At 64.5% G+C, this 57,671-nt stretch carries 12 protein-coding genes (1 of these 12 running past the window's edge); 8 read left to right on the forward strand and 4 right to left on the reverse strand.

Going from position 1 to position 57,671, the window contains the following annotated elements; genetic code table 11:
- Positions 1–3,966: amino acid adenylation domain-containing protein (locus M5B42_RS16295; protein ID WP_248746412.1), on the reverse strand; the 3,966-nt coding region annotated here is incomplete at its 3' end.
- Between the two features lie 246 nt (positions 3,967–4,212).
- Here M5B42_RS16295 and M5B42_RS16300 point away from each other — a divergent pair.
- The 3 genes from M5B42_RS16300 to M5B42_RS16310 all read left to right on the forward strand — a co-directional run bounded on the left by M5B42_RS16300 (position 4,213) and on the right by M5B42_RS16310 (position 7,374).
- The gene (locus M5B42_RS16300) at positions 4,213–5,217 is read left to right on the forward strand and encodes a cupin-like domain-containing protein (RefSeq protein WP_248746413.1); all 1,005 of its coding nucleotides are present in this window, start codon (positions 4,213–4,215) and stop codon (positions 5,215–5,217) included.
- Complete coding sequence (locus tag M5B42_RS16305; protein WP_248746414.1) at positions 5,214–6,584, forward strand: MFS transporter; 1,371 nt, start codon at positions 5,214–5,216, stop codon at positions 6,582–6,584. The genes M5B42_RS16300 and M5B42_RS16305 overlap by 4 nt, the downstream gene beginning before the upstream one ends.
- Positions 6,585–6,762: 178 nt before the next feature.
- Positions 6,763–7,374: an aspartyl/asparaginyl beta-hydroxylase domain-containing protein gene (locus M5B42_RS16310; RefSeq protein ID WP_103498871.1), complete on the forward strand. Its 612-nt coding sequence runs from the start codon at positions 6,763–6,765 to the stop codon at positions 7,372–7,374.
- Between the two features lie 226 nt (positions 7,375–7,600).
- Here the strand turns inward: M5B42_RS16310 and syrC are convergent, their stop codons facing one another.
- The 3 genes from syrC to M5B42_RS16325 are packed head-to-tail and all read right to left on the reverse strand — an operon-like array spanning position 7,601 to position 11,885.
- Positions 7,601–8,812: a syringomycin E biosynthesis aminoacyltransferase SyrC gene (syrC, locus tag M5B42_RS16315; RefSeq protein ID WP_248746415.1), complete on the reverse strand. Its 1,212-nt coding sequence runs from the start codon at positions 8,810–8,812 to the stop codon at positions 7,601–7,603.
- A 56-nt stretch (positions 8,813–8,868) separates the two neighbouring features.
- Entirely contained in the window at positions 8,869–9,804 is a 936-nt protein-coding gene (gene syrB2, locus M5B42_RS16320; protein ID WP_103498869.1) for a syringomycin E biosynthesis L-threonyl-[L-threonyl-carrier protein] 4-chlorinase SyrB2, read from the reverse strand.
- A 17-nt stretch (positions 9,805–9,821) separates the two neighbouring features.
- Positions 9,822–11,885, reverse strand: a complete 2,064-nt coding sequence (locus M5B42_RS16325) for an amino acid adenylation domain-containing protein (protein ID WP_248746416.1) — start codon at positions 11,883–11,885, stop codon at positions 9,822–9,824.
- 345 nt (positions 11,886–12,230) lie between these two features.
- Here M5B42_RS16325 and M5B42_RS16330 point away from each other — a divergent pair, with 345 nt between their 5' ends.
- From M5B42_RS16330 to M5B42_RS16350, 5 genes are all read left to right on the forward strand, one after another.
- Positions 12,231–13,292 (forward strand): TauD/TfdA family dioxygenase, encoded by a 1,062-nt coding sequence (locus tag M5B42_RS16330; protein WP_103499708.1) that lies wholly within the window; start codon positions 12,231–12,233, stop codon positions 13,290–13,292.
- A 76-nt stretch (positions 13,293–13,368) separates the two neighbouring features.
- On the forward strand, positions 13,369–15,075 hold the full coding sequence (locus M5B42_RS16335; protein WP_248746417.1) for a cyclic peptide export ABC transporter: 1,707 nt from the start codon (positions 13,369–13,371) through the stop codon (positions 15,073–15,075).
- A 139-nt stretch (positions 15,076–15,214) separates the two neighbouring features.
- Entirely contained in the window at positions 15,215–31,330 is a 16,116-nt protein-coding gene (gene sypA, locus M5B42_RS16340) for a syringopeptin non-ribosomal peptide synthetase SypA (protein WP_248746418.1), read from the forward strand.
- Positions 31,327–47,694, forward strand: a complete 16,368-nt coding sequence (locus M5B42_RS16345; protein ID WP_248746419.1) for a non-ribosomal peptide synthetase — start codon at positions 31,327–31,329, stop codon at positions 47,692–47,694. Before sypA ends, M5B42_RS16345 begins: the two co-directional genes overlap by 4 nt.
- Before the next feature lie 364 nt (positions 47,695–48,058).
- Positions 48,059–57,671, forward strand: the 5' end (the start) of a protein-coding gene (locus tag M5B42_RS16350) for a non-ribosomal peptide synthase/polyketide synthase (protein ID WP_248746420.1). The gene runs 21,389 nt beyond the window's last position; the window shows 9,613 of its 31,002 coding nt (coding positions 1–9,613); its start codon is at positions 48,059–48,061; its stop codon lies off the right edge, out of view.

Below are 57,671 nucleotides of genomic sequence, written 5' to 3' on the forward strand. Positions count from 1 at the left end.
TTGCTGGCTGAACAGGCGCAGCCTGGCACTCAGCCCCGCCGGCAGTTCCAGTGCCAGGGTGGCGCCGAGGTAACTTTGCACCTGTGGCCGTGGGTGATCGGTGGGCAGCTCCAGCAGGCCTGGTGCGCCGCCGAGGTGCTCGCTCCAGAAACGGGTCTGGGTTTGCAGGCGTTCGCCTTGCAGATGCTGTTGTTGCCAGACCGCGTAGTCGGCGTATTGCAGGGCCAGCGGCGGCAATGGGTCATCGAGGCCCTGGCTGAAAGCGGCATACAGGCGATTGAACTCGCCGATCAGCACCGCCACGGACCAGCCATCGGAGACGATATGGTGCTGGGTGACCAGCAGGATATGCTCGTCTTCGGCCAGTTGCAGCAGGTGCCCGCGAATCAGTGGGCCCTGGCTCAGGTCGAAAGGCTTGAGGGCCTCGGTCCGGGTCAGTTGCTCGACCTCCTGTTCGCGGCTTGCGTCGGGCAGCAGACGCAGGTCGTGCTCACCCAGGGCAAAGCCGATATCAGGGGCGGCGAAGCGCTGGCGGACTTCACCTTCGTGGCGTTCGAAGGTGGTACGCAGGCTTTCGTGACGGGCGACAATGCGGTCCAGGGCACGCTGCAAGGCATTGCGGTCGAGCTGGCCACGCAGGCGCAGGGCCGCCGGCATGTGATAGGCGACACTGGCGGCATGGTCCAGCTGGTCGAGGAACCACAGGCGTTGCTGGGGCAGGGACAATGGCAGATCCTGGTCGCGGGAGACCGCTTCAATGGTCTGGACCGACGACCGGGCCGCCTGGTCCACGCACTCGGCCAGGCTGCGCAGGGACGTCAGGCCGAACAGGGTGCGCAAGTCGATCTCGACGCCAAGGTCCTGGTGCAGGCGGGCTTGCAGTTGCACGGTGAGCAGCGAGTGGCCGCCCAGTTCGAGGAAGCCGTCGTGACGACCGACCTGATCCAGGCCGAGCAGGCTTTTCCAGAGTTCGGCGATGGCGACTTCGGTATTGCCTTGCGGTGCTTCATAGGCCTTGCTGGCCAGGGATTCCACGCCAGGGGCGGGCAGGGCGCGGCGGTCGAGCTTGCCGTTGGAGGTGAGTGGCAGGTTGTCCAGGTGCACAAAGGCGCTGGGCACCATGTACTCGGGCAGGTGCTTGAGCAATTCGACCCGCAGTTGTTCGGCCGGTGCCGGTTCGCCGCACAGATAGGCGACCAGGCGTTTGCTGTCCGGTTGGCTCGGATCGTCCTCGCGGGCAATCACCACCACTTCACGAACACCGGCACACAGGGCCAGGGCGGCTTCGACTTCGCCGATCTCGATACGCAGGCCGCGAATTTTCACCTGGAAGTCATTGCGGCCCAGGTACTCCAGGGCACCGTTGGCCAGCCAGCGACCGAGGTCGCCGGTCTTGTACAGGCGTGCCTGGGGATCGTTGGAAAACGGGTTGGCGACAAAACGTTCGGCGCTCAGTTCCGGCTGGTTCAGGTAACCGCGGGCGACACCGATGCCGCCGATATGCAGTTCCCCGGCCACGCCCAGGGGCTGCACCTGGCCCAGGGCATCCAGCACATGCATCTGGATATTGGCAATCGGCCGGCCGATCGGCACGCTTTCGCCCGGATCGGTGGGACGGCACTGCCAGGCGGTAACGTCGATGGCCGCTTCGGTCGGGCCATACAGGTTATGCAGCTCGACCCCCGGCAGTTGTTGTTCGAAGCGCCGTTGCAGGCCACGGGGCAGGGCTTCGCCGCTGCACAGCACCCGACGCAGGGTAGGGAAATCACGGGCAGCGCGGTGTTCGAGGAACAGGTCGAGCATCGACGGCACGAAGTGCAGCAAGGTGATGCGGTTGTCGCGCATCACCTGGGCCAGGTAGTCCGGCTCCTGGTGGCCGCCCGGGCGGGCCATGACCAGTTCGGCACCGGCGAGCAGCGGCAGGAAGAACTCCCAGACCGACACGTCGAAACCGAACGGGGTTTTTTGCAGTACCCGGTCATTGGCGTCGACGGCATATTCGTCGCGGGCCCAGAGCAGGCGGTTGACCACGCCCAGGTGTTCGTTCATCACCCCTTTCGGCGTGCCGGTGGAACCCGAGGTGTAGAGCACGTAGGCCAGGTGCGTCGGCAGCAGGCCGAGGGCCTGGGTGCCCGGGTTGTAGGCGGGTTGCGCGGCCAGTTGCGCGCTGTCGTTGGTATCGTCGAGCACCAGCACCGGCACGTTCAAGGATGCCAGGCCGTCGAGCCATTCATGGGTGGTGAGCACCGCGCGCGGGGTGCTGTCGCCCAGCATGTAGGCCTGGCGGGCGCTCGGCAGGTCCGGATCGATCGGCACATAGGCGCCGCCGGCCTTGAGAATCCCCAGCAGCGCGACGACCATTTCCGGGCCACGGCGCAGGCTGACGGCCACCCGGCTGTCCGGCTCCACGCCCAGCTCGATCAGGCGATGGGCGAGCTGGTTGGCCCGGCGGTTGAGTTGCGCGTAGCTGAGCAACGGCCCGCCATCGCCGCGTACGGCGCAGGCGTCCGGACGCTGGGCGGCCTGCTGTTCGATCAACTGGTGGATCAGCACATCGCGGGGATATTCATGGGCGGTGGCATTGAATTCGAGCAACAGGCGCTGACGTTCGTCCTCGCCCATCAGGGGGAAGTGCGCCACCGGCGTGTCATGCTGTTCCAGCACCGCTTCGAGCATCGCGAACATGCGCTGTTGCAGGCGCTGGGCTTCTTCGAGGCTGTAATAGGCGGTGTTGAAGTTGAAGTCCAGGTGGACGTCTTCGAACGGGTGGTAGTCGCGGACAAAGATCGCCATCGGCGTCTGCTCGTAGCCGTTGTCCATGGTGATCACCCGCGATGAGGTGCCACCGAACTGATCGTCGCCGTCCAGGCTTTCGAACGACAGCGAAACGTCGAACAGTTGCCGGCGTCCGCTCTGCGCCAGGCGCAGGGTGCGGTTGAGCTCGGCGATGGGGAAGCGCTGGTGGCGGTAGCAGCGGCGCAGTTGCCCGCCGGCGGCGTTCATCAGGTCCAGCAGCGAGCCCTGGGGATCCACCGCCAGGCGAATCGGGCTGACCGAGGAGAACATCCCGGCGGTGGCTTTCTGGCGAGCGGTGGTGCGGTTGTGCACAGGCATGCCGATGACGATTTCATCGACGCCCACGGTGCGGCAGAAATAGGTGCTGACGACGCTGATCAGCACATGGGCCACCGACAGGCTGCGTTCGCTGGCGAACTGCGTCAGGGCGTTGTACAGGGCACGCGGCAGCATGGCCTGGACCTGCTCGCTGGGGGCCAGTTCGTTGGCTTTGCCGGCCTTGAAGTCGGCCCGGCGTTGCAGCAGCGACGGTGGCAATTGCGCGTAGGTGTCCTGCCAGAACTGGCGGTCGCGCTCGTAGCGCGAGGACTGCAGGTAAGCCCGGTCCTCTTCAAGGAACGACAGGTAGGAATGGCCTTCGGCAACCTCTTCGTTGCCGGCCAGCAGACCGTTGTAGGCGGCGCCCACGGCATGGCCGATCAAGGCCACGCCGATACCGTCGGTCACCAGGTGGTGGTAGCGGTTGAGCCAGTAATGGCGCTGCGGCCCGCAACGCACCAGGCGCGCTTCCCAGAGTTGTCCGGTCAGCGATTCGAAGGGTTGACGGAAGGCATCGCGCAGGTAGGCCATGGCCAGTCCGGCATCGTCGTCGGCCTCGGAGAACTCCACCACTTCCAGCTTGACCTTGACCTCGGGCAGGACCCGCTGGCGGCCGGTGCCACCCTCGTGGCTGAAGCTCAGGCGCAGGGTGTCATTGCGGTTGGCGACCATTTCAATGGCCTTCTCGAACAACGGGATGTTGACTTCGCCCTTGATCTCCAGGGACATGCCGATGTTGTAGTAGGGCAGATCCGGGTGTGCGATCTGATCGAGCCAGATGCCCTGCTGGACCGAGGCCAGTTCGTGGGACGCGCAGGCTTGCGCGGACAGCTTGTCGGTCGACGAATCCATTTCGGAGCACCTGTTTGCAGAATCAGTGGGTTCGTCTCCGCTCGAAGCGCAGTGGTGCGTAGGAGTAAGGACAACTGCCTGTCGGCGGGACGAAGGAAAAGCGTGGGAAAAAACTAGAGCATCCACTGGGCGATGTCTGTCATGGGAAGCAGGGACAACCCCGTGCGGGGGCCATCGGCGCGTTTGGGACCGCGCGCGCGAGTCTGTTATATCAACGGCCCTGAGTGTTCTTGCGAGGGTCGCACAATGTCATTGATCGCCGAAGTGGATCGCCCTGAGTCGAAGTTCTGGAGTCTGTCGCGGTTTCCCAATCACCCCCAGGCGGGACCTGTCGAGGTGATCGATGCGTTGACGATTTCCCGGGAGGAATTCACCCGTCGCTACGTCAACCACAACCGTCCCTGCCTGGTGAAAAATGCCGTGCGCCACTGGCCGGCGTTCGAGAAATGGCAACGCCTGGATTACTTCAAGACGCATTCGCGCAACAATCCGGTGGTGGTGCGCTCAAAGATCGTCTCGGAGGTCATCGGCTGGTCGAACCCCGAGGTCAAGGCGGCGTTGACCGAGTATGCGGGCACGGTTTACCGGGAAATGCCGTTTCACGAGTTTCTCGACGAGCTGGGCCGGGGGCATGACCCCCTGGTGGCCGACAGTTGTCGTTTTTCCGAGGGCTCGGCCATCGAGCAGATGAAGGATGATGTCGGCGGCCTGCCGTTCATGCCGCAGCTGTCCAAGTCCCGACACTACCCCTCCCATCGCAGTTTCCTGTACCGCAATTCCTACACCGACTGGCATTTCCATGTCGTCGACGAGACCTTCATGGCTCAAGTCGTCGGGGCCAAGGAGGTCCTTCTGCTGCCGCCGGACGAGACCAGTTGGCGGGCGTTGCAGCCGGTCGTCGAAGAAGCCGGCTACCTGTACGACATCGATACCCGGCGTTTCCCCGGCACCCGTGGCCTGCAGGCGTTGCGCACGGTGGTGGAGCCGGGCGATGCGCTGTATATCCCGGTGTACTGGTGGCATGCGGTGCAATCGATGGATGACGCATTTGGCGCGACGGTGGCCGCGACCTTTCCGACGCCCTTGCATGTCAGTGGCGATATCCGCTCGCCGATCGCCAGGCGGGTACTGCGTACCTATCTGTTTTCCCGCCTGGCGCCGCTGGTGCTGGGAGCGGTGGCCTACTCCCTGGCCTGGCGACTGGGGCAGCGGGTGAAGTCGGTGTTCACGCTGCGCGATGTGCGCCCATGAGCCGCAAGCGCCGTCTGCCGGCCTTCGACCTGGGGCGAAGTTTCTATTTTCTGTGGTGCGGTGAGTCCCTGGCGATCGTCGGCACGGCGCTGATGGAGTTCGCCCTCGGCGTCTGGGTCTACTCCCATACCGGCTCGGCGGTGGCGTTTGCCAATGTGGTGCTGGCGGCGACCTTGCCGGCGGTGGTGTTCCTGCCCTTGGCCGGCGGGCTGGCCGACCGGGTCAGCCACCGGCTGATCATTGTCTGTTGCGACGTCAGCCTGGCGCTGCTGCTGTTCGGCGTCATGGGCCTGCTCTGGTTCGACCGGCTGGAGCCGCTGCACCTGTATATCTTCAACTGCATGGCCTCGATCGTCTCGGCGTTCCGCAAGCCGGCCTATCAGGCGGCGGTCAATTCGATCGTCTCCCCGGACAAGTTCACCCGGGCCTCGGGCCTGATGGGCATCAGCAAGAACGCTTCGGCGCTGGTGGCGCCGTTGCTGGCCGGGGCGATCATGGCCAGGGCCGGGTTTGTGCCGATTCTGGCGGTGGACCTGATCACCTTCTGTTCGGGGACCTTGCTGGTGATCAAGGCGTTTTCCCATGTGCGGCCGGCACCGGAGCGCGCCGATGCTGTCGGCAAGAGCTCGGTCTTGCGCGGCTCGCTGAACAATATCACCGCGGCGCTGAAGTTTTTTGCCGCCAGCCACGTGATGGCCGGCTTGCTGTTCTACACCATGCTGCGCAACGCGCTGTTGTCATTGGCAACGCTGATGATGACGCCGTTGCTGTTGTCCACCCTGGGCAGCCAGACCCTGGGCCTGGCCTACACCTGGGCGGCGCTGGGCGGATTGTCGGGCGCCGGGTTGCTGATTTCCATGGGCAACCCGCGGCGCTTGATGGTGCTGGTGGCGGTGGCCGACCTGCTGTTGTCGATCTGCGTCATTGCCATGGGCGCGGTCTCCCATGCCGTTGCCTATTGTGCCCTGGCCTTTGTCGCGATCACCGCGGCGAGTGTCGCCGATGCCAGCGTGAACTCGTTGTGGATGCGCAAGATCCCCACCGGCAATCGCGCCAGCGTGTTTGCCCTGATCAGCATGTTGACCATTGCCACCACGAGCCTGGTGATCTTCGTCGGCGGTCTGCTGGTGGATCACTGGTTCCAGCCGGCGTTGCTGCCTGGCGGTGCCTATGCCGAGTCGATCGGCCACTGGATCGGGGTGGGTGCGGGACGTGGCGTGGGCATGTTGTTTGTGGTGGCCGGGGCATTCTTTGCGTTGCTGTCCCTGACGGTCCTGATCTACGGGCCGATGCGTCGCCTGGAGGGTGCGCCGGCTGAAGCGGCGCCCCTGCGCAGCGGCGATACGGCCCCGGCCGACGCTCTGTGACAAGCGGGTGGGGGCACCCCTGTGCGATGGGGTGCCCTTGTGGGTTGTACCGGATTCCCGTGACAGACAGGCCAGGTCCCCTGGGTCAACCTTTGCAAGCTCCCGCGCAACGTCCCGGATTCGACAGGACTGCGCCGCACCGCCATCCGAGCCGACAACAATCGATAAAGGAGGACCTATGCGTCCGTCGTTTTATGAACCCAAGCGCTTTCCCAAGCTCAAGCACCTTGCCGACAACTGGGAAGTGATCCGTGAAGAGTTTCTCGCCCTCGATGCCCCGACCCTGACCATCAACCGCGTCGGCAAGTCGATCACCGAGATCGTCGATGAAGTGGCCGCCCATATGGAGGCTGGCGGCGAGTATGGCTGGCTCTGGGGTTGGGGTGACGACATGGACGTCATGCCCGAGTGGACCCAGTACGGCCTGGTGGCCTACGACACACCGATCCCCTATGCCCAGGCCGCCATGCCGGGGACCATCGAGCTGTTGAAACAGATTCCCGGGATCAAGCTGTGCGCCTTGCTGCGCATGGAGCCCAATGTGTTCCTCGGTACGCACTCACACACCGGCACCTGGGAAGAAGGCCTGCTGCACATGCAGTTGACCATCGACGCGCCGGCCACCCAGAACTATGCCTACCTCAACGTCAACGGCAGCTTCAACCAGAGCACCAATGGCAACCTGGTGATCTTCGACGGCTCCCTCGACCACTTCGCGGTCAATGCTTCGCGGGCACACCGTACCGTGCTCTATCTTGAGTTCCATCGTGAAAAACACATGGATACCTGAGATCGACAGGAGCGGGCCGAGTGATCGGGCCGCTCCGCAGGTAGAGTACGGTTGTTGTAAAACCACAAACTGTAGAGGCCCGGCTTGCGGGCCGTACTCATTGCGCCTCGGTAGAAACCTCAATCGACAAATTCCACATGGCGGGCCATTTGACCCAGGCATCGCTTCTGCGCGATGCGGGTCAAGGCGATCTCTACCGGCTGTCCTGGGACACTCTTCTGGACGGTCAGGCGACCACAGGCTGGAGGGTTTCCTCGAGGAAGCGGAAAGCGGTCTGTTTCGAGTACTGGGTGGAGGCAAAGAACGCCAGGTGGCTGCCGTTGTGCTCGACATGCAGGGTGGCATCGTCGATCGACGCGGCGATATAGCGTGAGCCGCCAATATGCGTGGTTTCATCCGCGTCGCCGGCCACCACCAGGGTCGGCACGTTGATGCGGGCCAGCCGCGACGCCAGCTCGGTCTTGTTCAAGGCATCGTTCAGGCGCGCATAACGATAGAACAGTTCCGGGTTGACGTAGGGGTAGAGCACCACATGGGCGATCGGCTCCGGCGTGGTGGCCAGCGTCGCCTGGTCGAGGAACATCGCCTGCAGGTCGGTGGCTTCCTGGCGGTCAAAGGCCGCCGCTTCCATCAGCCATTCGAAGTTCTGCTGATGGGTGGTGCGCAGGTTGTTGTCGCCCAGGTTGTAGTCGCCGTGCCACAGGCTCAGGGAGGTGACCCGGTTGTCGTGGGCGGCGGCCGCACTGAGGGCGATCACCGCACCGCCACAGATGCCCATCAGGTGCGCCGTCGGCAGTTGGTAGTGATTCATCACGCTGATCAGGTCGGCGACCTGGGCTTCGGTGTCCACCGCGACCTGGTCGAAGGACGCGCAGGAGCCGAACAGGCCGCGGGTCTCCCAGGTGACCACGAAGAAGCGCTCGCTGAGGACGTTGAACCAGTCGCGGCAAAGATCGAAAGGCATGCCGCAGGGCAGGGCCAGGACAATCGCCGGACGTTCCCGGTTGGTGCTCGCATGCACCGACAGGGAAACGTTGTCGCGGGTGGTCAGGTGCAGTGTCTCGACTTCCGGCACGGCACCGCTGAATTCGAAATGCTTGAGCAGTCGCCCGAACGCCTTGGCCTCTTCGACATCGTCGAAGTGGTCGTAGCGGTAGTCGAGCGCCTGGCAGATTTTCCGGCTGATAAAAAACTCGAAGGACGACAGCTGTGCCTCGCCACCGTGCAGGTATTGCACGGTGCGCACGCCGATCCGCGCAAAGGCGGCGTTGATCGCCCGTTCCGTGGCTCTCACGCTGGGGGAAGCCTGCTCGGGGAGCAGGCCGTTGTCCGGGGCGAGAAAACTCAGGCACATGGGATCGGGCAAATGGATGGCAAGGTGCCTAAGCATCCTCACGGTCTCGCACAGGCGCATCGCTGCGTCGGTGGAAATAGTCATGGATTTCAACTCCTGTAGGCACATTGCCAGGCCAACTGTCGCCTGGCCGCTGTGGGTCAGACCGCTTCGAATTTCTTGCCGCGGGTGGTATGGGTCACGAGACGGTTGTATTCCGGTGTCTTTTCACCGATCACCTGCACCGCGCCGTATTTCTCCAGGCTGATGCGACCGCCGTACTCTTCGATATGGTCCGAGTCCGGGTAGATCTGTACGTGCGACGGCACATAACGCGAGGCGAAGCCCATACGCATTTCTTCTGTTTCGCCGCTGTGGGGGTAGGAGGCGTGCATCAGGGTCGACCAGAAAATAATGAACTGGCCGGCTTTCATCTGCATCGGTACGGCCGCTGCCTCGTCGGGCTTCCAGTCCTTGTCTATCTGCAACTGGCGATAGTCGTAACCAAAGAAACCGCGACGTACGCCGTCCTTGACCACCTCGCTGTTGTTGGCTTCGGGGTCGTAGCTCATGCGCTTGGTTTCGTCGTAGTTCATGCTGTTCTGGGTGCCAGGAATGAACTGCAGGCAACCATTGGCGATGTTGGCGTCGGTGAACGCGGTCCAGACGGTGATGGTGCCACCGAACTCTTCGGCGTCCGGCCAGAGGATCTGCGGTTTGCCGGAAGCGTTGGCAAAGGTGTCGGCCTGGTGCCAGTCGGTGCCTTCATCACCCGGGTATTTAGGGAAGAACTCGGTGCGCCAGCACAGCACGTCCGGGCCGAGGATGCTTTCGACGCGGTCGCAGATCTGCGCGCGGCAGATGTGGTTGGCGAGGAATTCGTCATCCAGGTGGCGGTCGTAGTTGGCGATGTTGGTACCGGCGGAGATGGCGTCCAGGTCCTGGTAGGCCGCGGCGCTACGGTCGAGCAGGCGCAGGCGGGTACGTCTCCAGGTTTCTTTCATTTCTTCCGGCGAGTAGGCGTCGAACGGACCGATAAAACCGTTCTTTTCGAACGAGGCACGCTCTTCCGGGGTCAAGGCGAATTTTTTGCTCACGGGCTTTTCCTTTTCGGTCAATGGGCTTGAACAAGAGTGCGGGAGATGTAATCGGCCAGCGCTTTGGCGGTGGCGCCGTCGGCCAGGACAGCCGGATCGATGTTGATTTGGTAATGGCTTTTGAGCTTGCTCAGGGAGCGGATCAGGGCCAGGGAGGTGCCGCCGAAATCGAAGAAGTCATCGTTCATGCCGATGTTCCTCAGGCCCAGGTCTTCAGCCCACACCTTGAGCACGAACTGCCCGGGTGCAACGATGCGCGAGATGTAGTCGGCGAGGACCTTGGCGGTTGCGCCGTCGGCCAGGACACCGGGATCGATGTTGATCTGGTAATGGCTTTTGAGCTTGCTCAGGGAGCGGATCAAGGCCAGGGAGGTGCCGCCGAAATCGAAGAAGTCGTCATTCAGGCCGATGTTCTTCAGGCCCAGGTCTTCGCTCCAGACCTTGAGTACGAGCTGCTCCGGTTCGCTGAGACCCTGGGCGTCCACCGAGTGCGACGGGGTGACGCCGGCGGTCGGCGAGGGCAGCTGTTTCTTGTCGATCTTGCCGTGAGCGGTCACTGGCAGTTGGGTCAGCGCCAGGTAGGCCGAGGGACGCATGTAGTCCGGCAGGCTGGCGGCCACCAGGGCGGCCACTTCGCTGCGGGTCTGCTCGGTCCAGGCGCCGAGGCCCTGGGTCGGGACCACATAGGCCACCAGGCGCAGGTCGCCATCGCCGTAGTCATGGGCGCCGACATGGGCGGCAGAGACGCTCGGGCTGGTTTGCAGGCAGGCTTCGATCTCGCCCGGCTCGATACGGAAACCGCTGATCTTCAGCTGTTCGTCGCAACGGCCGGCATAACGGTACTCACCGTCATTGTCGAGGATCAGCAGGTCGCCGGTGCGGTAGGCGCGGATCGAGGTGCCGGGCAACTGGATGAAACGCTCGGCGTTGAGCTCGCTGCGATTCAGGTAACCCTGGGCCACGCCGGCGCCTTCGATGTACAGCTCGCCGGCCGTGCCCTGGGGCACCGCGACCTGGTTGGCGTCGAGCAGATGCAACTGCCAGCCGTCCAGGGGTTTGCCGATGGAGACCATCGCGCTGCTTTCCAGATCCTGGCCGAGTACGCGCTTGAAGGTGCTGTGCACCGTCGCTTCGGTAATCCCGTACATGTTGATCAGGGCCGGTTTCTGGTCGCCATGGCGTTCAACCCAGGGACGCAGTACGGTGGCCGGCAGCGCTTCGCCACCGAAGACCACATAACGCAGGGCCAGGGGCGCGGTGGCGCCGCGATCGGCCTCGTCGAGGCCACGGAAGGCCGACGGGGTCTGGCTGAGCACGGTCACGCGCTGGTCGGACAGCCATTGGCGCAGGGCGGCAGGCGAGCGCGAGACGTCATACGGTACCACGCTGACTTGGCCGCCGTGGGCCAGGGCGCCCCAGATTTCCCAGACCGAGAAGTCGAAACCGATGGAGTGGAACATCGACCAGACGTCCTGGGCGTTGAAGCCATAGGTCCGTTGTGTGCTTTCCAGCAGGCGGCTGACGTTGCCATGGGAAACCAGTACGCCCTTGGGCTCACCGGTGGAACCGGAGGTGTAGATGACGTAGGCGCTGGCCTGGTCCGGGTCGCGGCGGCTGCCGTCAACGCTCAGTTCCAGCGCGGGCGCGGACAGCAACTGCTCGAGGGACAGCACACGCAGGGACGGGCTTTTCGGCAGGTTCGCGGCATCGCCGATCACCAGGCCCAGGCCGCTGTCACGGACGATGTGCTCAACGCGTTTGCCCGGGTATTGCGGGTCGACCGGGACATAGGTGCCGCCGGCCTTGAGGATGCCGAGCAGGCTGATGATCAGGTCGGCGCTGCGCGGCAGGTACATGCCCACACGCAGGCCATCCTTGACACCTTCGTGACGCAAACGTGCGGCCAGCTTCGACGACAGCGCCTCGAGCTGGGCGTAACTCAATGTCCGAGTGGCGTCGGACACCGCCGTTCGCTCGGGAAATTCACGGGCCCGGGCACTGAATATCTCATGCAGGAAGGCACCGGGCGTGAGAGGGGCTGGCGGGGTGTTAACCGATTCGCCAGTGTTCTTGATCGGCATGACTAACGCTCCTGTGTAATAACAGGTGCAACGTCTTTTCGCCGTGGCGAAAGACGTTGCACTCGAGACATCCCTGCGGCCTGGAGGCTCCATTCGAAGAGCCGGCACGATCCGCAGTTGCCGCATTTCAGCACCGACCGCGGGCCTGCGTCTGTCGCGGGAAATGGGGACAAACGCGTGCCGACGGTGATCGCGACGCATCCGCGGCCCGGGTCACCGCTGTCCCGGTTTGCGGTGACAGACAGCCCCCCGCCATCGGTGTTTTTATCCTTGCGCGGCGGCGGAGCCTGTTGATCTTGCCCCGTACAACGTGGATGTGAGGGGCTGTGGTCCAGGAGTTTGTTCATGAGTCTTCAAGCTAACGTTTCGCCTGTTTTCACCGAAGAACCGCTGGCGGATGCGCCGGCCTGGCCAGACCGGGCGGGGGATCCATCGGTACGTTTGTCCCTGCTGGCAGCCGACAGCAGTTTGCCCGTGGTGATCGAACCGGCCGCGCCTGGCCTGGATCCGGTGTTGTGGGCGAGTGCGCAACGCGAGGCGATCGAGGCGTTGCTGTGCCGTCACGGCGCGGTGCTGTTCCGTGGTTTCGAGCTGGGCTCGGTGGCGGCTTTCGAGGCCTTCGCCGAGGCGCTGTCGCCCGGGTTGCACGGCACTTATGGCGACCTACCGAAGAAAGAAGGCGGGCGCAATGTCTATCGCTCCACGCCTTATCCCGAGCGCGAGATGATCCTCTATCACAACGAGAGCTCGCACCTGGAAAGCTGGCCGCGCAAGCAATGGTTCTTCTGCGAGCAGCCGTCACGGGTCGGTGGCGCGACGCCGCTGGCGGACATTCGCCAGGTGCTCCAGCGTCTGCCGGCCGAGGTGGTCGCGCGTTTCGAAAGCAAGGGCCTGATGTACAGCCGTACCTTTACCGCCGGCGTCGAGCCGAGCTGGGAATCGTTCTTCGGCACCCCTGAACGCAGCGTCGTCGAACAGCGTTGCCGCGAGCAGGGCACCGACTTCGAATGGCTCGACAGCGACACCCTGCAGATTCGCACCCAGTGCCCGGCGGTGATCAGCCATCCGTTCACCGGTGAGCGCTGCTTCTTCAACCAGGTGCAGCTGCACCACCCGTTCTGCCTGGGCGAGGAAATGCGCGAGGACCTGCTCGACATGTTCGGCGCCGACCGCCTGCCACGACTGGTCAGCTATGGCGACGGCTCGGACATCGAGGACTCGGTCATGGCCTTGATCGGCGAAGCCTACGAGGCCTGTGCGGTGCGCTTCGACTGGCGCAAGGGCGATGTGGTGATGCTCGACAACATGCTCGCCGCCCATGCCCGGGATCCCTACGAAGAACCCCGTCTGATCGTCGTCGCCATGGGCGAAATGACTGCCCGGGATGACGTCTGGCAACCGACCTGAGTGATCGCAATCGAGTGACCCTGGACTTTCAACGACCGGCCATTGCGCGGGCTAATGCATTCAAGGACAGCAACCAATGAAAAACGAGCAAGAGAAGAAGGCCAAACCTGGCTCGGTCATGCGTCTGCTGTGGCGCAATCATCCCTGGCTGACGCTGATGACCCTGTTGACCGGGATCATCAGCGGGGTGGCGTCCATCGCGGTGATCAAGGTGATCAACGAGGCGATTCATGAGGAAAGCTTCCAGTTGCAGTCGTTGTACTGGTTCGTCGGCCTGAGTGCGGTGTCGCTGTTGTTCCGCAACGGTGCCGCGTTGTTTCCGGCCTATGCCAGCATGCGCATCATGACCCGCCTGCGGATTGCCCTGTGCCGCAAGATCCTCGCCACGCCCCTGGAAGAGATCGACCGCCGCGGGGCACCCAACGTTCTGACGATGCTGACCAGCGATATTCCGCAACTCAACAGTACCCTGGTGATCATGCCGTCGGTGCTGGTGGAGTTGGCGGTGCTGCTGTTCGGCATCGCCTACCTGGCCTACCTGTCCTGGGTGGTGTTCGCGGTAACCGTCGGCCTGATGGTGGTCGGGGTGGCGCTGTACCTGTTCTTTTTCCTGGGCGGTATCTCCTTCTCGCACAAAGTGCGCGACGAGTTCACCTCGTTCAACGAATACACCCACGCCCTGGTGTTCGGTCTCAAGGAACTCAAGCTCAACGGCATCCGGCGCCGCTGGTTCAGCCGCTCGGCGATCCAGGAGTCCTCGACCCAGGTGGCGCGCTACAACTTTATCGAACGGCTCTGGTACACCGCCGCCGACAACGTCGGCCAGCTGACCTTGTCGCTGCTGATCGGTTGCCTGCTGTTCGTCGCGCCCATGCTCGGGGTGATCGATACCAATACCATGACCGCCAGCGTGCTGGTGGTGCTGTACATCATGGGCCCGCTGTCGCTGCTGATCGGCGCCATGCCGTTGCTGGCCCAGGGCCGTATCGCCGGCAGCCGCCTGGCGGATTTCGGTTTCTCGATCAACGACCCGCACCCGGAGCCGGAAGCCCTCGCCAGCGAATCCGCCAATGTGCTGCGCCTGGATCACAAGAAGTCCTGGGACAGCATCCAGTTGCGCGACGTGCACATGAACTATCAGGACCCGCTCACCGGCACCGGGTTCGGCCTGGGGCCCATCGACCTGACGGTGCGTGCCGGCGAACTGATCTACATCGTTGGTGGCAACGGCTGCGGCAAGAGCACCCTGGCCAAGGTTATCTGCGGCCTGTACATCCCACAGGGCGGGCAGGTGCTGCTCGACGACAAGCTGATCAACGAAGAGTCACGCAGCGACTACCGTGACCTGTTCTCCGCGGTGTTCTCCGACTTCCATCTGTTCAACCGGCTGATCGGTCCCGACGAAGAAGAGGACGCCAGCACCGAACTGGCGCAGAAGTACCTGGCGACCCTCGGCCTGGAAGACAAGATCAAGATCGAAGGGCTCGGTTATTCCACCACCAAGGCCCTGTCCTACGGTCAGCAGAAACGCCTGGCGCTGGTCTGCGCCTACATGGAAGACCGGCCGATCTACCTGCTCGACGAATGGGCCGCCGACCAGGACCCGCCGTTCAAGCGCTTCTTCTACGAGGAACTGCTGCCGGACCTCAAGCGTCGCGGCAAGACGGTGCTGATCATCACCCACGATGACCAGTACTTCCAGTTGGCCGACCGCATCATCAAGTTGGTGGACGGGAAGATCGTCTCCGACGTGAATTGCTCGGTGCAGGGCAAGCGCGCCTGATTTCCAGCGCTGTTTAACTTTTCCAGGACCGGCCCTTCGCGAAGCTGAGCGAGGTCGGCCGGCCCCTGGACCTGACTCAATTTCCAGTTGTCGCCGCCTTTTGCACGTGGCGAGGCTGACCCTTTGCGAGAAGAAATGTATGGCACTTGCCCTGACCGCTGCCCAACGCAATATCTGGCTGGACCAGATGACCCAGGGCGACTCGCCGTTGTACAACATTGGCGGCTACCTGGAGATTGACGGGCACCTCGACCCCGAGGTGTTCCAGCAGGCCGTGAACCTGTTGATCGATAAACACGATGCCCTGCGCATGGTCCTGCTCGAGCAGCGTGACGAGCAGGGCGTGCCGTTGCAGGCCTTCGCCGCGACACTGCCGGTATGGGTGGCACCGCTGGACCTGCAAGCACAGGCGGACCCGCGCCAGGCTGCCGCGAGCTGGATGCAGCGTCAGTTCGAACGGGCCTTCAAGCTCGATGGCGGCCCGCTGTTCCGACTGCATTTGCTCAAGCTCGAAGCGCAGCGCTTCTACCTTGTCATCCACGCCCACCATATCGTGCTCGACGGTTGGGGCATCGACGAGCTTTTTGCTTCCCTCTGCCAGATCTACAACGCCCTGCACGATCAGCGCACGCCTGATCTGTCTGCACCGTCCTATGTCGATTTCATTGACGACGATCGCGACTATCGCCAGTCGCCGCGTTTCGTTCGCGACCAGGCCTATTGGTTGGAAAAATACCGCGATATCCCCGAGCGCTTGCTGCTCCCGCGCTATCGCCAGGCCCAGGCTGAAGGCCCGAGCCGCAGCAGCCATTTCGCCCGCGATTTTGCCCGGGACCTGGAGAGCCGTATCGACGACCTGGCCGGGCAGTTGCAGGCCTCGCGTTTCCACGTCCTGCTGGCCGCACTGTACGTCTACTTCACTCGGACCCAGCAGCGCGATGAGCTGGTGATCGGCTTGCCGATCCTCAACCGCTCCAACGCCAGCTTCAAGAAGACCCTGGGGCTGTTTGCCCAGCTCAGCCCGGTGCGTTTGCAGTTCAGCGCCGATCTGCCGTTCGCCGAACTGGTCCAGGGCATCGGTCGGGCGCTCAAGCAGGATTACCGCAACCAACGTTTCCCGGTCAGCGATCTCAACCGCCTGCTGGAGTTGCGCCGTACCGAGCGTACGCAGCTGTTCGACCTGACCTTCTCCTACGAGCAACACAACTCCCTGCTGCGCTTCGGACCGGCGAGCGCCCGTGCGGTGAAGTGTTCGAACAATCACGAACAGACACCGCTGGCGATCCATCTGCGGAGCAATGCTTACGATAGTGAATCCCGGCTGCACTACATCTACAACGAGGCGTATTTCCAGGCGGGCGAGATCGAGTCCATGGCCGAGCGCCTGCAGCATGTGCTGGACCAGGGACTGGCGGATGCACAGTTGCCGGTTCGCGGGTTCTCCCTGCTCAATGCCAGCGAAACCGCGCAGTTGCAGGCTTGGAATGCCGAGCCACAACACTTCGCCGAAGACCGCACCATTCACCAGCAGTTCGAAGCCCGCGCCGCCGAGCGGCCGGATGCCGTGGCGCTGGTGTACCAGGATGAAAGCCTGAGCTACGGCGAGCTCAACGCCCGCGCCAATCAGGTTGCCCATCGTCTGTTGGCCCTGGGTGTGCGCCCGGACGATCGGGTGGCGATCTGCGTCGAACGCGGTCCTGCGATGATCATCGGCTTGCTCGGGATCCTCAAATCCGGCGCCGGTTATGTGCCGCTGGACCCGGCTTACCCTCGCGAGCGCCTGGCCTACACCCTCGGTGACAGCGCCCCGGTGGCCTTGCTCAGCCAGCACGCGGTGCAGGAAGCCTTGCCGGCAGTGCAGGTGCCGGTCATCAATCTCGACGATGCGGATCTGCGGGACGAGTCCATGCGTAATCCGCAGGTGGTGGTGAACCCCACGCACCTGGCCTATGTGATCTACACCTCCGGCTCCACCGGCCTGCCCAAGGGCGTGATGGTTGAACATCGCAACGTCGCGCGGCTGTTCTCGGCCACCGACGCCTGGTTCGGCTTCAATGAAACGGACGTCTGGGCGCTGTTCCACTCGTTTGCCTTCGACTTCTCGGTCTGGGAAATCTGGGGCGCGCTGCTGCATGGCGGTCGTTTGCTGATCGTGCCGCAACTGGTCAGCCGCTCCCCCGATGACTGCTACAAGCTGCTCTGCAGCGCCGGTGTAACAGTCCTCAACCAGACCCCGAGCGCCTTCCGCCAATTGATCGCTGCCCAGGACGAGAACCCGCAGGCGCATGTGTTGCGCCAGGTGATTTTCGGCGGTGAAGCGCTGGACACGGCGATGCTCAAGCCCTGGTACGCCCGGGAACTGAACAGCGCCACGCAACTGGTAAACATGTATGGCATCACCGAGACCACGGTGCATGTGACCTACTACCCGCTGCAGGCCGAAGACGCCCAACGGGTGGGCGTAAGCCCGATCGGCAAGCGTATTCCCGACCTGCGCCTGTATCTGCTCGACGGCTACGGCTATCCGTTGCCGCCCGGCGTGGTGGGAGAGTTGTACGTCGGTGGCGCGGGCGTGGCCCGGGGTTACCTCAACCGCGAGGAACTGAACGCTTCGCGCTTCCTCGACGATCCGTTTGTCTCCACCCCGGGGGCGCGCATGTACCGCTCCGGCGACCTGGGGCGCTGGCTGGCCGATGGCAGCCTGGAATACCTGGGTCGTAACGACGAACAGGTGAAGATTCGCGGTTTCCGTATCGAACTGGGCGAGATCGAAGCGCAGCTGGCCGCCTGCGAGGGTGTGCGTGACGCCGTTGTGCTGGTGCGCGAGGATGAACCGGGCGACAAGCGCCTGGTGGCCTATGTCATCGGCACGGCCGGCGTCGAACTGGACGCCGCGAAGTTGCGTGACCAACTGCGCCTGTCCCTGGCCGAGTACATGCTGCCAAGTGCCTTTGTCAGCCTTGAAGCCTTCCCGCTGACCGCCAATGGCAAGCTGGACCGCAAGGCACTCCCGGTGCCGGCGGCCGAGGCCTATGCCCGACGCGAATACCAGGCCCCCGAAGGTCCGGTGGAAACCACCCTGGCCGGGCTGTGGGCCGAGTTGCTTGGTGTCGAGCAGATCGGTCGGCATGATCAGTTCTTCGAACTGGGCGGGCATTCGTTGCTGGCGGTGAAACTCATCGAGCGCATGCGCCAGGTCGGCCTGAGCGCCGATGTCCGGGTGCTGTTCGGCCAGCCGACCCTGGCCGCATTGGCGGCCGCCAGCGGCAAGGGCGGCGAGATTGTCGTGCCGGCCAATGCGATCCCCTCCGGCTGCCAGCACATCACGCCGGACATGTTGCCCCTGGCTCAACTTACCCAGGCCCAGATCGACCGCGTGGTGGCCGGTGTCCCGGGCGGTGTCGGCAATGTGCAGGACATCTACGCGCTGGTGCCCCTGCAGGAAGGCATCCTCTATCACCATCTTTCGAGCGACGAGGGCGATCCGTACCTGTTGCAGGCCCTGCTGCGGGTCGACACCTTTGAACAGTTGCTGGGTTTTGCCGAGTCCTTGCAGGCGGTGATCGACCGTCACGATATCCTGCGCACCGCGGTGGCCTGGGAAGAACTCGATGAGCCGGTCCAGGTGGTCTGGCGCGAGGCGCGGCTGCGGGTCGAAGCCTTTCTGCCGCATCCGGACCAGGGTGATGTGGCCGCTCAGTTACAAGAACATTTCGATCCGCGACGGATTCGCCTGGATTTGCGTCAGGCACCGATGATGCGCCTGCATTATGCCGAAGACGCCGACAACGGCGGCTGGGTCGCGGTGTTGCTGTTCCATCACCTGATCGATGACGCCACCTCCCTGGCCCTGCTGGGCAAGGAGATCGAGGCGTTCAGCCGGGGCCGTGGCGCTGAGCTGGAAGCTTCGGTTCCTTACCGCAACCATGTTGCCCAGGCCCGCCTGGGCGTGAGTCGCGAGCAGCACGAGGCGTTCTTCCGCGAAATGCTCGCTGATGTCGATGAGCCGACCTTGCCCTTCGGCCTGCAGGATGTGCAGGGCGACGGCAGCGGCGTCGAGGAAGCGCTGTTGCCGGTGGACCCGGACCTGGGCCAGCGCCTGCGGGCCCAGGCCCGACGCCTCGGGGTGAGCAACGCCAGCCTGCACCATCTGGCCTGGGGTCAGGTGGTGGCGCGCTTGTCCGGACGTCGCGACGTGGTCTTCGGCACCGTGCTGATGGGCCGCCTGCACAGTGGCCAGGGCGCCGAACGGGCCCTGGGCATGTTTATCAATACCTTGCCGCTGCGGGTGGCCGCGGGCGAGCAGGGGGTCCAGGCGGCGGTGCGGACCACCCACGCGCGGCTGGCGGCCTTGCTCGGCCATGAACATGCGCCGTTGTCATTGGCCCAGGGATGCAGTGGCGTGGCGGCACCGACGCCGTTGTTCAGCGCCCTGATGAACTACCGGCATGTCGCCGTGGGCGCCCAGGCGCCGCAGGACGCCGGCCAGGCCCGGACCTGGGCCGGGGTCGAGGTGCTTGGCGGCGAGGAACGGACCAACTATCCGTTGTCGTTGTCGGTGGACGACCTCGGCGAGTCCTTTGGCCTGACCGTCCAGGCCGTGGCCGGGGTCGGTGCCAAACGGATCGCCGGTTATATGCATACCGTGCTGGAGCAACTGACCGAGGCCCTGGAGCAACAGCCCGAAGCGCCGTTGCACAGCCTCGACTGGTTACCGGCCAGCGAGCGCCGCCAGTTGCAGGAAGACTTCAACGCCTTCGATTGCATCTATCCGACGGACCTGCTGCTGCACCAGATGTTCGAGGCCCACGCGGCGACCCGGCCCGACGCGGTGGCTGTCACCTATGAAGGCCAGCGTCTGAGCTACAGCGAACTGAACCAGTGGGCCAACCAGATTGCCCATCGGCTGATCGCCGAGGGCATCGGCGCCGACGATCGGGTGGCGATCTGTGTGGAGCGCAGCCTGGAAATGATCGCCGGCCTGGTGGGCATTCTCAAGGCCGGTGCCGGTTATGTGCCGCTGGACCCGTCGTACCCGGCCGAGCGCCTGGCCTATATGCTGGAGGACAGTGCACCGAAGGTGCTGCTGACCCAGCGCGGCTTGCGCGAACGCTTCCCCCAGGCGCTGATGCCGGTGTTGTTGCTGGAAAGCGAAGCGCGGATCGAGAGCGGCATCGACGCCGCGCCCCGGCACAATCCGCAGATCGAGGGGCTGAATGCGCAACACCTGGCGTACCTGATCTACACCTCGGGCTCCACCGGCCAGCCCAAGGGCGTGGCCATGCCCCACGGGCCGCTGGTCAACCTGATGCACTGGCAGATCGCCCAGACCGTCGAGCACGGTCGGCCCGGACAACGGACCTTGCAGTTTGCCGCCCTGGGCTTCGACGTGGCCTTCCAGGAAGTCTTCAGCACCTTGTGTGCCGGCGGCGAACTGTCGCTGATCCACGGCGATATCCGCCTGGATTTCCGTCGCCTGTTCCAGCATATCCGCGAGCAGCGCATCGAACGCCTGTATATGCCGTGCATTGCCCTGCAAGCCCTGGCCGAAGCCATGGTCGCCGAAGTCGAGCAACCCGAGTGTGCGTTGCAGGACGTGATCACCGCCGGTGAACAGCTGCGGATCACCGAACCGATGCGGCGCTTCTTCGAACGCCTGGATGATGCGCGGCTGCACAATCACTACGGCCCGACCGAGTCCCACGTGGTCACGGCGCTGACCCTGACGGGAGATCCGCAGGCCTGGCCGACCTTGCCGAGTATCGGTCGGCCGGTGGCCAATACCCGTATCTACCTGCTCGACGAGCAATTCCGGCCGGTGCCGGTGGGTGTGGCGGGGGAGCTCTACATCGGCGGTGCCTGTGTCGCCCGCGGCTACCTGAACCGCGACGAACTGACCGCCGAACGCTTTATCCGCGATCCGTTCGCCACTGCCGAAGGGGCACGGCTGTACAAGACCGGCGACCTGGGTTGCTGGCAGGCCAACGGCCAGATCGACTACCTGGGCCGTAACGACGACCAGATCAAGATCCGTGGCTTCCGTATCGAACTGGGTGAAATCGAAGCGCGCCTCGGCCAATACCCGGGCCTGCGGGACACGGCGGTGCTGGCCCGTGAAGACCGTCCCGGGGAAAAACGCCTGGTGGCGTATTTCAGCGTGCAGGCCGGACAGGTGGCGCCCGAAGCCGACCAGATGCGTCTGCATTTGCAGGCGCTGCTGCCGGACTACATGATTCCGGCGGCCTATGTGCACCTGGAAAAACTCCCGGTTTCACCTAACGGCAAGCTGGACCGTCGTGCGCTGCCGGAGCCTTCGGCCGATGCCTTCGTCAGCCGCGACTACCAGGCGCCGCTCGGCGACACCGAAACCACCCTGGCCGCGCTCTGGTGCGAAGTGCTGGGTGTGGAGCGGGTCGGTCGCCAGGACCATTTCTTCGAACTCGGCGGCCATTCGCTGCTGGCGGTCAAGTTGATCGAGCGCATGCGCCAGGCCGGCCTGAGTGCCGACGTCCGCGTGCTGTTCGGCCAGCCGACCCTGGCGGCGCTGGCGGCGGCCGTGGGCGGCGGGATCGAGATCGTGGTGCCGGCCAACGGTATTCCCGCCGGCTGCGAACGCATCACCCCGGACATGCTGACCCTGACCACTCTGGACCAGGCCTGTATCGACCGCATTGTCGCCGGCGTGCCCGGTGGCACCGGCAACGTGCAGGATATCTACCCGCTGGCGCCGTTGCAGGAAGGCATTCTTTATCACCATATCGCTGCTGAAACGGGCGATCCGTACCTGTTGCAAGCAACTTTCGCCCTGCAGGACCTGGCACAGCTGCGCGGTTTCGCCGAAGCCTTGCAGGCGGTGATCGATCGCCATGACATCCTGCGCACGGCGCTGGTCTGGCAAGGTCTGGAAGAACCGCAACAAGTGGTCCTGCGCCACGTCGAACTGCCGCTGGAGGAGATCGCGCTGGACCCGGCCGCGGGCGATATCCTCGGTCAGTTGCAGCGTCGCTTCGATCCCCGCGAGTGCCGCCTGGACCTCGGCCAGGCGCCGCTGATGCACCTGGCTTTTGCCCAGGATTCGGCCAACCAGCGCTGGGTGGCGATCCTGCTGTTCCACCATATTGCCCTCGATCACACCGCCCTGGATGTGATGAGCGAAGAGATGCTCGCCCATCTGCATGGCGCGGCCGGACAACTACCGGCGGCGATGCCGTACCGCAACTATGTGGGTCAGGCCCGCCTGGGGGTGAGCCGCGAGCAACATGAAGCGTTCTTCCGCGAAATGCTCGGCGATGTCGACGAACCGACCTTGCCGTTCGGCCTGCTGCAGGTGCAGGGCGACGGGCAGGGCGTCAAGGAGGTCCGCCGCGATCTTCCGGCTGAACTGTGTCAACGCCTGCGCACCCAGGCCCGGCAACTGGGGGTGAGTGCCGCCAGTCTGCATCACCTGGCCTGGGCCCGGGTGCTGGGCAGCGTCAGCGGCCGTGAGGACGTGGTCTTCGGTACCGTGCTGTTGGGCCGTATGCAAAGCGGCCTGGGTGCCGATCGTGCACTCGGGATGTTTATCAATACCTTGCCGTTGCGGGTCGAGGTCGGTGCCTGCGCGGTACGCCAGGCGGTGCGCCAGACCCACGCCCGACTCACCGCACTGCTCGGCCACGAGCATGCGCCCTTGGTGCTGGCCCAGCGTTGCAGCGCGGTGGCGGCCTCGTCGCCGCTGTTCAGCGCGTTGCTCAACTACCGGCACAGCCCGGCGCTCGAAGCCAGTGGTGGCGATTATTGGGCAGACACCCAGGTCCTCGGCGTCCGCGAGCGGACCAATTACCCCTGTGCCTTGTCGGTGGACGACCAGGGCGAAGGCTTCCTGCTGAGCGTGCAGGTGGCGGCCGGAGTCGACGGTCAGCGGGTCTGCGGTTATATGCAGACCGCCTTGACCCAGCTGGTCGAGGCCCTGGAATCCGCGCCGGATTCAGCGGTGCGCGACCTGGCGGTGCTGCCGGAGGATGAGCGTCGGCAATTGCTGCGGGACTTCAATGCCACGACAACCGATTACCCGATGATCCGCACCGTGCACAGCCTGTTCGAGGACCAGGTACGCCTGCGGCCACAAGCGACGGCGGCCGTGCACCATGGCCAGGCCCTGAGCTACGCGCAGTTGAACCGACGGGCCAACCAGCTTGCCGCCTATCTGCTCGGTCTCGGCGTGCAACCGGGGGCGCGGGTGGCGATCCTGCTGGAGCGTTCCCTGGACCTGCTGGTCAGCCAGTTGGCGATTCTCAAGTGCGCGGCGGTCTATGTGCCGCTGGACACCAAGGCGCCGCTGGAGCGCCAGCAGTTCATGCTTGAAGACAGCCAGGCCGCGGTCCTGCTGACCCGGGGCGGTTTTGCGCTGGCCAGCGGTACGGCGACGCGGGTCGATCTCGACACCATGGTGCTGGACGCCTTGCCGACGGATGACCGGCCATTGGCGCAATCGAGCGAAACCCCGGCCTACATCATGTACACCTCCGGCTCCACCGGGGTGCCCAAGGGTGTGGTGGTGCCGCACCGGGCCATCACGCGGCTGGTGATCAACAACGGTTATGCCGACTTCAACGAGCAGGATCGGATCGCCTTCAGCTCCAACCCGGCGTTCGACGCCAGCACCATGGATGTCTGGGGCGCCTTGCTCAATGGCGGCCAGGTGCTGGTGGTGGACCATGACACGCTGCTCGAACCGGCGCGTTTCGGCGAGCTGCTGATCAGCTCCGGGGCCACGGTGCTGTTTGTCACCACGGCGGTGTTCAACCAGTACGTGCAACTGATCCCGGAAGCCATCAAGGGTTTGCGGATCCTTCTGTGCGGTGGTGAACGCAGCGACCCGGCGTCGTTCCGCCGCCTGTTGGCGCTGGCGCCGCAACTGCGCCTGGTGCATTGCTACGGGCCGACCGAAACCACCACCTACGCCACCACCTATCACGTGACCGCGGTGGCCGAAGATGCCGAGAGCGTGCCGATCGGCCGTCCTATCGGCAATACCCAGGTCTATGTCCTCGATGCCCGCCAGCAATTGCTGCCCCTGGGCGTCAGCGGTGAAATCTGCATCGGTGGCAAGGGTGTGGCGCAGGGTTACCTCAACCGCGCCGACCTGACCGCCGAGAAATTTATCGCCGACCCGTTCAGCAACGAGCCCGGCGCCTTGCTCTATCGCACCGGCGACCTTGGCCGCTGGTTGGTCGATGGCCAGCTGGAATGCCTGGGGCGTAACGACGACCAGGTAAAGATTCGCGGTTTCCGGATCGAACTCGGGGAAATCGAGGCGCGCCTGAGCACCCATCCGCAGGTGCGCGAATGCATCGTGCTGGCCCGCGAGGACGTTCCCGGCGACAAGCGCCTGGCGGCCTATATCACCACGACCGGCGAGCCGGCCACGGTGGAAGCACTGCGCGGCTACCTGCAAGGCCTGTTGCCGGAGTACATGGTGCCCAGCGCCTATGTGCAACTGGACGCATTGCCGCTGACCCTGAACGGCAAGGTCGACCGCAAGGCGCTGCCGGTGCCGGAGTCGGATGCCCTGGCCCGTGGCGATTACCAGGCGCCGCAAGGCGAAGTGGAAATCCTGCTGGCATCGATCTGGGCCGATGTGCTCAAGGTCGAGCGGGTCGGGCGTCATGACCACTTCTTTGAACTGGGCGGCCATTCGTTGCTGGCGGTCAGCCTGATCGAGCGCATGCGCCAGGTCGGCCTGAGCGCCGATGTGCGCGTACTGTTCGGCCAGCCGACCCTGGCCGCGCTGGCGGCGGCGGTGGGCGGCGGCACGGAAATCGTGGTGCCGGCCAACCTGATCGCCGATGACTGCGCACACCTCACCCCGGACCTGCTGCCGCTGATCAAGCTGACCCAGGCGCAGATCGACCAGGTGCTGGCGAGCGTGCCGGGCGGCGCACGGAATGTGCAGGATATCTACCCGCTGGCACCGTTGCAGGCGGGCATCCTTTATCACCATATCAGCGCCGAACAGGGCGACCCCTATGTTCTGCAAGCGCTGTTCGGCCTGCGGGACCGCGCGCGGCTGGAGGATTTCAGCAACGCCCTGCAAGGGGTGATCGACCGTCACGACATCCTCCGTACCGCCGTGCTCTGGGAAGGGCTCGACGAACCGTTGCAGGTGGTCCTGCGACGGGCCACGCTGGAAGTCACCGAGCTGTTCCTCGATCCGGCGGCCGGTCCGCTGGCTGAGCAACTGCACCAGCGTTTCAATCCGCGCCACTACCGCCTCGATGTGCGCCAGGCGCCGTTGATCCGCATTGTCTTTACCCACGATGCGGCCGCTGACCGTTGGCTGGCGATGCTGCTGTTCCATCATATGGCCCTCGACCACACCGCGCTGGACGTGGTCCAGCATGAGATCCAGGCGCACTTGCTCGGCGAGGCCCATACCCTGGGCGAAGCGATGCCGTATCGCAACTATGTGGCCCAGGCGCGCCTGGGTGTCAGCCAGGCGCAGCACGAGGCGTTTTTCCGTGGGGTGCTGGGCGATATCGACGAGCCGACCCTGCCGTTCGGCCTGCAGGATGTGCAGGACGGCGGACGTGAAATCGAAGAGGCCAGCCTGGCCCTGGCGCCCGAGTTGAGCCTGCGTCTGCGGGCCCAGGCCCGCCAGGCCGGGGTCAGTGCCGCGAGCCTGATACACCTGGCCTGGGCGCGGGTGCTGGGCAGTGTCTCTGGCCGCGAGCAAGTGGTGTTCGGCACGGTACTGCTGGGCCGCCTTCAGGCGGGCGAGGGTGCTGACCGGGCGTTGGGGATGTTTATCAATACCTTGCCGCTGCGGGTCGATATCGGTACGCAGACGGTGCTCGCCGGACTCAAGGCCACCCACGGCCAACTGACCGCGTTGCTTGGGCACGAACATGCGCCGTTGGTGCTGGCCCAGCGTTGCAGCGGCGTGGCCGCGCCGGCACCGTTGTTCAGCGCGTTGCTCAACTACCGCCACAGTGTGGTGGCCGCCCCCACGGCCGAGCATGAAGCGGCCTGGAGTGGTATTGAAGCTTTTGGCGCCGAGGAGCGCACCAACTATCCGCTGACCCTGAACGTCGATGACCTGGGCGATGGCTTCAAGTTGTCGGTGCTGGTCACCGCCGAGGTGGGTGCGCAACGCCTGTGCGGTTATATGCAGGCAGCGGTGGCGCAACTGCTCCAGGCGCTGGAACAGACCCCGGCGGCGACGCTGGACAGCCTGTCGATCCTGCCGCCGGCGGAGCGTGAGCAGGTGCTGGTCGGTTTCAACGCCACCGCCACCGATTCGCCACGGCATACGACGGTGCACGCTCTGTTCGAGGCCCAGGTACAGCGCACGCCTGAAGCCGCGGCGGTGGTGCATGACGCGACGAGCCTGAGTTACCGCGAGTTGAACCGGCAGGCCAATCGCCTGGCGGCGGAACTGCTGGAACTCGGCGTGCAACCTGGGGATAGCGTGGCGCTGTTGTTGCCGCGCTCCATCGACCTGGTGGTCAGCCAACTGGCGGTGCTCAAGTGCGCGGCGGTCTATGTGCCGCTGGATATCAATGCCCCACGCGAACGCCAGGCCTTTATGGTGCAGGACAGCCAGGCCGTGCTGGTGCTGACCTACAGCGCTGAAACCCTGGACCAGGGTGTACGGCGTCTTGACCTCGACACCCGGTCTGTCAACGCAGAGCCGGCGGCCAATCCGGACCGAGCGGCAACCGCCGAGTCGGTCGCCTACATCATGTACACCTCCGGTTCCACCGGCACGCCCAAGGGTGTGCTGGTCCCGCACCGGGCCATCGGCCGCCTGGTAATCGACAACGGCTACGCCGACTTCAATGCACGGGATCGCGTGGCCTTCGCCTCCAACCCGGCTTTCGACGCCAGCACCCTGGATGTCTGGGCGCCGCTGCTCAATGGCGGTTGCGTGGTGGTGGTCGAACACTCGGTATTGCTGTCCCAGGATGAGTTCCGGGCGCTGCTGCTGGCGCAATCGGTCAGCGTGCTGTGGCTGACCGCCGGGCTGTTCCATCAATATGCCGACGGCCTGATGGAGGTCTTCGCCCACTTGCGCTACCTGATTGTCGGTGGCGATGTACTGGACCCGGCGGTCATCGCCCGGGTACTGGCGCAAGGCGCGCCGCAACATCTGCTCAACGGCTATGGCCCGACCGAAGCCACGACCTTTTCCGCGACCTACGAGATCACCTCGGTGGGCAGCGGCGGTATTCCCATCGGTCGACCGATCGGCAACAGCCAGGTCTACGTGCTTGATGCGCGTCGCCAACCGGTGGCGGTGGGTGTGCCCGGCGAGCTGTATATCGGCGGGCAGGGCGTGGCCAAGGGGTATTTGAACCGGGCGGAATTGAGCGCCACGCAGTTTGTCGCCGATCCGTTCAGCGCCCAGGCGGGGGCACTGCTGTACCGCACCGGTGACCTCGGTCGCTGGAACGCGGACGGTAACCTGGAGTACCTCGGCCGCAATGACGGTCAGGTGAAGATCCGTGGTTTCCGTATCGAACTGGGTGAAATCGAGGCCGCTCTGGTCACGCACCCGGCGGTACAGGAAGCGGTGTTGCTGGCACGGCAGGACGACGGTGAGAAACGCCTGGTGGCCTATTTCACCCTGGGCGAGTCGCAGCAGACGCTGGATATCGAAAGCCTGCGCAGTCATCTGCAGGCCTGTCTGCCGGACTATATGGTGCCCGCGGCCTACGTGCGTCTCGACGCGCTGCCGCTGACCCCCAACGGCAAGCTGGACCGCAAGGCCCTGCCGGCACCGGATGCCCAGGCACTGGTCAGCCGTGGCTACGAGGCGCCCGAAGGCGTGGTCGAAACCACCCTGGCGGCGATCTGGGCCGAGGTGCTCAAGGTCGAGCGGGTAGGGCGTCACGATCACTTCTTCGAACTGGGCGGGCATTCGCTGCTGGCCGTCAGCCTGATCGAACGGATGCGCCAGGCCGGCTTGAGCGCCGATGTGCGCGTGCTGTTCGGCCAGCCGACCCTGGCCGCATTGGCGGCGGCCGTCGGTGGGGGCTCTGAAATCAAGGTCCCGGCCAATGCCATCCCGGCCGGTTGCACCCGGATCACGCCGGACCTGCTGCCCCTGGCCGATCTCGACCAGGCCGCCATTGACCGTATTGTCGCCAGCGTGCCGGGCGGGGTGACCAATGTGCAGGATATCTACCCGCTGGCACCCTTGCAGGAGGGGATTCTTTATCACCACCTGGCGGCCGAGCAGGGCGATCCGTACGTCTTGCAGACCCTGTTCGAGATGGCCGGTCGCGAGCGCCTGAGTGCCTTTATCGACGCCTTGCAAAGCGTTATCGAACGCCATGACATCCTGCGTACCGCCGTGCTCTGGCAAGGGCTGGAGACACCGATGCAGGTGGTCTGGCGCCAGGCACGGTTGTATCTGGAGCAGGTCGAACTCGATCCGGCCGAGGGCGATATCGCCGAGCAGTTGCATGAACGCTTCGACGCACGTCATTCGCGGTTGGACCTGACCCAGGCGCCGCTGATGCGCCTGGTCTTTGCCGAGGACGCGCCGAACCAGCGCTGGGTGGCGATGCTGTTGTTCCACCATATGGCCCTGGACCACACCGCGATGGATGTGGTGCGCCAGGATATGCAGGCGCACCTGCTCGGCCTGGCCGGACAGCTCGGTGCCGCCGTGCCGTATCGCAACTATGTGGCCCAGGCCCGCCTGGGTGTGAGCCGCGAGGCCCATGAAGGGTTCTTCCGCGAGATGTTGGGCGATATCGATGAGCCGACCCTGCCGTTCGGCCTGCTGGATGTGCAGGGCGACGGTCGCGATATCGAGGAAAGCAGCCTGGCGCTGGACAGCCGGCTGGACCTGCGCCTGCGGGCCCAGGCCCGTCAACTGGGGGTGAGCGCCGCCAGCCTGGTGCACCTGGCCTGGGCCCAGGTACTGGGCAAGGTGTCGAGCAAGCGCACGGTGGTGTTCGGTACCGTGCTGATGGGCCGGATGCAGGGCGGCGAGGGTGCCGACCGGGCGCTGGGGATGTTTATCAATACCTTGCCGCTGCGGGTGGACCTGGGCGAGCGGGGCGCGCGGGACGGGGTCCGGGCGACCCATGCCCGGCTCACCGCGCTGCTCGGTCACGAACATGCGCCGTTGGTACTGGCCCAGCGTTGCAGCGGGGTGGCCGCGCCGTTGCCGTTGTTCAGTGCACTGCTCAACTACCGGCACAGTGCCGCGGCGGAACAATCGGGCGAGGCCCTTGAGGCCTGGCGCGGTATCGAGGTGCTCAGTGGCGAGGAGCGCACCAACTACCCGTTGACCTTGAACGTCGACGATCTGGGCGACGGTTTCAAGTTGACGGTACTGGTCACCGGCAGCGTCGGAGCCGGGCGCGTTTGCAGCTATATGCAGACAGCGTTGGAAAGTCTGGTGGGGGCGTTGGAACAGTCACCGGCCACGGCGCTCGACAGTCTGTCGATTCTGCCGGCCGCCGAGCGTGAGCAGTTGTTGTTCGGGCTTAACGATACGGCACTGGATTATCCGCAGCAGCAGACTATCCATGGGTTGTTCGAGGCGCAGGTGGAACGTACGCCGGAGGCTTTGGCGGTGGTCCATGGTGAACAGCGTCTGAGTTATCGCGAACTCAATGAACTGGCCAACCGCCTGGCGCATACCTTGCGTAAACAAGGTGTGCGGCCGGATTCGCGGGTCGGGATCTGTGTCGAGCGCGGGACAGAGATGGTCGTCGGCTTGCTGGCGATCCTCAAGGCGGGCGGTGGTTATGTGCCGCTGGATCCGGCTTATCCGGTAGAGCGGATTGCCTATATGTTGCAGGACAGTGCTCCGGCAGCCGTACTCGCGCAGGCCGCAACCCGTGACTTGCTGGCAGGGGTTTCGGTGCCCGTGATCAATCTCGATCAGGGCACCTGGCAGGACGAGTCCGTCCAGAATCCAGAGGTGCCGGGGCTGACGTCGGCACATCTGGCGTACCTGATCTACACCTCGGGGTCGACCGGTCTGCCCAAGGGCGTGATGATCGAACACCGCAACACGGTGAGCTTCCTGACCTGGGCCCATGCCGCTTTCGACGGTGGTTCGGCGTTGAACAAGACGTTGTTCTCGACTTCGCTGAACTTCGATCTGGCGGTCTACGAGTGCTTTGCCCCTCTGACCTCGGGCGGCAGTATCGACGTGGTGAAAAACGTCCTGGAGCTGCAACACGGCGAACACGATATCGGTCTGATCAACACTGTGCCGTCCGCCCTGAAGGCCTTGCTGGAAGTCGACGGCCTGCCGGAGTCGGTGCACACGGTCAACGTTGCAGGTGAGGCGCTGAAACGCAGTCTGGTGGAATCGCTGTTCGAGAAGACCGGCGTCCAACGCCTGTGCAACCTCTATGGCCCTTCGGAAACCACCACCTATTCAAGTTGGGTAGCGATGGATCGCGAAGACGGTTTTGCCCCGCATATCGGCAAGCCGGTGGGCAACACCCAGTTCTACCTGCTGGATGAGCAGCAACAGCCCGTTCCGCTGGGTGTACCGGGTGAAATCTACATCGGTGGCGCCGGTGTGGCCCGGGGTTACCTCAATCGCGACGACCTCACCGCCGAACGTTTCCTCCAGGACCCGTTCAGCCAGGACGCCTCGGCACGGATGTACCGCACCGGCGACCTGGGTCGTTATCTGGCGGACGGCAATATCGAATACCTGGGCCGTAACGACGACCAGGTGAAGATCCGTGGTTTCCGTATCGAACTGGGCGAGATCGAAGCGCGCCTGGCCAAACATCCAGCGGTGCAGGAAGCCGTGGTCATGGCCCGCGAGGACGTGCCGGGCGACAAACGCCTGGTGGCTTACTACACCGTTCAGTCCATGGACAACGAGCCGGCCATCGACAGCCTGCGCGGTTGGCTGCTGGGGCAACTGCCGGCCTATATGGTCCCGGTGGCCTACGTACGACTCGACGCACTACCGCTGACCCCCAACGGCAAGCTGGACCGCAAGGCCCTGCCGGCTCCGGACGGCGGCGCGCTGATCAGTCGCGGCTACGAAGCCCCGCAAGGCGAGACGGAAACCCTGATCGCCGAGATCTGGCAAACCTTGCTGGGTATCGCCCAGGTCGGTCGGCATGACCACTTCTTCGAACTGGGCGGCCATTCGCTGCTCGCCGTGAGCCTGATGGAACGCATGCGCCAGGAAGGTCTGGAAGCCGATGTCAGGACCCTGTTCGAATACCCCACCCTCTCGGAATACGCGGCAACGACGGAAAGAATGGAGATTGTTCTGTGAGCGTGATCGAACTGTTGGCAATACTGAAAGAGAAAGATGTGCAACTTGCCGTCAAGGGCGACCAACTGGTCGTCAGCGGCAGGCGACAGTCCCTCACCGAGCCCGCCGTGCTGGCGATGTTGCGCGAGAACAAGGCGGTGTTGATCGAACTGATCAATGCCGGCGAGTATTCCAGCGGCAAGGCCGGGGAAGTGGAGATTCCGGCCCAGGCGATCCCTGCCGGCTGCGCGCGCATCACCCCGGACATGCTGCCCCTGTTCCGGCTCGACCAGGCGGCCATCGAGCATATCGTCGCCAGCGTCCCCGGTGGTGTCGGCAATGTGCAGGACATCTACCCGCTGGCACCGTTGCAGGAAGGCATCCTCTATCACCATATCGCCGCCGGGCAGGGTGATCCCTACGTCCTGCAGGCGCAGTTCGCGATTGCCAGCCGGGCTCGTTTCGACGAGTTCACCACGGCCTTGCAGCAGGTGATCGACCGTCACGACATCCTGCGCACCAGCGTGGTCTGGGAAGGCCTGGACGAACCGGTGCAGGTGGTCTGGCGCCAGGCGCGGCTGGTCCTCACTGAAATCGAGATCGACCCCGCTGCCGGCGCGGCTGGCGAGCAACTACGACAACGCTTCGACCCGCGCCACTACCGTCTCGATATCAGTCAGGCGCCGTTGCTGCGCCTGGCCTTCGCCCACGATGCGGCCAACCAGCGCTGGGTGGCAATGCTGCTGTTCCATCACATCGCCATCGACCACGCGGCCCTGGAAGTGGTGCAGCAGGAAATCCATGCGCACCTGTACGGCCAGGCCCAGGCCCTGGGCGAGCCGGTGCCGTACCGCAACTATGTGGCCCAGGCCCGACTCGGGGTCAGCGGCAAGCAGCACGAAGCGTTTTTCCGCGAGATGCTCGGCGATATCGACGAGCCGACCCTGCCGTTCGGCATTCAGGATGTGCGCGGCGACGGTCATGGTGTCGAAGAAGCGACCCAGACCCTGCCCGTCGAGCTGAGCCAGCGCCTGCGGGCCCAGGCCCGGCAGCAGGGGGTGAGTGCGGCGAGCCTGCATCACCTCGCCTGGGCCCAGGTGCTCGGGCGCCTGTGCGGGCGCAACGATGTGGTGTTCGGCACCGTGCTGCTGGGGCGGATGCGCGGCAGCGAAGGGGTTCGCCGGGCCCTGGGGATGTTTATCAATACCTTGCCGCTGCGGGTTGCGGTGGGCGAGCAGGATGCGCGGGCCGGGGTCAAGGCGACCCATGCGCGGCTGACCGCGTTGCTCGGCCACGAGCACGCCTCGTTGTCCCTGGCCCAGCGTTGCAGCGGCGTGGCCGCGCCGACGCCGTTGTTCAGCACCTTGCTCAACTACCGGCACAGTTCTGCTGAGGCGGTGACGGGGGAGGCGGTGCAGCTGTGGGAAGGGATCGAGGTGTTGGGGGGCGAAGAACGCACCAACTATCCGCTGATCCTGTCCCTGGATGACCTGGGCGAAGGTTTCAGCCTGAATGTGCAGGCGCTTGCCGGTATCGGTGCGCAGCGGGTCTGCGGGTATATGCAGACGGCGTTGGAGCAGTTGGTCCAGGCCCTGGAGCGGGCTTCGACTTCGGCGCTCAACAGCCTCTCGATTCTGCCGGCCGATGAGCGCGAACAGTTGCTGGTGGGGTTCAACGATACGGCACTGGATTATCCGCGGGAACAGACCATTCACGGGTTGTTCGAGGCGCAGGTTGAGCGTACGCCGGATGCTTTGGCGGTGGTGCATGGCGAACAGCGCCTGAGCTATCGCGAGCTTAACGAGCAGGCCAACCGTTTGGCCCATGCGTTGCGCAAGCAGGGTGTGCAGCCGGATTCTCGGGTCGGGATCTGTGTCGGGCGTGGGGCCGAGATGGTTGTCGGGTTGCTGGCGATTCTCAAGGCGGGCGGCGGTTATGTGCCGCTGGACCCGGCTTATCCGGCGGAGCGGATTGCCTATATGTTGCAGGACAGCGCTCCGGCGGCGGTGCTGGCTCAGTCGGCTACCCAGGCATTGTTGGCGGGCGTTACGGTGCCCGTGATCAATCTCGACCAGGACACCTGGCAGGACGAATCCGTCCAGAATCCGCAGGTGCCAGGGCTGACCTCAGCGCATCTGGCTTACCTGATCTACACCTCGGGTTCGACCGGTCTGCCCAAAGGCGTGATGATCGAACACCGCAATACCGTGAACTTCCTGACCTGGGCTCACGCCGCTTTCGGTGATGAGGCGTTGAACAAGACCTTGTTCTCCACCTCGCTGAACTTCGACCTGGCGGTCTACGAGTGCTTTGCACCGCTGACTTCGGGCGGCAGCATCGAGGTGGTGAAAAACGTTCTGGAACTGCAACAGGGCGAACACGATATCGGTCTGGTCAACACCGTACCCTCAGCCTTGAAGGCGCTGCTGGAAGTCGATGGTCTGCCGAAATCGGTGCACACGGTCAACGTCGCCGGCGAGGCCCTTAAACGCAGCCTGGTGGAGTCACTGTTCGAGAAGACCGGCGTCCAACGCCTGTGCAACCTCTATGGCCCTTCGGAAACCACCACCTATTCAAGCTGGGTAGCGATGGATCGCCAGGACGGCTTCGCCCCGCATATCGGCAAACCGGTGGGCAACACCCAGTTCTACCTGCTGGACGAGCAGCAACAGCCCGTCCCGTTAGGTGTTCCGGGTGAAATCTACATTGGCGGTGCCGGTGTGGCACGGGGTTACCTGAACCGCGACGACCTGACCGCCGAACGCTTCCTCCAGGATCCGTTCGCAACCACGCCGAATGCCCGGATGTACAGCACCGGCGACCTCGGCCGCTATCTGCCAGACGGCAATATCGAATACCTCGGCCGTAACGACGACCAGGTGAAAATCCGTGGTTTCCGTATCGAACTGGGCGAGATCGATGCCCGCCTGGCCAAACATCCGGCGGTCCACGAAGCCGTGGTCACGGCCCGCGAAGATATCCCGGGCGACAAGCGTCTGGTGGCCTATTACACCCTGGCCGATGGACATACCTCGGTCGATATCGACAGCCTGCGCCGTCATCTGCAGGAAAAGCTGCCGGAGTACATGGTCCCGGCCATCTACGTTGTGTTGGACAAGCTGCCGCTGACCCCCAACGGCAAGCTCGACCGCAAGGCCCTGCCAGCCCCGGACAGCGATGCGCTGGTCCGTCGTGGCTACGAAGCGCCCCAAGGCGAAACCGAAATCACCCTGGCACGGATCTGGAGCGACCTGCTCAAGGTCGAGCAGGTCGGACGCCATGATCACTTCTTCGAACTGGGCGGCCATTCGCTGCTGGCCGTCAGCCTGATCGGCCATATGCGCCAGGCCGGGCTCAGTGTCGATGTGCAGGCGCTGTTCAGCCAGCCGACCCTGGCCGCTCTGGCCACTGCCGTGGGCGGCGGGCGGGAAATCGTCGTTCCGGCCAACGCCATTCCGGCAGGCTGCGAGCACATCACCCCGGAGATGCTGCCCCTGGTCAACCTCGACCAGGCCGCCATCGAACAGATTGTCGCGAACGTGCCCGGTGGCGCGGCGAATGTGCAGGATATCTATCCGCTGGCGCCGTTGCAGGAAGGCATTCTCTATCACCATCTGTCTGCCGGCAGCGGCGATCCCTACGTCCTCCATGCACTGTTCACGGTGCCGGACCGCCAGCGCCTGGACGCTTTCGCCCTGGCGTTGCAACAGGTTATCGATCGCCATGACATCCTGCGCACCGCCGTGCTCTGGCAGGGCCTGGAAGAGCCGGTCCAGGTGGTCTGGCGCCAGGCCCGCCTGCACCGCGAGGCCCTGGAACTTGACCCGCGTGCCGGTGATGTAGCCAGCCAGCTCAAGGAGCGTTTCGACACCCGTCACTCGCGCCTGGACGTGACCCGAGCGCCACTGATGCAACTGGTGTTTGCCGAAGATGAAGCCGAGCAGCGCTGGGTGGCGATGTTGCGCTTCCATCATATGGCCCTGGACCACACCGCCCTGGAAGTGGTCCGTCATGAAATCCAGGCACACCTGCTGGGGCAGGCCGCGCAGTTGGGCTGCCCGGTGCCGTATCGCAACTATGTGGCCCAGGCGCGCCTGGGTGGGCGTCGGGAGGAACACGAAGCGTTCTTCCGCGAGATGCTGGGCGATATCGACGAGCCGACACTGCCGTTCGGTTTGCAGGATGTGCAGGGCGACGGTCATTCCATCGAGGAAGCCACCCGCGTGCTGTCGCCGGCGCTGAGCCTGCGCCTGCGGGCTCGTGCCCGGCAGTTGGGCGTGAGCGCGGCCAGCTTGCATCATCTGGCCTGGGCCCAGGTATTGGGCAAGGTTTCGGGCAAGCAGGACGTGGTCTTCGGCACCGTGTTGATGGGCCGGATGCAGGGCGGCGAGGGTGCCGACCGGGCGCTGGGGATGTTTATCAATACCTTGCCGCTGCGGGTGGCCGTGGGCGGGCAGGGCGCGCGTGCCGGGGTCAAGGCGACCCATGTGCGACTGACCGCGCTGCTGGGGCACGAACATGCGTCCCTGGCCCTGGCCCAGCGTTGCAGCGGGGTGGCCGCGCCGACACCATTGTTCAGCGCCTTGCTCAACTACCGTCACAGTGCCGTCGGCAGTGTTTCCGAAGAAGCCGCTCTGGCCTGGCAGGGTATCGAGACCCTTGGTGGTGAGGAACGTACCAACTATCCGTTGACCTTGAACGTCGATGACCTGGGCGAGGGCTTCAGCCTGAATGTGCAGGTCAACGCCGAAGTCGGCGCCATGCGGGTCTGCGCCTATATGGAGGCGGCGCTGGAGCATCTGCTCCAGGCGCTGGAGCAGAACCCCGAGGCGCCACTGAGTGGCCTGTCGATCCTGCCGGCTGACGAGCGTGAACAACTGCTGGTGTCGTTCAACGACACGCTGCTGGATTATCCGCAGGCGCAGACCGTCCATGGTTTGTTCGAAGCGCAGGTGCAGTGTACGCCGGATGCCCTGGCAGTGGTGCATGGCGGGCGCCGCCTGACTTATCGCGAGCTTAACGAGCAAGCCAACCGTCTGGCGCATACCTTGCGTAAACAGGGTGTGCAGCCGGATTCACGGGTCGGGATCTGTGTCGATCGCGGGGCCGAGATGGTCGTCGGCTTGCTGGCGATTCTCAAGGCGGGCGGCGGTTATGTGCCGCTGGACCCGGCTTACCCGGCGGAGCGGATTGCCTATATGTTGCAGGACAGCGCCCCGGCGGCGGTCCTGGCACAAGCGGCTACCCGTGATTTGCTGGCGGGTATTTCGGTGCCGGTTATCAATCTCGATCAGGGCACCTGGCAGGACGAGTCCGTCCAGAATCCTGAGGTGCCGGGGCTGACGTCGGCGCATCTGGCGTACTTGATCTACACCTCGGGTTCGACTGGTCTGCCCAAGGGCGTGATGATCGAACACCGCAACACCGTGAACTTCCTGACCTGGGCCCATGCCGCTTTCGGCGGTCCGGCGTTGGAAAAAACGTTGTTCTCGACTTCGCTGAACTTCGACCTGGCGGTGTACGAATGCTTCGCCCCCTTGACCTCAGGCGGCAGCATCGAGGTGGTGAAAAACGTTCTGGAGTTGCAACAGGGCGAGCACGATATCGGCCTGATCAACACAGTGCCATCGGCGCTCAAGGCGTTGCTGGAAGTCGATGGTCTGCCGAAATCGGTTCACACGGTCAACGTGGCGGGCGAAGCCCTGAAGCGTAGCCTGGTTGAGTCGTTGTTCGAGAAGACCGGTGTCCAACGCCTGTGCAACCTTTACGGCCCATCGGAAACCACCACCTACTCAAGTTGGGTGTCGATGGATCGCGAGGACGGTTTCGCCCCCCATATCGGCAAACCCGTCGGCAACACCCAGTTCTACCTGCTGGATGAACAGCAACAGCCCGTTCCGCTGGGTGTTCCGGGTGAAATCTACATCGGCGGCGCCGGTGTGGCACGGGGTTATCTGAACCGTGAAGACCTGACCGCCGAACGTTTCCTCAACGACCCGTTCAGCCGGGAAGCCTCGGCGCGGATGTATCGCACCGGCGACCTCGGCCGTTACCTGCCGGACGGCAATATCGAATACCTTGGTCGTAACGACGACCAGGTGAAGATCCGCGGTTTCCGTATCGAACTGGGCGAGATCGACGCCCGCCTGGCCAAACACCCGACCGTCCACGAAGCCGTGGTCACGGCTCGCGAGGATATTCCGGGCGACAAGCGCCTGGTGGCCTATTACACCCTGGCGGCCGGGCAGACTTCAGTCGATATCGAATCTCTGCGCAGCCATCTGCAAGAGCAGTTGCCGGAGTACATGGTTCCCGCCATCTACGTGCTGCTTGAGGCCATGCCGCTGACCCCGAACGGCAAACTCGACCGCAAGGCCCTGCCGACCCCGGACGGCGATGCGCTGATCCGCCGTGGTTATGAAGCGCCCCAGGGCGAAACCGAAACCACCCTGGCACGGATCTGGATGCAGCTGCTCAATGTCGAGCAGGTCGGGCGCCACGACCATTTCTTCGACCTGGGCGGCCATTCGTTGTTGGCCGTCAGCCTGATCGAACGCATGCGTCAGGCCGGCCTGAGCGCTGATGTCCGCGTGCTGTTCAGCCAGCCGACTCTTGCGGCCCTGGCTGCTGCCGTGGGCGGTGGGCGTGAAATCGTCGTCCCGGCCAATGCCATCCCGACCCCTTGCGCGCACATCACCCCGGACATGCTGCCCCTGGTCACTCTCGACCAGGCCGCTATCGACCGGGTTGTGGCTAACGTACCGGGCGGCGCGGCGAACGTGCAGGATATCTACCCGTTGGCGCCGCTGCAGGAAGGCATCCTCTATCACCATCACCTGGCCGTGGACCACGTCGACCCGTATCTGCAACACGCGCTGTTCGCCTTCGACAGCCGCGACCGGTTCGACGCCTTCGCCCAGGCCCTGCAAGGAGTGATTGCACGCCACGATATCCTGCGCACCGCGGTGGTCTGGGAAGGCCTCGATGCGCCGCTGCAAGTGGTCTGGCGCCAGGCGACCCTGGCGCTGAACGAAGTGTCGCCGGACCCGCTCGCCGGTGATACCGCCGGACAACTGCGCGGGCGCCTCGATTCTCCGCAGACCCGCCTGGATATCCGTCGGGCGCCGATGCTGCAGCTCGACTATGCACAGGACCCGTCCAACCAACGCTGGATCGGCCTGTTGCAGTACCACCACCTGGTCAACGACGCCACCTCCCTGGGGGCGTTGGTGGGCGAAATCGAAGCCCATATGCAGGATCGCCAGGCGCAACTAGCGGTTTCGATCCCGTACCGCAACTATGTGGCCCAGTCACGCCTGGGGGTGAGCCAGGATGAGCACGAGCAGTTCTTCCGTGAAATGCTCGGCGATATCGACGAACCGACCTTGCCCTTCGGCCTACAGGATGTGCAGGGCGACGGCCAGGATATCGAAGAAGCCCGCTGTGCCGTGGACAGCGGCCTCAGCCGCCGTCTGCGGACCCAGGCCCGGCAATCGGGCGTCAGTGCCGCGAGCCTTTGCCACCTGGCCTGGGCCCGTGTGCTCGGTGCGGTCTCGAGCAAGGACGAAGTGGTGTTCGGTACCGTCCTGCTCGGTCGCCTGCAAGGCGGCGAGGGCGCCGACCGGGCGCTGGGGATGTTTATCAATACCTTGCCGCTGCGGGTGGCACTGGGTGGGCTGGGTGTACGTGAAGGGGTCAAGGCCACCCACTCACGACTTACCGCTCTGCTCGGTCACGAGCATGCACCGCTGACCCTGGCGCAACGTTGCAGCGGCGTGGCGGCACCGACTCCGCTGTTCAGCGCGTTGCTGAACTATCGACACCTGGCGAGTGGCAGCAGCGACCTGCCGGCCTGGAACGGCATCGAGATGCTCGGTGGCGAAGAACGCACCAACTACCCTCTGACCCTGTCGGTGGACGATCTGGGCGAAGACTTCGCCCTGCACGTCGGTACCTTGGCCGGTACCGGGGCACAACGGGTCTGCGGCTATATGCTCAGCGCCCTGGAAAGCCTGGTCGAGGCCCTGGAACAAACACCGGCCTTGCCGTTGGCGCAGTTGTCGATCCTGCCCGCCGCCGAGCGCGAGCAACTGCTGGTAGGGTTCAACGCCAGTGCTCGCGACTACCCACGGGCGCAAACCGTCCATGGCCTGTTCGAAGCCCAGGTGCGGGCGCGTCCCGAGGCTTGCGCGGCGATCCACGATGGCGTGTCGCTGACCTACGCCGAACTCAACACCCGGGCCAACCGCCTGGCCCGCCATCTGCGCGGTCTCGGTGTACAACCGGGCGACAGCGTGGCGATCCTGCTGGAACGCTCCCATGAGCTGCTGGTCAGCCAACTGGCGGTGCTCAAGTGCGGCGCGGTCTATGTGCCGCTGGATATCAACGCCCCGGTCGAGCGCCAGGGTTTCATGATCGAGGACAGCCAGGCCCGGGTCTTGCTGACTCGCCGCGAGGTGCCGCTGGTCACCAAGGTACAACGTGTGGACCTCGATCATCTGAGTCTGGAGCGCCTGGACGGCGATGACCTGGTGATGCCGCAGTCCAGCGAAAGCGTGGCCTACATCATGTACACCTCCGGCTCCACCGGCACCCCCAAGGGTGTTCTGGTGCCGCATCGGGCCATCAGCCGCCTGGTGATCAACAACGGTTATGCCGACTTCAATGCCCGGGATCGGGTGGCCTTTGCCTCCAACCCGGCATTCGACGCCAGTACCCTCGACGTCTGGGCGCCGCTGCTCAATGGCGGCTGTGTGGTGGTGATCGGCCAGGCCGACTTGCTCTCCCCGGACAATTTCCAGCGCCTGTTGCTGGAACAGTCGGTCACGGTGTTGTGGATGACCGCCGGCCTGTTCCATCAATACGCCGCGGGCCTGGGCGACGCCTTTTCGCGCCTGCGCTACCTGATTGTCGGCGGCGATGTGCTGGACCCGGCGGTTATCGCACGGGTCCTGGAGAACGCCGCTCCCGAGCACCTGCTCAATGGCTACGGCCCGACCGAAGCCACGACCTTTTCCGCAACCTATGAAATCACCCGGGCGGACCGCGGCAGCCTGCCGATTGGCCGGCCGGTGGGCAACGGCCGTCTTTATGTGCTCGATGCCCAGGCCCAGCCCGTGCCGCTGGGGGTGATCGGTGAGCTGTATATCGGTGGCCTGGGCGTGGCCAAGGGTTACCTGAACCGGGATGAGTTGACCCGGGAAAAATTTGTCGCCGACCCGTTCGACAGCGACCCGCAGGCGCGCTTGTATCGCACCGGCGACCTGGCGCGCTGGCGTGCCGACGGCAACCTGGAATACCTGGGGCGTAATGACGACCAGGTGAAGATCCGTGGCTTCCGGGTCGAACTGGGCGAGATCGAAGCGCGCCTGGCCGAACATCCCGAGGTCAAGGAGGCCGTGGTGCTGTGCCGCGAAGAGACCCCGGGCGACAAGCGTCTGGTGGCCTATTTCACCCCGGCCTTTGCCGGGGCGGTGGAGCGGATCGACGCGTTGCGCGGGCATTTGCACGGGCAGTTGCCGGAATATATGGTGCCCATGGCCTATGTGCGCCTTGAGCGCCTGCCGCTGACGGCCAACGGCAAGCTGGATCGCAAGGCCCTGCCGGCGCCGGACGAACGGGCGCTGATCAGCCGTGGCTACGAGGCGCCCGAGGGAGCAACCGAGACCTTGCTGGCGCAGTTGTGGTCCGAGCTGCTCAAGGTCGAGCAGGTCGGTCGACATGACCACTTCTTCGAGCTGGGCGGGCATTCATTGCTGGCGGTGACGCTGATCGAGCGTATGCGCCAGGCCGGCCTGAGCGCCGATGTCCGGGTGCTGTTCAGCCAGCCGACCCTGGCGGCGCTGGCCGCGGCGGTGGGCAGTGGTCGTGAAATTCGCGTGCCGGCCAATGGCATTACCCTCGATTGCTCGCGTATCACCCCTGAACTGTTGCCGCTGGCGAACCTCGACCAGGCCGCCATCGACCGGATCGTCGCCACGGTGCCGGGGGGCGTTGCCAACGTCCAGGATATCTATGCCCTGGCGCCGTTGCAGGCCGGCATCCTCTATCACCACCTCAGCGCGGAGCAGGGCGACCCCTACGTGCTGCAATCGCAGTTCGCCTTCGACAGCCTGGAGCGCCTGGAAGAATTTGCCAGTGCCTTGCAGTTCGTGATCCAGCGCCATGACATCCTGCGCACCGCGCTGGTCTGGGAAAGCCTCGACGAGCCGGTGCAGGTGGTCTGGCGTCAGGCGCAGCTGGTGCGCGAGAGCCTGGAACCGGACCCGCAGGGCGTTGATGTGGCGAGCCAGCTGCATCAGCGTTTCGACTCGCGGGACTACCGCCTGGATATTCGCCAGGCACCGATGCTGCGGCTGATCCAGGCCTGGGATACGCAAAACCAGCGTTGGCTGGCCTTGCTGCTGTTTCATCACCTGGCGATGGACCATACCGCGATGGATGTGGTGCAGCACGAGATGCAGGCCTATCTGCTGGGGCAGCAGGCGCAACTGGGCGCGCCGGTCCCCTATCGCAACTATGTCGCCCAGGCCCGCCTGGGCGTGAGCCAGGAAGAGCACGAGCGCTTCTTCCGCGAACGGCTCGGGGATGTCGACGAACCGACCCTGCCGTTTGGCTTGCAGCTGGCTGATGTTCAAGGTATCGATGAAGCCCGCTTGCCCGTGGGCGTTGCGCTGGGTCGCCGTTTGCGGACCCAGGCCCGGCAACTGGGCGTGAGTGCCGCCAGCCTGGTGCACCTGGCCTGGGCCCAGGTACTGGGCCGGGTTTCGGCCCGCGACGATGTGGTCTTCGGTACGGTGCTGATGGGGCGGATGCAGGGCGGCGAGGGCGCCGACCGTGCCCTCGGCATGTTTATCAATACCTTGCCGTTACGGGTGGTTCTCGGCGCTCGCAGTGCGCGGGAAGGGGTCAAGACCACCCACGACGAACTGACCGCGTTGCTTGGCCATGAGCATGCGTCCCTGGCGCTGGCCCAGCGTTGCAGCGCTGTCAGCGCGCCGCTGCCGTTGTTCAGCGCCTTGCTCAACTACCGTCACAGCAGCGTTGTCGTGACGGACGAGGCGCTGACGGCCTGGCACGGCATGCAGGCCCTGGGCGGTGAGGAACGCACCAACTATCCGCTGACCCTCAACGTCGATGACCAGGGCGAAGACTTCCTGTTGACCGCCCAGACTGTTCCGGTGATCGCGGCCGAACGAATCTGCGCCTATATGCAGCGGGCCTTGCACAGCCTGGTCGATGCCCTGGAGCAGGCGCCCCAGGCGCCGTTGCAGGACTTGTCGGTGCTGCCGGAGACTGAACGTCGGCAGTTGCTGGAAGCCTTCAATGCCACCGCGGTCGACTATCCGCAGGATCTGACCCTGCATGGCCTCTTTGAGGCTCGGGTCGCTGCCAGTGGTGATTCGGTAGCGGTTGTCGACGAGAAGGGCAGCCTGACTTACGACGCACTCAACCGTCAGGCCAACCGTATCGCCCATCGTCTGATCGGCCTGGGCATAGGTCCGGACGATCGGGTAGCGATCTGTGTCGACCGTAGCCTGGAAATGGTCGCGGGGCTGATGGGGATTCTCAAGGCCGGCGCCGCTTATGTGCCGCTGGACCCGGATTACCCGATTGATCGTTTGACTTACATGCTGGAGAACTGCGCCCCGGCGGTGGTCCTCAGCCAAGAGGCTTTGCGTGCGCTGCTTCCAGCCAGCAACGTACCGGTGCTGTTGCTCGATCCTGAGTATGCCGAACGTGAAGGTTTCCTCGCACAACCAGATAGCAATCCGCTTCGGACCGAGGTTTATCCCGAGCATTTGGCCTATGTGATCTACACCTCCGGTTCGACCGGCCAGCCGAAAGGCGTAATGAACGAACACCGTGGCGTGGTCAACCGCTTGTTGTGGATGCAGGACGAATACGGTCTGGATGCCTCGGACAGCGTGTTGCAGAAGACGCCATTCAGCTTCGACGTGTCGGTCTGGGAGTTCTTCTGGCCGCTGTTCAACGGCGCACGGCTGGTGATGGCGCGTCCGGGCGGTCATCGTGACCCGGGCTATCTGCGTGAAGTGATTCGCGAGCAGAAGATCACCACCTTGCACTTTGTGCCGTCGATGCTGGATCTGTTCCTCGCTCATGGCGAGGCCGGGGGTAGCGGTTTGCTGCGAGTCATGTGCAGCGGTGAAGCGCTTCCGGGGCATCTGGTGCGGCGCTTCAAGCAGCAGTTGCCGGAAGTCGGCCTGTTCAACCTCTACGGTCCAACCGAAGCGGCGGTAGACGTGACGGCCTGGGATTGCACGGGGCCTGAGACGCCAGACAATACGCCGATTGGCAAACCGGTGGCGAATACGAAGATCTACCTGCTGGATGCCAACCGTCAGCCAGCGCCACTGGGGGTGGCCGGCGAGTTGTATATCGGTGGTGTACAGGTGGCTCGCGGTTACCTGAATCGCCCCGAACTGAGCGCCGAGCGTTTCCTCGACGACCCGTTCAATGTCGGTCGTATGTACCGCACCGGCGACCTCGGTCGCTATCTGCCGGACGGCAATATCGAATACCTGGGCCGTAACGACGACCAGGTGAAGATCCGTGGTTTCCGGATCGAACTGGGCGAAATCGAAGCGCGCCTGGCTGCTTACCCTGGCGTTAAGGAAAGCGTAGTCCTGGCTCGGGAGGACAACCCGGGCGAAAAACGCCTCGTGGCCTACGTCACCGCGCAGCAGCCTGAAACCGTGTTGGAGATCGAAAGCCTGCGTGGCCATCTGCAAGGCGCATTGCCGGAGTACATGGTCCCAGCCGCCTACGTGCAGCTCGATGCACTGCCACTGACGCCTAACGGCAAGCTGAATCGCAAGGCGTTGCCGGCGCCAGATGGTGGCGCATTGATCAGCCGTGAATACGAGGCTCCACAAGGGGAAGCCGAAACCGTACTGGCGCAACTCTGGGCGGAACTGCTCAAGGTCGAGCGCGTAGGGCGGCACGACAACTTCTTCGAACTCGGCGGTCACTCGCTATTGGCCGTGACGCTGATCGAGCGCATGCGCCAGTTCGGCCTGAGCGCCGATGTGCGGGTACTGTTCGGCCAACCGACCCTGTCGGCATTGGCCGCGGCGGCGGGCGGCAGCACGGAAATCGTGGTGCCGGCCAACCTGATCCCCGAACGCTGTGAACACATCACCCCGGACCTGTTGCCACTGGTCAGCCTGACCCAGGCACAGATCGACCGGGTGGTGGAAACGGTGCCTGGCGGTGCCGCCAATGTGCAGGATATCTACCCGCTGGCGCCATTGCAGGAGGGCATCCTGTTCCATCACCTGTCGGCCGGCGAAGGTGATCCCTATGTGCTGCAATCGCAGTTCAGCTTCGACAGCCGCCAACGCCTGGATGACTTTATCCGGGCGCTGCAAAGCGTGATCGATCGTCACGATGTGTTGCGCACCTCGATCGTCTGGGAAGGGCTGGAGACACCGGTGCAAGTGGTCTGGCGCCAGACCCGGCTGATGGTCGAGTTCTTTGAGTCGACCCCGGGAGACGCCGGACCGCTGGCGCAACTGCTGCAGCGCTTCGATCCGGCGCACTTGCGCCTGAATCTGCAACAGGCGCCGCTGCTGCACCTGGCGGTCAGCGAAGATACGCTCAACCAGCGCTGGGTGGGCGTGCTGCTGTTCCATCACATTGCCATCGACCACACCACGATAGCCGTGGTGCAACAGGAAATGCAGGCCAGCCTGCGTGGGCAGGCGACGCCATTGGCTCCGGCCATGCCGTATCGCAACTATGTGGCCCAGGCCCGCCTGGGTGTCAGCCAGGAGGCCCACGAAACCTTCTTCCGCGAGATGCTCGGCGATATCGACGAGCCGACCCTGCCGTTCGAACAGCAGGAAGTGCGGGGTGACCAACAGGCGATCGCCGAAGCCCACCTGACGCTGGACCTTGAGCTGTCCCAGCGCCTGCGTGGCCGTGCCCGGCAATCGGGTGTCAGCGCGGCAAGCCTGGTGCACCTGGCCTGGGGCTTGGTGCTGGGCCGCCTCTGCCGACGCGAGAAAGTCGTGTTCGGTACCGTGCTGCTGGGCCGGATGCAGGGCGGCGCGGGCGCGGATCGGGCGCTGGGGATGTTTATCAACACCTTGCCGCTACGTCTGGACCTTGGCGCCTTGGGCACGCGGGCCGCGCTCAAGGCGGCCCATGGCCGGCTGACCGCGCTGCTGGGCCATGAGCATGCGTCCCTGGCGCTGGCCCAGCGTTGCAGCGGGGTGCCGGCGCCGACGCCACTGTTCAGCGCCTTGCTCAACTATCGGCACGGTGCCGGTGAGGTCAGCCAGCAGGCGCTGGATGCCTGGCAGGGTATCGAAAGCCTGGGGGGCGGCGAGCGCACCAACTATCCGCTGACGCTGTCGGTGGACGATAACGACGTGGGCTTCAGTCTGACGGTACAGGCGACTGCCGGCGTCGATGCGCAACGGGTCTGCGGTTATATGCAGGTCGCGCTGGCGAGTGTGGTGGATGCCCTGGAGCTGAACGCCGAGGTGCCGCTGGGACGGCTGTCGGTGTTGCCGGCGACTGAGCGTGAGCAGTTGTTGTTCGGGCTCAACGCCACCGCGCTGGATTACCCGCAGGCGCAGACCATTCATGGGTTGTTCGAGGCGCAGGTGCAGCGTACGCCGGAGACCCTGGCGGTGGTGCATGGCGAGCGTCGTCTGAGCTATCGCGAACTCAATGAGCAGGCCAACCGCCTGGCGCATACCCTACGGAAACAGGGTGTGCGGCCGGATTCGCGGGTGGGGATCTGTGTTGAGCGTGGGGCTGAGATGGTTGTCGGGCTGCTGGCGATTCTCAAGGCAGGCGGCGGTTATGTACCGTTGGACCCGGCTTATCCGGCGGAGCGGATTGCCTATATGTTGCAGGACAGCGCTCCGGCGGCGGTCCTGGCCCAAACCTCTACCCGGAATCTGTTAGCGGGCGTTTCGGTGCCCGTGATCAATCTCGACCAGGACACCTGGCAGGATGAGTCCGCCCAGAATCCGCAGGTGCCGGGGCTGACTTCGGCGCATCTGGCCTATCTGATCTACACCTCGGGTTCGACCGGTCTGCCCAAGGGCGTGATGATCGAACACCGCAATACCGTCAACTTCCTGACCTGGGCCCACAAGGCTTTCGACGGTTCGGCGTTGAACAAGACATTGTTCTCCACCTCGCTGAACTTCGACCTGGCGGTCTATGAGTGCTTCGCCCCTCTGACCGCGGGCGGCAGCATCGACGTAGTGAAAAACGTCCTGGAACTGCGACACGGCGAACATGATATTGGTTTGATCAACACCGTTCCATCCGCGCTCAAGGCCCTGCTGGAAGTGGGCGGCGTGCCGAAATCGGTGCACACGGTCAACGTGGCGGGCGAAGCCCTTAAACGCAGCCTGGTGGAGTCACTGTTCGAGCAGACCGGCGTCCAACGCCTGTGCAACCTCTACGGCCCGTCGGAAACCACCACCTACTCAAGCTGGGTAGCGATGGATCGCGAAGACGGCTTCGCTCCCCATATCGGCAAACCGGTGGGCAACACCCAGTTCTACCTGCTGGACGAGCAACAACAGCCCGTCCCGTTGGGTGTTCCGGGTGAAATCTACATCGGCGGCGCCGGTGTGGCGCGGGGTTACCTCAATCGCGACGACCTGACCGCCGAACGTTTCCTCCAGGATCCGTTCAGTCGGGAAGCTTCGGCGCGGATGTACCGCACCGGCGACCTCGGTCGTTATCTGCCAGACGGCAATATCGAATACCTCGGCCGTAACGACGACCAGGTGAAGATCCGGGGTTTCCGTATCGAACTGGGCGAGATCGAAGCGTGCCTGGCCAAACAGCCCGAGGTTCAGGAGTCGGTGGTGATGGCCCGTGAAGATGTGCCGGGTGAAACCCGCCTGGTGGCGTATTTCACCCTGGCCAACGTCGGTGTGGTGCCGGACAGCGGCACCCTGCGGGCTTATCTGCAAGGACTGCTGCCGGACTATATGCTGCCGTCGGCCTATATGCAGCTCGACGCCTTGCCGCTGACTCCCAACGGCAAGCTCGACCGCAAGGCCCTGCCGGTGCCGGACAGCAGCGCCTACGCCTCGCGTGTCTACGAAGCCCCGGTGGGTGAAGTGGAAGTCCGGTTGGCGGCACTCTGGGCCGATTTGCTCAAGGTCGAACGGGTGGGGCGCCACGACCACTTCTTCGAACTGGGCGGCCACTCGTTGCTGGCGGTGAGCCTGATCGAGCGGATGCGCCAGGCCAATCTGGAAGCCGATGTGCGGGTGCTCTTCGGCCAGCCGACGCTGATCCAGGTGGCTGCCTCGGTGGGCACTATTCAACGGCTGGAGGTACCGCAGACGAAGATTCCGATGCTCAATCGCAAACGCCGTATCTGAAGCCCCGGCACGGCCCGCCCGATTCGCAATCGGTCGGGCCGTCGCCCCTTTCTTTTCTCCCTCCTGTGCAACCCCCGGCAGGGCGTGCTTTCAGCACGCCTTGTCCCGGCTTCCCATGACAGACAGTCGCCCGTGGATGCTCTAATTTTTGAGGCCAGTGGGGAGCATGGCGAATGGGATGTTTCGCTGGTGTCAGTGGACCGCAGCCCTTTGTTGCTGCGGACCCGATCACGCCTGCGCCCGGACTCCCGTGTTGTCTTCGAGCTTCGAAGCCCCTCCGATCTTTTATCGCGCGAAACGCTGTCTCCGACACCGAGCCTTTGGGCTGTCACCCTCTCCGAAATGATAAACAGCAGGTTATTCGATGCACTTCAGCGAATTGATGGCAGTTCTTTCCACGCACGCGATCCGTCTTCAACAGGAAGAAGACGATCTGGTGATTCTCGGTGACGATGAGGGCCTTGACAGCGCCGTGCTCGACAGTCTCGGCGTGCATAAGGCGGAACTGCTCAAGCTGGTGGCTCGAAACGGTGGGGACTGGTTGAGCCCGGCCTTCCGGATTACCGCGGACATGCTGCCGCTGGCCGGCCTCAGCCAGGAGGCGATCGACCGTATCGTCGACGCGGTGCCCGGTGGTGCCGGCAATGTCCAGGATATCTACCCGCTGGCGCCCCTGCAGGAAGGCATTCTCTATCATCACCTGGCCGCCGGGCAGGGTGACCCCTATGTGCTGCGGGCGCTGTTCGGCGCCGATAACCGCGAACGCCTCGACGATTTCGCCCAGGCCCTGCAAGCGGTGATCGAGCGTCACGATATCCTGCGCACCGCCATGGTCTGGGAGGGTCTCGACGAGCCGGTGCAGGTGGTGCTGCGCGACGCCACCCTGGCGGTGGATGAGCTTGAGCTGGCAGCCGCCGACGGGGATATCGAAACCCAGTTGCGCGAACGCTACGATTCCCGGCATTACCGCCTCGACCTGCGCCAGGCCCCGCTGATGCGCCTGGTCTGCGCCGAGGACCGGGCCAATGCGCGCTGGGTGGCGATCCTGCTGTTCCATCACATCGCCATCGACCATGCCGCGCTGGAGCTGGTGCAGGTCGAGATGCAGGCCTACCTGCTCGGCGAAGGCCATGCCTTGCCCGAGGCGGTGCCGTATCGCAACTATGTGGCGCAGGTCCGGCTGGGGGCCGGGGCCGATGCCCATGAAGGTTTTTTCCGCGACATGCTGGCGGACGTCGATGAGCCAACGTTGCCGTTTGGCGTGGTCGAAACCCCGGGCAGCGACCCGCTGATCGAAGAAGTTCGCGTGCCGGTCGCTGCCGCCTTGAGCCTGCGCCTGCGGGCCCAGGCCCGGCAGTTGGGGGTCAGCGCCGCGAGCCTGCATCACCTGGCGTGGGCGCGGGTGGTGGGCGCCGTTTCGGGCAAGTCCGATGTGGTCTTCGGCACCGTGCTGATGGGCCGGATGCAGGGCGGCGAGGGCGCCGATCGGGCCCTGGGCATGTTTATCAACACCTTGCCGTTGCGGGTGAAACTCGAGGGGCACGGGGTCCGTGAAGGGGTCAAGACCACCCACGCGCGCCTGACCGCCTTGCTCGGCCACGAGCACGCCTCCCTGGCCCTGGCCCAACGTTGCAGTGGCGTGGCCGCGCCGGCGCCGTTGTTCAGTTCGCTGCTCAACTACCGCCACAGCGCCGCCGAGTCGGTGGCTTCGGCCGAGACCCTGCAGGCCTGGGCCGGTTTGCACAGCCTGGGTGGTGAAGAACAGAGCACCTATCCGATCACCCTGTCGGTGGACGACCTGGGCGAAGACTTCAGCCTGGCGGTCCAGGCCCTGGCGGAGATCGGTGCGCAGCGCGTCGGTGACTATATGCTGGCGGCCCTCGGTGGGTTGGTCGAGGCTTTGGAGCAACAGCCACAGACCCCCTTGCAGCACCTGGAAATCCTTCCGCCGGCCGAGCGCCAGCAAGTGCTGCACGGCTTCAATGCCACGGCGCGCGACTATCCGCGGCACAGCAGCCTGCAAGCCCTGTTCGAACTGCAAGTGGCGGTGCGGCCCGACGCAGTGGCTGCCGTCCAGGATGGCCAGAGCCTGACCTACCAGCAACTCAACAGTCGCGCCAATGGCCTGGCCCGCCACCTGATCGGCCTCGGCGTACAGCCGGGCGAACGGGTGGCGTTGCTGCTGGCGCGCTCCTTCGACCTGCTGGTCGGCCAACTGGCGATTATCAAATGTGGCGCGGCCTATGTGCCGCTGGATATCAACGCGCCGGCGGAACGCCAGGCCTTCATGCTGAACGACAGCGCGGCGCGGCAGGTCCTGACCCTGAGCGGCAGCGCGGTGCCCGAAGGTATCCAGCGGGTCGATCTGGACACCCTGGAGCTGGACGCCGATGTACCGAACCCGACACTGGCCGGGTCCTCCGAGTCGGTGGCCTATATCATGTACACCTCCGGCTCCACCGGCACGCCCAAAGGGGTACTGGTGCCGCACCGGGCCGTCAGCCGCCTGGTGATCAACAACGGTTATGCCGATTTCAACGCCGATGACCGCGTAGCCTTCGCTTCCAACCCGTCCTTTGACGCCAGCACCCTGGACGTCTGGGCACCACTGCTCAATGGCGGTTGCGTGGTTGTGGTGGAGCAGTCGGTGTTGCTGTCCCTGGACGAGTTCCGCGCGCTGTTGCTGGCACGGTCGGTCAGCGTGCTGTGGATGACCGCCGGCCTGTTCCATCAATATGCCGACGGCCTGATGGAAGCCTTTGGCCGCTTGCGCTATCTGATCGTCGGCGGCGACGTGCTGGACCCGGCGGTGATCGCCCGGGTATTGGAAGAGGGCGCGCCGCGACATCTGCTCAACGGCTACGGTCCGACCGAGGCCACCACCTTTTCCACGACTTATGAAATTACTTCGGTGGGCAACTGTGGTATCCCCATCGGCCGGCCGATCGGCAACAGCCAGGTGTACGTCCTCGATGCCTTGCGCCAACCGGTGGCCGTGGGCGTGGCCGGCGAACTGTATATCGGTGGACAGGGCGTGGCCAAGGGCTATTTGAACCGCCCGGAGCTGACCGCCACGCAATTCATCGCCGACCCGTTCAACGCCGAGGCCGGAGCACTGCTGTACCGCACCGGCGACCTGGCGCGCTGGACCGCGGACGGGGTTGTCGAGTACCTGGGGCGTAACGACGACCAGGTGAAAATTCGTGGTTTCCGTATCGAACTGGGCGAGATCGAAGCACGCCTGGCCGATTGCCCGGGCGTCAAGGAAGCCGTGGTGCTGGCCCGTCAGGATGAGCCCGGACATAAACGTCTGGTGGCCTACCTGATTGCCGAGGCCGACAGCAGCTTGTCGGTGCCGGAGCTGCGTCGCGAGCTGGCGGCGTCCCTGGCCGAATATATGGTACCCAGTGCCTTTGTCGTCCTCGAGTCGTTCCCGCTGACCGCCAACGGCAAGCTGGATCGCCGGGCCTTGCCGGCACCGGACGCCGACGCCTATGCCAGTCGCGAGTTCCAGGCCCCCGAGGGCGAGCTGGAAATCACCCTGGCGCGGCTTTGGTCCGAGTTGCTGAAAGTCGAACGGGTCGGACGCCATGACCACTTCTTCGAACTCGGTGGGCACTCGCTGCTGGCGGTGAGCCTGATCGAGCGCATGCGTCAATTGGGCCTGAGTGCCGACGTGCGCGTGCTGTTCAGCCAGCCGACCCTGGCGGCGCTGGCCGCCGCTGTCGGTGGCGGTCGCGAAATCAGCGTACCGGCCAACCTGATTGTCGACGGTTGCCAGCGGATCACCCCGGACCTGCTGCCGCTGGCCAACCTGAGCCAGGCCCAGATCGACCAGGTGGTGGCGACGGTGCCGGGCGGGACTGCCAATGTGCAGGATATCTACCCGCTGGCGCCGTTGCAGGAGGGGATTCTCTATCACCACCTGGCGGCCCGGGCCGGCGACCCCTACGTGTTGCAGACCCAGTTTGCCTTTGACAGCCACGAGCGTCTGGGCGCCTTTGTCCAGGCCTTGCAGATGGTGATCGACCGCCATGACATCCTGCGTACCGGGGTGGTCTGGGAGGGCCTGGATTCACCTGTGCAAGTGGTCTGGCGTCAGGCGCGCCTGCACCTTGACGCGCTTGAACTCGACCCTGCCGCCGGCGATATCGGTGCGCAACTGCACAGCCGCTTCGATCCGCGTCACTACCGCCTGGACGTGAGCGAGGCACCGCTGATGCGTCTGGCCTATGCCGAAGATCCGCTCAACCAGCGGATCACCGCGATGCTGCTGTTCCACCATATGGCCCTGGACCATATGGCGATGGAAGTGGTGCAGCATGAAATGCAGGCCTGGCTGCTCGGTGAGACCGAGGCCTTGTCGGCGCCGGTGCCATATCGCAACTATGTGGCCCAGGCGCGCCTGGGTGTCAGCCCGGCCGATCATGAAGCGTTTTTCCGCGACATGCTCGGTGAGGTGGAGGAACCGACCCTGCCGTTCGGTTTGCAGGATGTACAGGGCGATGGCAGCGATATCGAGGAAGCGGTCCAGGCGTTGGATGCGCAGTTGGACCAGCGCCTGCGGGCTCAGGCCCGGCAGTTGGGGGTGAGTGTCGCCAGCCTGGTGCACCTGGCCTGGGCCCAGGTGCTGGGCAAGGTGTCGGGGCGCCGGGATGTGGTGTTCGGCACTGTGTTGATGGGCCGGATGCAGGGCGGCGAGGGTGCCGACCGGGCACTGGGGATGTTTATCAATACCTTGCCGCTGCGGGTTGCCGTGGGCGGGCAGGGTGTACGCGCCGGGGTCAAGGCGACCCACGCGCGGTTGACCGCGTTGCTGGGCCACGAACATGCGTCCCTGGCTTTGGCCCAACGTTGCAGCGGTGTGGCTGCGCCGACGCCATTGTTCAGCGCCTTGCTCAACTACCGGCATAGCGCCGTCGGCAGTGTTTCCGAGCGGGCCGTACAGGCCTGGCACGGTATCCATGCCCTCAGTGGCGAAGAGCGCACCAACTACCCGCTGACCTTGAACGTCGACGACCTGGGCGACGGTTTCAACCTGACCGCCCTGGTGGCCTCGTCGATCGGTGCGCAGCGGGTTTGCGGCTATATGCACACGACGCTGGAGCATTTGGTGGAGGCTCTGGAGCAGACGCCGCAAGCGTCGTTGCAAGGCCTGTCGATCCTGCCGGCCAGCGAGCGTGAGCAGTTGCTGGTGGGATTCAACGACACGGCACTGGAGTATCCGCAGGCGCAGACCGTTCATGGGTTGTTTGAAGCGCAGGTGCAACGTACGCCGGATGCCCTGGCAGTGGTGCATGGCGGGCGCCGCCTGACTTACCGCGAACTGAACGAGCAAGCCAACCGCTTGGCACACGCCCTGCGTAAACAGGGCGTGCAGCCGGATTCGCGGGTCGGGATCTGTGTCGATCGCGGGGCCGAGATGGTCGTCGGCTTGCTGGCGATTCTCAAGGCGGGTGGCGGTTATGTGCCGTTGGACCCGGCTTATCCGGTAGAGCGGATTGCCTATATGTTGCAGGACAGTGCACCGGCGGCGGTGCTGGCGCAGACGGCTACCTGTGACTTGCTGGCAGGCGTTTCGGTGCCGGTGATCAATCTCGATCAGGGCACCTGGCAGGACGAATCCGTCCAGAATCCAGAGGTGCCGGGGTTGACCTCGGCGCACCTGGCGTACCTGATCTACACCTCGGGTTCGACCGGTCTGCCTAAAGGCGTGATGATCGAACACCGCAATACCGTGAACTTCCTGACCTGGGCCCACGCCGCTTTCAATGCGGGCGCAACCTCTGTGGGAGCCGGCTTGCCGGCGATGACGGCGGTGAATCCAACATCGCCATCGCGAGCAAGCTCGCTCCTACAGGGATCGGGTTCGGCGTTGGATAAGACGTTGTTCTCGACCTCGCTGAACTTCGACCTGGCGGTCTATGAGTGCTTCGCGCCCTTGACCTCCGGCGGCAGCATCGAGGTGGTGAAAAACGTCCTGGAGCTGCAACACGGCGAACACGATATCGGCCTGATCAACACCGTGCCATCGGCGCTCAAGGCGTTGCTGGAAGTCGATGGCTTGCCGGAGTCGGTGCACACGGTCAACGTTGCCGGTGAGGCGTTGAAGCGCAGCCTGGTTGAATCCCTGTTCGAAAAAACTGGCGTCCAACGTCTTTGCAACCTCTACGGCCCGTCGGAAACCACCACCTACTCAAGCTGGGTGTCGATGGACCGCGAAGACGGTTTCGCCCCGCATATCGGCAAACCGGTCGGCAATACCCAGTTCTACCTGCTGGACGAGCAGCAACAGCCCGTTCCGCTGGGCGTACCGGGTGAAATCTACATCGGTGGCGCCGGTGTGGCGCGGGGTTACCTGAACCGCGACGACCTCACCGCCGAACGCTTCCTCCAGGACCCGTTCGCAAGCACGCCGAATGCCCGCATGTACCGCACCGGCGACCTAGGTCGCTACCTGGCGGACGGCAATATCGAATACCTCGGCCGTAACGACGACCAGGTGAAAATCCGCGGCTTCCGTATTGAACTGGGCGAGATCGACGCCCGTCTGGCCAAACACCCGGCGGTCCATGAAGCGGTGGTCACCGCTCGTGAAGACATCCCGGGCGATAAACGCCTGGTGGCTTATTACACCCTGGCCACCGGGTACACCTCGGTGGAGATCGACAGCCTGCGTCAGCATCTGCGGGAGAAGCTGCCGGAGTACATGGTCCCGGGTATCTACGTTGTTCTGGAGAAGCTGCCGTTGACCCCCAACGGCAAGCTGGACCGCAAGGCCTTGCCGGCCCCGGACAGCGATGCGTTGGCCCGTCGTGGCTACGAAGCCCCTCAAGGCGAAACCGAAATCGCCCTGGCGCAGATCTGGGCCGACTTGCTCAAGGTCGAGCAGGTGGGGCGTCACGATCACTTCTTCGAATTGGGCGGCCACTCGTTGCTGGCGGTCAGCCTGATCGGGCGCATGCGCCAAGCGGGTCTGAGCGCCGATGTCCAGGTGCTGTTCGGCCAGCCGACCCTGGCCGCACTGGCCGCCGCCGTGGGCGGGGGCGGGGGCCGTGAAATCAGCGTGCCGGCCAACCTGATTGGCGAAGGGTGCGAACGTATCACCCCGGATATGCTGCCGCTGGCCAATCTCGACCAGGCCGCTATCGACCGTATTGTCGCCAGTGTGCCGGGTGGCGTGGCGAACGTGCAGGATATCTATCCGCTGGCGCCGTTGCAGGAAGGCATTCTCTACCACCATCTGTCAGCCGTGGACGGCGACCCCTATGTCCTGCACATGATGTTCACGGTGCAGGAGCGTCAGCGGCTGGACGATTTTGCCCAGGCGCTGCAACAGGTCATCGACCGCCATGACACCCTGCGCACCTCTGTGCTCTGGGAAGGCCTGGACGAGCCGGTCCAGGTGGTCTGGCGCCAGGCTCGGTTGCAATGCGAAGCCGTGGAGCTGGACTCTGGGGCCGGTGACGCCGCCGGCCAGCTCAAGGAGCGTTTCGACAGCCGTCATGCGCGCCTGGACGTCACCCGTGCGCCGCTGATGCAACTGGTATTTGCCCGGGATGAAGCCCGGCAGCGCTGGGTGGCGATGTTGCGCTTCCATCATATGGCCCTGGACCATACGACCCTGGAAGTGGTCCGCCATGAAATCCAGGCGTATCTGCTGGGGCAGGCCGAGCAGCTCGGCAGCCCGGTGCCGTACCGCAACTATGTGGCCCAGGCGCGCCTGGGCCTGAGCCGCGAGGAACACGAGGTGTTCTTCCGCGACATGCTGGGGGATGTCGACGAACCGACGCTACCGTTCGGCCTGCGCGAAGTGCAGGGCGAAGGCCAGCAGATCGAGGAAGCCTCGCAGGTCCTGGCGTCGAGCTTGAGCCTGCGCCTGAGGACCCGTGCCCGGCAGTTGGGGGTGAGTGCCGCCAGCCTGCACCATCTGGCCTGGGCGCGGGTGATGGGGGCGCTGTCGGGCAAGTCGGACGTGGTCTTCGGCACCGTGTTGATGGGCCGGATGCAGGGCGGCGAAGGTTCCGAGCGGGCGCTGGGGATGTTTATCAACACCTTGCCGTTGCGGGTTGCCGTGGGTGAGGAGGGCGTACGCGCCGGGGTCAAGGCGACCCACGCGCGGCTGACCGCGCTGCTCGGCCATGAATATGCGTCACTGGCCCTGGCCCAGCGTTGCAGCGGCGTGGCCGCACCGACACCACTGTTCAGCGGCCTGCTCAACTACCGGCACAGTGCCTCGGAGCAGGTTACCGAACAGGCCGTGCAGGCCTGGCAAGGCATCGAGATCCTCGGCAGCGAGGAGCGCAGCAACTACCCGCTGACCCTGTCGGTGGATGACCTGGGTGAAGACTTCGCCCTGAGTGTCCTGGCTCCGGAGGCGATCGGCGCGCAACGGATCTGCGACTATATGCACACGGCCCTGGTCAATCTGGCCGACGCCCTGGAGCAGGCGCCGCTGACGCCGCTGTCCGCGCTGTCGGTCGTCCCGGCCGCCGAACGCCAGCTGCTGCTGGAAGACTTCAACCGCAGCACCGCGCCTTATCCCGCCGGCCTGACCATTGCCCGGCAGTTCGAAGCCCAGGTTCTCGCGACTCCCGACGCGCTCGCGGTGGTCCATGAAGGCCAGGGCCTGAGCTATGTCGAGCTGAATCGCCAGGCCAACCAGCTGGCCCATCATCTGCGCGGCCTTGGCGTACAGCCTGATGACCGCGTCGCTATCAGCACGCGGCGCAGCCTCGACATGCTGGTCGGCCTGGTGGCGATCCTCAAGTCCGGCGCCGGTTATGTGCCGATCGATCCGTCGCACCCGGCGGAACGCCTGGCCTACCTGCTGCGCGACAGCGCCCCACGGGTGCTGCTGACCCAGGCCGAGCTGCTTGAACGCCTGCCGGTGCAGGACGTGCCAGTGCTGCTGCTCGACGCCGAATCCCGTAGCGCCGCGGGTGTCGACGCGCAAGCGCGGAGCAACCCGGATATCGCCACACCGTCCAGCCTGGCTTATGTGATCTATACCTCGGGCTCCACCGGTGAGCCGAAGGGCGTGATGGTCGAGCACCGTCAACTGTCCAATCTGGTGAGCTGGCACTGCCAGGCGTTTGCCCTGGAAGCGGGCAGCCAGACCTCCAGCGTCGCCGGCTTCGGCTTCGACGCAATGGCTTGGGAAGTCTGGCCGGCACTGTGTGTCGGCGCCACCTTGCACCTGCCACCGGCTTCTGCCGGCAGTGAAGATGTCGACGGCCTGCTGGCCTGGTGGCTGGCGCAGCCCCTGGACGTCAGCTTCCTGCCGACGCCGATTGCCGAATATGCCTTCAGCCAGTCGTTGCAGCACCCGACCTTGCGCACCCTGCTGATCGGCGGCGACCGCCTGCGGCAGTTCCCCCAGGGCCAGCGCTTCGCCCTCATCAACAACTATGGCCCGACCGAAACCACGGTGGTGGCCACTTCCGGGCTGATCGACGAACACGCCGCGACGCTGCATATCGGCAAACCGGTGGCCAATACCCGGGTCTATCTGCTCGACGAACAACTGCGTCCGGTGCCGCTGGGCGTGCCCGGTGAACTCTATATCGGTGGCGCGAGCGTGGCCCGTGGTTACCTGAACCGCGCGGCGCTGACCGCCGAACGCTTCCTCAAGGACCCGTTCAGCAGCGAACCCGAGGCGCGGATGTACAAGACCGGCGACCTGGCGCGCTGGCTGGTCGACGGCAATCTCGACTACCTGGGGCGTAACGACGACCAGGTGAAGATCCGTGGCCTGCGTATCGAGCTGGGGGAAATCGAAACCCGCCTGGCCAGCCACCCTGAGATCCAGGAGGCTGTGGTCCTGGCCCGCGAAGACCACCCCGGCGACAAGCGTCTGGTGGCCTATTACAGCTCGGCTGACGCCACGCTGGAAATCGAAACCCTGCGCGCCTACCTGCAAACGCAACTGCCGGACTACATGGTGCCGTCGGCCTATGTCTCCCTGGACAGTTTTC

The organism is Pseudomonas sp. MWU12-2037 (assembly GCF_023242345.1).
GTDB lineage: Bacteria > Pseudomonadota > Gammaproteobacteria > Pseudomonadales > Pseudomonadaceae > Aquipseudomonas > Aquipseudomonas gingeri_D.

Bases quoted from the DNA above. Each gene is read 5' to 3' on its own strand.
- M5B42_RS16300 (WP_248746413.1), top strand. From the start codon at position 4,213: ATGTCATTGATCGCCGAAGTGGATCGCCCTGAGTCGAAGTTCTGGAGT.
- M5B42_RS16305 (WP_248746414.1), top strand. From the start codon at position 5,214: ATGAGCCGCAAGCGCCGTCTGCCGGCCTTCGACCTGGGGCGAAGTTTC.
- M5B42_RS16310 (WP_103498871.1), top strand. From the start codon at position 6,763: ATGCGTCCGTCGTTTTATGAACCCAAGCGCTTTCCCAAGCTCAAGCAC.
- syrC (WP_248746415.1), bottom strand. From the start codon at position 8,812: ATGACTATTTCCACCGACGCAGCGATGCGCCTGTGCGAGACCGTGAGG.
- M5B42_RS16325 (WP_248746416.1), bottom strand. From the start codon at position 11,885: ATGCCGATCAAGAACACTGGCGAATCGGTTAACACCCCGCCAGCCCCT.
- M5B42_RS16330 (WP_103499708.1), top strand. From the start codon at position 12,231: ATGAGTCTTCAAGCTAACGTTTCGCCTGTTTTCACCGAAGAACCGCTG.
- M5B42_RS16335 (WP_248746417.1), top strand. From the start codon at position 13,369: ATGAAAAACGAGCAAGAGAAGAAGGCCAAACCTGGCTCGGTCATGCGT.
- sypA (WP_248746418.1), top strand. From the start codon at position 15,215: ATGGCACTTGCCCTGACCGCTGCCCAACGCAATATCTGGCTGGACCAG.